Raw genomic sequence first — 56,312 nt, 5'->3', positions numbered from 1 at the left:
CCACTCGCCGTCCTCGAGTTGATATTCAAGTTGGACGACGAACCGAGTTACATGGCCACTCGTGTGGCTGTATCCCATTCGGCGACGAACGCGCTGCCCGACCGACGACGTGTATTCTCGGTCGTAATCCCGGGGCGTCTCCTCGTCGCGCGCCATGGTTCGCCTCGACGCGACGAGCGTAAATCCGTTCTGTCTCACCGGGCCTACTCTCGCTAGTGCACGTGGGTAGAGGATTGTTGGTGAGGGTTCGTCAGATCTGGTCAGTTTCGAGAAAGCACGATTCAGTCGAGGCCAGGTCCGTTCGAGGGTGCCATAGAACGCTTTCCACGGTGTTGATTTCACACATCTCTACAGCGAACACGCCGATAAGTAGGTCTGCGAGTTTACAGATGTCAATTTACAATGTTATCCCTAGAACCGCTCCGCTCGTCACCAGTCTTATCTCGAATCCAGTTATAAACACCCGTATGGATGCTATCGGGAATACAATCGTTCGCGCCGACGGGTGGTTCTGGCACCTTTCTAACGTCATTGGTGGTGTCGCCATTCTTCTTGGCGCTGTCCTGTATGCCTCGCCGGGAACTCACTCTTGGAATCTGATTATAGTCAGTGTGGACCCATTCTATCTCCTCGTTCCTCTCTCGCTATTCTTGGTTTGCGTGGGTGGGCTCGACCTGTGGCGGTGGTACGAGAGTGACGAAATACTGTGATTCGGCAGGGCCACGACCTACACTTAGCAATGGAGTTCAAGGGTTATCGACACTTGCAGAAGTCAATAGTGCCAAGCAATCAAATATGCCGGTAGCGAACAGCGAGGCGACATGTTTCCCGATGACCTTCCTGTCGATCAAGACAAGTTGCTGACGTGGCAGACCGAGTGCTGGCAGTGTGGTGAACAGACGCCAATAGTCTGGCCCCGCGACGACCACCTAGACACGCCTATTGGCGGCGTGCTTGCAAAGTACGACACTCCTGTCGAACGTGTCTACAGCAACACGCTTGGAAAAGAGGTGTGGGGAAACGTCTGCCAGCACTGCGAAGCATACCAAGGAAACCACTACATGGAACAAGAGGCAGTTGAGATCGACCCGCCGTTCGTGGAGTGCCCGAATTGTGGCGAGGAGCATGAGTGGCGCCCAGACGAGGGATTTGGCGCTGCGTTTGGCCAGGGCTGGGTCTCCTGTCCGGAGTACGGCGACGTGCCTGTCGGCGATCCACGCAACAAGTAACCGGGAGATGTCCGACACAGCTTTTTATGCCCGGGGTGGCAAAGGCTACGCAACTAAGGTAGGCTAACCGCACGACGTGCCCTAGTCGTCGGGGATGCCTCTGGTCGGTGAAAAATTGGTTTCACCGCCGAGGATGGCTAGTCCTCGACGGCAAGAGAACCCGAACTCAACATCTGGTTCTCGCGGGCCCATGACCTAATAGCTTTCGCCCTCAGCCGTGGCTCTGCGACTCTCTTGGCCGAGAGTCACCAGCGGCTATCCTCGAAGGTAGATGGTCTTGGGTACGACGACCTCCCTGGGAGTCGTCAGCACACAACTTCTCGGACACCCCCCCCCCCCCCGGCATGTCCGGAGACCATCCGCGCTGGCTCGTCGGCTGCTCGACCTGCGAGGAGCTCTGGCTCACCGCGCCCACTCGCGACACCACGACCTGCCCCCGCTGCAGGAGTACCTACCGGACCCAGACGCTCCGCAAGTTCGCCGAGGACACGGATCGCGACATGCTCATCGAGAAACGCACCCAGATTCTCGCGAGCCGGAGCGGCCCACGCGCTCGCGAGCAGTACCGTGCCACCGTCGACGACGCCCTCGCCACCCACGACTCTCTTGATGATGCCGCCCGTTCATCACTCATCGACGAGGAGGTGGTTCTCCGTCATCTCGGCGCCGACGATGCCGCCGACCTGCTGTACAATACCCGGGAATCGACGACAGCCCCGGATTCTGCCGCCGAGGACCCCGATTCTGGGCACGCAAACCCCACCTTTGACCCGCTTGGAGTCGCCCTTCCCGTAGCTGGCGATCCGGGGATTTCGCGCATTCCGCCTGAACGGGACGGCCAGACGGATCTCTCGACGACGGTCGTCTATCGTGGGTTGCAGCCCCAGTTGCGGCGCTGGATTCCCAGCCTCCTCGAGGACCTCCTTCCGACACTCACGGCCGCCGTCGCCCAGTGGACCATCGACCAGGACACCGTTGCCCTCGACGAGCGGGACACCGAAGCCATCGCGACGGCACTCCTCGATACGCTTGAGATCGACCCTGGGACCGTTGAGATCGATGGTGACCGCCAGGCGCCCGTCGAGGTCCGCGCGTGGGTCCGTGACCTTGTGGCGTTCACTGTCCGTGCCGTCGACGACGATGGCGTCGCCGTTGATGACGCTCCGAACTCGCTGACGCGGATTGGGACGGGTCGTGGGTTGGTCAACGCTGGCCGGGCAGCGCTCCGGGCTGGCCCGGCCGCACTCCTTGAGTCCCTCGAGGTGGCGCCACAGGCCGCTGTAACGCTCAACGAGGGCGAATGGGTTGGCACACGGCAGGAGACGCGGGCGCGCTCGCTCGACGCGCTGGACGCCCTCTCGGACGCCCTGGACATCCAGTTGGTGTTCTCGACACCGCGCATGGAGACACTCCTCCTCGACGACCACCGTGAGTGGACGCGCCGGCATCTCAGTCTTACCGACACCACCGAGACCTCCCCCCCGGCTGCACCCGACACAGCTGGCGATGCGGACGCCGCACTCGCGCGTCAGGCCTGGGATATCCTTCGGGACCGTGAGTGGTCGGGGACGGGCTACACGCGCATCCTCGGCAATCTCTCGGCCGCTGGCGCGACTCGTGGTGACCTCGCTGCCGACGACGACGTCGACCTCTCCGAGGGCAGCATCTACGCCTACGTCGACGAGCTGGTGGATGCTGGGTTCGTCACCATCGATGATACCACTCGCCCCAGTACGGTCTTCCTAACCGCGCTTGGGGCGTCTATCGCCGACTACGTCGACACTGAGGGGGCCGTCCAGACTCCCGCGCAGGCGAGTCTTACTCAGTCCCCCAACCGCGATACAAGAGAGTGTACTCCCCAACCCAGCCAAGACCCGGGCCGGGACGCCCCCCGGCCGGGCGACGACCGCGTCTCTGGTGCCGAGTCATTCCTCGCGGCGACCGGTGACGCCGAGGAAGACGGCTACACGCGGTTCCTCGGTCGATACAGCAGTGGAAACGCGCCTCGAGAGATCGAGCCGGCAACGCTCCACCACCAACTGCAGGCTGGGCGGTGTACGGAGGGTGTTTCGGTCGTAGAGGACGCAAACCTCCAGGACTTCGAGGATAGCCGCGTTTCCTACTTGTCTGGTGGGCCGTCGTTCGACGACGATGTGTCGGTGGTCCTGGAGTGGGGGAATCCGCTGGGAACGTTGGCACGTCTTGTTGGAACCTTACTCGGCGGGCGGGCGTGGAGTAAGATTCTGCGCCGGAGTCGACTCGGAAGCAACCTCGAGAATCTATGGGCCGGCGCCGACGCGTTTGATGCTGCGCTGGCGGACGTCGCGACGTTCGGCGCGCAACTGGGGTGGATGAGTTCGCGTGAGGAAGACGACTATCTGTCGTACCGGGAGCGGCTTGAAGATGTTCGGTGTTCGCTGCTCGAGGAGGTGGGGCGGTTCGACGAGCTTGATCACGAGCAGCGGTCGGCATTATTGTCGAAGCTGATCGGGTTGGCGACGACGGCGACGACGCTGTATCACGCGGCCGGCTACGATCTAACGGTGCATCTGCGGGTGCCGGACGCCGCCCAGTTGCGTCGCGACGATGGCCGGTACGGCCGGTTCCTAGAGTTTTTCCGGTCGGTGGTGGCGAAGCAAGGCGTTTACCGGGGGTCGGATGGTGTGCATTCGATTTATCGGATGCAGCGCGAGCAGCGCGCGGAGAAGCTCAAACGGCGGCTGGGCTATGAGATTGACCCAGGGGAGCCGGAGGCGGAGTTGACGTGTTCGTGGGTGGTTGCTGTCGACGAGGCCGGTGACGAGGTCGTCGACGAAATCGAGGCCGCGCTGCGTGCTGAAGACCATCGGGTTCGGGACCGCATCCAGGAGGGCAGTGAGGACGCGGCGGTGATGGACGTGCCAGTGGCCCTGGCGAACGGGGCGGCGACGACGCGGCGGATTGTGGCGGCGTTCGCGATGAAGAAAGGGTTCGGCGCCGAGGCGCGTCAGGACCTCGACCGGCTCGTGCGTGTGGTTCACGCCGCGCTGGGGACACAGGACCGTGCGCCGTCGCCGTTCGACGTGGCAGCCGTCATGCAGGCGTTGGAATCGAAGGATGACCCATCGGACGAACTGGATGTCGGCGCGCTCGCGAGGGGTATCGCGACGTTGCCGGCGAACCGGCTGCTGCCGTCGCTGTTCGGCGATGGTGAGCGGCCGAAGCTGGCGCTCCAGAAGATGCTCCGGGCACTCCTTGGGAGTCACGGAGCGGTGAGTCGCGGGGAGCTTGTGGCGGTGTCCTCGCGGAATTCGGTTGACCGGTATTTGCAGCGGTTGCGGGCGCTGGACATCGTCGAGCGGGTAGGCCCAGGGGAGTATCGAGCGTATTTGGAGCCGTGGTGGGTGCCGGAGAACGGCCAGAGTGAGCCGTATCGTGAGGAATACGATGGGGAGATTGCGGCAACCGGCCTGGGGACAGGGCGGTGGGATGAGGTGTTGCTTGGTGCCGCCCGTGAACTTGGCGAGGACACGGCGAGTGAGGCGTCTATTGCGGCGTTTTCAGCACCAGTAGTGTTTGCGGAGGTGGTGGAGGCTCATCCGATTTTACAGCAGTACGAACACCTCCTCCGAGTGTACGTTGATGGCGTCACTGAAGATGAACCGTCGTCGACGGTCGCGAGGATCGGGTCACCACCGCCGGGTGCGGGCCCAGCGCAGCAGACGCTGACAGCGGCGGTGTCAGGTGATTAACTCGGTTGGGGGACGCGAGTAAGACTTCACGTCCTCCGGGACCGCTGCTGGTCACTGTTCGTTCCACACCTAGACGGTGATCCGGTTGTTCTCACGTCGTCTGTCTCAGAGTGCTGTTTTGGATTTCACAAATGGATTGTCGATGACACGGACGCCGAGTAATCGGGTGGGAGCGTGGGACTCTGACCGTCACTATTGGTTGATGATGCGCCGGATTCGGATGAGCTTCGGGCGGCGATGTACACCATATTTGGCAGGCTGTGAGCACTGAACAACCGACGCTCCTATTGCGTAACTTGCAGGTGCAGATGTGTCTCGCTTCCACCGAGGGCGGCTTCTCGATTTCGTACGAGTAGCGTCGCCGCGGACAGCATGACGGATACCGGGAGGCGTCGGTCGAGATTGGGGACCTTCAGACGGAAGTCCTTCTTTATAAGCAAGTTGTACAAGCTGGATTTTTGCCCTCCGGTCTGGAGTAGAGGATTCCAGTAATGAATTCAGTCTGTGAATGTCCTGAGATGGGTGGATTACGAACCTTTATCCGAGATACCGCTTCGACTATAATTACCTGCCATGTCTGAGCGAGCAACTCGGGATCTCCGACGTCTTCGAGAGCGGGTCTCCGAGAGTACGGAGCTCTGTTCTGCTGACCGAGAGACACTACAGACTCTAGATGAAGACCTCAAAACCATCCGAGCCCAGTCCGGGGACATCCGTTTGAATCGCCATTACTCAGTTCTCCACGTTGCCTTTTTAATCGCACGTGGGACGCAACGATTGACTGAGTCGCTGTCCGAATCCACTGGTACTGACGCGGTCGACGAGATAACAGCCTGGGTCTCCTCGAAATCACTGGCCGGCACGTCGAAGGACTCCTACTACAATGCGTTTCGAAAGTTTGCGTCGGTGATGCTCGACATCGACGACGCAGATGACCTCCCAGAGCGGTTTGCGGACCTCAAAACGAGTCACGCGACGAACAGTCCGACGCCCTCAGCCTCAGATATTCTACGCTGGTCAGACGTGACCCCGCTGATTGAGGCGCGTGAAGAATACAACTATCGAGACCCGGCGATTTTAGCGGTCCAGTGGTCGTCGGGTGGCCGCCCTGAGAGCGAGCTCTGGAATCTCACGTGGGGGGACGTCGAAGATCGTGGTGACCACGTCCTTCTTTCAATTCCCGAGGATACGAAGACCGGCGCGCGCGACGTCTATCTCTACGTTGGTGCGCCGTATCTCCGTCGTTGGAAAGAGCACCACCCGGCTCACGATGAGGGTGGGCTCACGGACAGCACGCTGGTTTGGACGAAGATCACCCAGAACGAATCGATTAGCTACACGCAGTACGGGTATCCCTTCTACGAGGCGCGTGATGCCGTAGACATTACGAAGCCGTGCAACCCACGGAATTTCCGGCGGTCGCGAGCAAGTGTTCTGGCGTCGAGGACGGAGATCAATCAGGTTGACTTAGAGAATCATTTCGGGTGGCAGCGCGGCTCGGACGCCGCCGGTCACTATATTTCGGCGTTCGCCGGAGAGACGGGAAAGCATATCGCAGCGGCGGACGGTCATCCGGTCGACGAGTCCGATAGTAGAGCCGAGATTGCTCCGGTCAAGTGCCTCGAGTGCGGTGAATACACGCCCCGGCATCGTGAGACGTGTCTGTGGTGTCCAGCGCCGGTTGAGGCGAGCATCGATGAACAGGACACGCTTCGCCACGTCTCTGAAATCGATGCCGACCGCAACCTGCTCGAACTCGTAATGGACGAGGAGGTGGAAGCCGACGATCTCCGCGCCGTCAAGAAACTCGAGCCTGTCCTTCGGTCGGAACCGGAGACACTTCTCGACCGGACAGACGAACTCATTCAGATGACTGAGGGCTACAAGAACGCGTCCGCCTGACTGTACGACTCGCGGAGTCTGACGTAGGGCTACGCTCTTCAGTAGGAGATTGTTGATACAGTGGCGGTAGCGAGAGCCGACCAGGGAACCGCTGAACTGAGCGCCTGTTACGCACACTTCCATCGTTTATGTGTTACCGTGGAACTGCAAGACTCCGCACCATCAACAATGTGCTACACATGAGCGTGGGGTTATATTGGCGAAATATTCACGTGAGAGCGTCTGAGGACCTCCTTAGGTGGCGGTAAAACAAGACAGAGAATATTCTGGTGTGGGGTGCTGTGAGTGGATTTTTGACCACCGTGGGGGTGGAGTATAATTTAATAGACAGTTAAGGTTGTAGAGTGGTTCGAGTGGTAGCGGCGTTTAGAGACGCGAATCCGGTGTGCGGGGTTTGTGATACTGATATACAAGTCACATGCGCTCGTCCACCACTATAGCACGATTCCAGTAGAATCCCCCGGCGCAGGGACGCCGGCGGACTCGTGCTGCCAGAGCAATGACAGCAAGCCAGATTACCCGGGTCAGGAGTGATAACTCTGTCTCTCAGAGCCCCACTCCGGAAACCGACCCACGAACACACCAAGTCGTACACCTTCCATCCCAGCGCAATACAGCGACCAGCAGCGCCGATGCCGACAGCACAACCAGCCAACTCAGCGAACTAGTTACGGGGTCACATGCGTTGCGGCGCGACAGCGGTGGCGAGCCCCGACTTGACGAGGGTACGTCCTCGAGACTGCGCCCGCGAGGTCGACCGACACCAGCATCAACGGGGGCGAGTTGAGTGACGGCGCCGACCGACGAGACGTCGTCCCTCGCTATTCCGATGGCTCCTGCTGGGGCGTTTGATGCGATCTCGAACAGTCGCCGGCGGCGCGTCGTGTTGTCCCTCTCACGCTCGAGTGGAGACGTTCCCGTCGACGACCTGGCGGTCGAAATCGCGGCTATCGAAAACGAACTCGATCCCAGCAAGGTCGGCAGTAACGAGCGGGCATCCGTCTACATTGCGCTGACCCAACAACACCTCGAGACTCTCGATGGAGTCGGCGCGGTCGACTATGATGACCGCTCGAAGACGGTGACCGCGACGGACGCAACGGAACCGCTCGCCGAGTACATTCGCCGGCTGCAGACGGCCTGCTACAAGCCAGACTCGGAGGACGCGACATGACAGACCCGCAAGCCCACGCCCTCGCAGTGCTTCGAAACGTCGACGCCCGCCTCCATAGGCTGTTTGAGGCGGTCGAGACCGCCGATGAGACAGCAGCCACGCCAGCCCCAGACCCTGTCGGTGTACTGCGACGTGCAGGCTCGCAGATCGATGCTGCGCTCTTTGCACAGTACTGTCGAGCAGACGACGAGTCACGCCGCGGCGATGGGTCGTGTATCCTCCAGTGGACGCCACGTAGGACGCCACCACGACGGCTCGTTCTCGAACCCGACAGCGACGGTGATAGTTGGACGCGGCGTGAACGCGAGTGGACAGGCGCCGGCTGGCGCACCTGTCGTCGCGACACCATCCGGGATGTCGCGATCAGTGCCCCCGCGGGGCCACGCTACCCAGATCCCGTCGACCCGCCGACACTCGACACGCAGCTTGCGTGGATTCGCGGTACCTGGACGAATCCGGACCCAGACGTCCTCGTCTTCGACGCGACCGAGTCAGCCGATCCAGGCGTCCTCGTGGCTGTCGAGGACCAACTCCGATACCGAGGAGCCGATAGCCATCAGTGGTACACCATCACCAACGAGGAAGAACTCTCTCATCATCTCCAGCAACAGGGCCAGCCGGTCGTCCAGTCACTCTCAGAGACCCCACTGACGCGCCAGCACTTCACCCCAAGTCCGCTCACCGATGACGACGGATGAGCCACTCCCAGATGGGTACGCCGACCGCCTGTGCTCGCTCACGGCGACAGTCGAATCGCTCCGTGGAACGCTCAAGACTGACCACACGTTGTCGACCGATCAGCGACTGTTCGCCCAGCGACTGCTGTACTTAGCGAACGAGCCGATCACCGAGGCCGTCCGCCTGCTCCCCGAGCCAGACGAAGATGATGACTCGGCGGATGACCAGCCCACGGATTCGATAGTTGAGTATGCGGAGGCAGTCACGCGTATCGAACAGCAACTGTCGTGGCTCATCCGTTCACTCCGAGCTGGCGAGCCGGCAGCCTACCACTACGACGAGGCACCCACTGAGAAGCTCACAACAGCCCTGGAGTACGCGACAGCGCTGCGGGACATCCTGCCAGGGGTCCCGGAGGAAAGCCCGGTGCTCGCCGACCTGGAGGGCGTCAGCGTCGACGAGGTTGACCCGCACGTTGGGGGTCGTGGCGATAGTGGTGGGCGATGGCTCGAGTACCAGCTCCAACGCGCACTCGAACGCTGGGGATACGGAGCGAGGAGACGCCAGCACCTCTTCAGTCTCGAGGTCGATGTCGTCGCCAGACGACGAGACAAGCGCCAGGAGCCAAGCGACTGGATCGTCGGGCAGTGCAAAGACTGGACGGACGATCCGATTACGCCGGCGGCGCTGTTCCGGCTGTGTACGGTGGCGTTTGCCTGTCGGGCGATGCCAGTGCTCTGTCACACGACTGAACTGACGCCTCGAACGGAGAAACTAGCGCGTGAACTCGAAGTCCGGGTACTCACACTCAAAGACCTGGAGTGTGCGGAATTGCCTGCGCCGCAGGTTGCTCGGCCCATAGTAGAACTCGGTGAATGGCAGCCCCAGTATCGCGCCCGCGATGATCGGGGGTCGTTCCCGTTGCTGTTTCGGAGCGAGCCAGGGAAACGGTTCAGCTACGTCCCCGGATTCGCTCCAGTCGGAAAAGACGCCGACTACGAACCCATCGAGGACGACACCGACGATGACACCCATCCCGCTGCTGACCACTAACCCCGAAATAGGAGATTTGAATTATCTTCCCGGCTAGAATCGGGGTTTACTCGAGACCCCATCTTTGTCTATGGAATCGGCGTTATCGGCTGCGCTCTCAGCGTTCAGGAATGCTCTGGATGGCTGTTGAGACCCCCGGACCGATACGCTTCCAGAGATCACCTGAGAAGACAGCGCTGGGAAAATGATAATGACAGGTAGTCCCTAGTAGTATTGTAGATGCCAGTTCCCGTCGATGAGCTCACAGACGATGAGCCCTTCCCGGTTACGCCGGACACCAACGAGTACGAAGCTCTTGCTTTTCTCGTCAGGCATCACGAATACGGGTTTTCCCCACGCGAGATTGCAGACCGGACTGCCATCAATGAGTCCAGCGTAGCGAAGACGATGAGGCACCTCAAGGAGAAGGGCCTCGTCGAGGGGTCAGACGGAATCTACTACGTTGACCCAGTTCGGGTTGAGACACTCACGGCACGGCTCACGTCTGTTGACGCCGTTGTGAGACTCTTCGAGGGGACGCCTGACGATGATGCCTACGCCGAGGCGGGCTGGGAGGAACAAGTCCCGCCTATCGATTCATCGGGGGGTTCTGAGACCAGCTCATTCGATTAACCAACAGACAGCCCGACCGCCACCTATTCTGTTGGTTAATGTTCTCTGCCCGCTCAGAGCGGGAAATACATCCCGACCACCGGCTGAACTCTAAGAACCTGATCAATCGGCCGTTGACACGCTCTCTGTGGGTTGTTGTTGTGTCTTAGGTAGGTTAGGTTCGTTTTTCACGGATGCCGTTGCGGTCACGCGTGACCGTTTCACAGTTGGGGCAGGCGCGTGGGCTCGTCACGTCGTCGGGGGTGAACACGCGGGCGTAGACGTCGGTGACGTGGCTGCCGCAGTTCTGGCATTCCGGCATACATCACCCACTTGCTGCCGCTGGTATAGCCTTTCTGTGAGGGTGTCATAGAACAGTTCTCATACCAGAGAGCAGGGTGAACGCTGAGGTGGTATGAGCCCAGCGACCCTGCAAGATAATCCTACGGTAGAGACGTTCTTCAATGCCGTGGAGACGGAGACGCTAGCGCTGTTCGAGCATCTCTCCTTCGAGTTTCTCGAAGAATTCGACGTGTTCGCCCCGGCGGAGACGGGGCGAACACGAGACCACGAACCACCCGAGATGATGCGTGGGTTTCTGCACTGCTACTACAAGGATATCTACGGCATTCGTCCGGTTGCGCGAGAACTGAACAACACAGTCGTCTGGCTCAGCTGTGGCTTCGATCGACCGCCGTCGAGAGACGCGGTCGATCGTTTCCTCACCGATCTCGAACACGTCATCGACGAGATTTTCGACCACCTCGTCGAGCAGGCCGCCTTGCGGGGCCTGCTCGACTTGACCTACTCGATTGATTCGACAGACGTGAGAACGATGCCAGCCGATCAAGACGCGTCGAAATGCTACGATCCAACGGCTGAAGAGTACTACTACGGCTACGGCTGCACGATCGTTTCGACTGGTTCAAAGATCCCGATTGCAGCGGAATTCACCGAGAGCAAACAAGCGCCAGAAGAGACGGCGATGCGCGTCACGCGTGACGCGCTCGCCGTCGACACTCCGATCTGGATGCTTGGAGACAGCGCCTATGACACACTCGATTGGCACGACTACCTGCTGACCGCAGGAGTCGTGCCAATCGCCCCGTACAACGCACGCAACACCGACGATCCACTGGACATAGAGTACAGGGTCGAAGACCGTATCAAAGAACACAGCAAGGACGTGAAGTTGAAGCAATCGACGTTAGATGAGACGTACAACCGCCGGACAGGCGTCGAACGAACTAACGACGCAGTCAAGGACTGCGGCCTCGGGCACGTCCACGCCCAAGGCCGCGTCCATGCACGAGCACAAGTGTTCCTGTCGTTGTGTCTGCGTCTCGTTATTGCGATCACCAACTACGAACGAGGAGATAATCCGGGAAGCACGATCATCACGGTGTGACAAGAGTTCTATGACACCCTCACGACAAGCTAAAAACAGCGTGCACCAAGTGTACGGCGCTTTCAATTCGTTAGAGCTGATTCAGCAAACCATGAGAACTCTTCTATGACACCCTCGGACTGTCTCGGTTATCGTCGGTTGTCGGCCTGTCGCAGTCGACGCAGTTTGTTCTCGTATGAGCCAATCCGCCCGGAACAGGGAGCGTTCCATGATCGAGGATAGCTATCCGGACACCTAACCAGTCGTCCCGAACATGGTCGAGTACAGCCACCGACCGATCGGTGGCGGTCACCCGTCGCGCCGTTCGCGAGCCCAGAGGAACCCCGCGAATGCCAGGGGGGAGAGGAAGGCAGCCCCGAGACTACCAAGCACTGCGAGTTGGCTCGTCGTCACATCGTAGACACCTTCGAAGACGTCCCCGACAGCGATTGCGCCCTTCATACCTCTCTCGGCGTGCGGTTTACAGGCGTACGTGCTGATGCCGACACCGTCGAAGACGAGTCCCCACTCACCGGCGGTCTGTGATGGACTGGCGTACTCCCCGTCGGTCGCCGCGAACTCGTGAGGGCCGTCGTCACCAACCCACTCCCAGATGACGCGGGTGCCTGGGTCGACGTGGACAGCGGGTGGTGAGAGCGCGTACCCGCCGCCGTTTCCGGCGGCACCGACCCGGATACGGACCTCGTTCTGTCCACGCATGTCGACCGTTCTGTCGAAGTTGTCGACGTCGTCGAACCAGTCGCCGTACTCGGGTTCCCGTGCGACGTACGAGTATTCCGGTTCGGGCCTCGCCACAGTCACGTCACCGACGATCACTGCGCCTTTCATGCCCATCGCCTTGTGGGGGACGCACGCGTAGGTGGATACTCCCTCGGCATCGAAGGTGTGTTCGAACGTGGCGCCTGCGGTCCCCGTCATTTCACTCTCGTACGCACCGTCCTCAGCGACGACGTTGTGACTCCCGCCGTCGCCGGTCCACTCCCAGACGACCGTCGTCCCGGGGTCGATTCGTACTGCTGGCGGACTGAATGCGAAGCCACCACCGTTCCCTTCGGCGCCGACCTTCACGGTCACACCCGCGTTCCCGCGCTCATCCACGATGCCTTCGTAGTTCGAGACGTCGCTGAACCAGCTCGTGAGGTCGGGTTCCTGCTGTGCAGCAACTGGCTGTGCGGAGCCAACAGCCACCCCACCGGCCGTGAGAACTGCTGCAGTCTTCAAGAACTGGCGCCGGTTGACGTCCGGGCAGGTGTCTCTCCCGCTCATATGTACAGCTACACGAGAGGTAGCTATAACCGTAGATTCCAACTCTCAAAGTCTGGGAATTGGAGTCTCGGTATATGTTGTTTCTCTCGGTATATTCAGGTGGAGGAACACGACCCATGACGTACACGACGACCCGACGACGGGTCCTTCAGGCGGCTGGTCTCGGTGGGGCGATGGCGTTAGCTGGCTGCACCGTCGGCTCTCCACCACAGGACGCCGTCGAGACGGCGCCGCTCCAACTGAAGACTGAGGAGGAACTCGGCCCAGCCAAGCCAGTCGACGCCGACCGGATTGCAGCCGACCCCCGGGACATCCCGGCGCCTATCACTCGGACGACGCCGAAGACGGTCTCGGTCGAGCTGGAGACCCTCGAGCAGGTGGCCGAGGTCGAACCCGGCGTCACGTTCCCGTACATGACGTTCAACGGGCAGGTTCCCGGCCCGTTCATCCGCACTCGCGTGGGTGACACCGTCGACCTGACCATCCGCAATCACGAGGATAACTCGATGACGCACAACGTGGACTTCCACGCCTGCCGTGGCCCGGGAGGGGGTGCGGAGGCGACGGTGGTCGCTCCCGGTGAGGAGAAACAGCTTCGGTTTAAAGTAACGTACCCTGGGGCGTTCGTCTATCATTGTGCGGTGGCGAACGTCGACTACCACATCTCGAGCGGGATGTTCGGCATGATCCTCGTCGAACCGGAGGCGGGGCTTCCGGAGGTGGACCACGAGTTCTACCTCGGTCAGCACGAACTCTACACGAACGGGAAGACGGGACAGGAGGGCCACCACGAGTTCGACTTCGCGCGGATGGCGATGGAGGATCCGACGTACGTCCTGATGAACGGTGAAAAGCAGGCGATCACGCCGGACAACTACGCCGAGATGAACGTGAAGACGGGCGAGACTGCGCGCGTCTACTATGCGGTCGGCGGGCCGAACCTGCTCAGCAGCTTCCACCCTATCGGGAGCGTCTGGGACGAGGTCTGGGAGCAGGGGTCACTCGCCAGTGAACCGAGGCGTTACGTCCAGACGACGCCGGTCGCTCCAGGAAGCGCCTGCGTCGCGACGATGTCGTTCCCCGTGCCAGGAGACGTCAAGCTCGTCGATCACGCACTCTCGCGGGTCGCACGCAAGGGCGCACTCGCAGTCGTCTCTGCCGACGGGCCGGAGAATCCAGACGTGTTCGATCCGGCCGACTAGTCGCCTACGCAGTCATTTTCCTCCATCGTTCCGTCTAGGCGCTGGCTGTCCAGCCGCGCACCATCCAAGCGGCCCCGAAGATGTTCGGGCTCGTCGCTTTCCCGGTTCGACCCCTCTATACAGACGTACATGAGCACTCACGACGACCACGATCACGGCCACGGTGAAGCCCAATCAGTCACGGATCACATGCACGACAACTCGTGGTCAGCCAATCTCGAGAAACCGCAGCACGCCGACGATATCGACCTCGTCACCTCACAGGCGATCAACGCGATCGACCACACGGAACCGGGCCACCACGTCAATCTCGTCACACACGGCAACCACGGCCACCCCTCCGAATATCTCTACGATGCCCTCGACGAGATGGCCGATGCAAACGATATAGAATGGGAATACATCGAGCAGTGCGGCTGTGGGGGGCACGTAACTCGAGTGTATATCAGTTGAATCTAGCGACTGGCTCTCCCTCTCCCCGAGCGAGGAAACAGCGTAGAAGATGTTCGGGCGAATTGCTTCCCACCCGTAGTTCAGGTAGTACCCATGGAGACCGATACTTCGAGCGCCTCGAGTGGAGTCCCAGCGGATGGAGAAGCCCTCAGGGAGGACGTAACAGCTTTCCTCGAGCAGAATTTCCCCCAGATAGCGATGCACGGTGGGGATGCAGCGATACAGGCTCTCGACCCCGAATCGGGCGAAGTGTGGATACAGCTGTCGGGTGCCTGTGGCGGGTGTGGTATCTCACCGATGACCACGAACGCGATTCAGAGCCGTCTCCCGATGGACATCGCAGGCATCTCCGAAGTTCATATTGGCACCGTGTGATCGTCGCTCCGCATCCGCTGGTTCCTTCTCGACACCGGTCTCAGTAGCCACTTCTTGGACCAGATCGGCGACGGTGAACATGTCCGGGATCAACGATAGAGGGGGCGCGTCCGTATCGTCGTGTATGGCCGGATTCCCCACTCCCTTCGGTGGTAGTAGCGATGACGGCGGACTCTTCGACGAGTACGACGAGTTCGTTCCCGAACACATCCCCGAACCCGGAGCGTTTCTCGAGGGGCATCGCCTCATCACGGGTGACGACCACGTGGCCTTCCACGAGATCACCCGGGATGCGTTCGAGGAGCGGAAAGTGTACGACATGACGTTCAACTACAATCTGGCACGGTTGAACCTCGACACCCGCCACAGGAACGCCGGTTATCGGTACGCGGAGGAACAGAATGACCCGTCCGTCCTCCGGGCTGAATTCACGCCGACGACCCCGTTCTGTCCACAGACCCACACACTCACGATCGGGTCCTTCCGCGCGTGGAACGGCCTCTTGGACCGCCACGATTACGATATCGTCCGCGTTCGAGCCGCCCGGATGCACCACCAGAGCGACGCGATCAACGAGCAACTCGAGGAGATCGAGGAGGCGTACCGAACGAGTGGATCCGTTACACACGTTCCCGAGGGCGACGTCGGTTCAAATCCGATGGAACGCGCCATGCAGAACGAGGGGGCGAGTCGTGGGAGCCCCGACGCCCCCTTCTGAAGTCACTCGCCGTCTGTTTCTGTCGGGGCGAACACGATGACCGCCGTGCTCGGTTCGAGTGCGTGTGGTGAGATCTTGCACTCGCCACTGCATCGAACGAGCTCTCCCGGGTTCACGTCGTAGGTTTCGTCGTCCAGGGATAGCTCTAGGTGGCCGGAAACCAGATGAAGAACGATATGCGTACCGGGATGCGTGTGCGGGGGGACGCGTTCTCCGGCGTCCAACTGAAGTCGGACGGTTCGAGGCCGTCGCTCTTCGAAGATTTCAGCATGCGGTGCTTTCGTGAGACTGTCGAGGGTCGTGAGTTCTGGCTGGGGTGGGTCGCTGTCTGGCATATGTTCGTAGCGGTCGTCTGACGTGAGTACGTGGTGGTTGGACGCCGAGTACTGTCGCAGTTCTTAGGTCACGTGGGCAACTGGCTGGTCTGCGTTTGGGTTTCTGGATGGACTCCGCTACGGTACGGTTCAACTGCCCACCGCGTGAACGTTCACCCGAACACGTTCGGCATCGCTACGTCCTCTAGTCAGCGTCCAGAACTACTGACCGTCGGCAGAATCCGCTGATTCCTTCGAGGGGGAATCCCCGTCTGCCTGGACGGTGCTGAAAAGGATGCCAGGAAGTGAGTGCGGACTGTGTTCTTGGATGACCCAGACGATGTTGGTGAGAAACAGGACCGCACCCACCAGCACGAGTACGCCACCGAGAGCGGCGCTCATCGACGGAACCGGGAGCAGGTCGGTCGCGACGAGTAGTCCCGTCCCACTTCCCACCAGCGCGAAGTCGACGGCCGCAATCCGGTCGCTGTAGAGGTCGTCGATCATCGGGACCGCCTCGTACCCCAGCAGGTCGCTGTAGCGGTGCACCCAGATGATGAACGGAACGATGTGGTAGAGGGTTCCGAGGACGACGAACCCAACGACCCCCAAGACGAGCAAGTGAACCGTTCCCGGTGCCCCGAACAGCGTGGTTCGAGCGAGTGGGTCATTGCTCCAGACCGGCAGTGTGAGCACTGCCCAGAGCACCATCGCAGGAACTACGACCGCGTACCGCGAGAGCATCGGTGTCCAGTCGACCTGTGTTTCGTACAGTCGACGCGCGAGAATCACACTGAATCCGAGCAGCGAAATACAGACGAGTACGCCGCCGAGACGCGCGAGTGACCCAACACCGATCAATCGACCAGCCGCCAGGAGTACAACACCCACGGGGTATCCCACTTCCTCGATTCGGCGAAGCTGGATGTCGATTCCGTGGAGTTCGGTCTGCGTGAACATCGTCGCGAGCTGGTAGAGTGCTCCCAGGACGGTCGTCAGTACCGCCCCGAACACGGCGAGTGTCGCGTGGCTCTGTACCACCGCTGCACGCGACATCGAGAGCGGTGCGAATACGGGCCGGAGGAAATCGAGTGCGAGGAGGAATCCGAGCGTGGTCAGGAGAATGAAGAAGCCGAGTGCGAGGCCGAAGTGACGCTCGGTCACGTCGTACGAGGGGAGCACCCAGAGCGTCCGGCCGATGTTGTACACGAACGTCCAGAACCCGAGGAGCATCGTGGCCCCGAATATCGGCAGCCACGTCACGCTGCCACCGAGGAGACTGACAGCGAACCCGAGCAGACCGATCGTGACCAGCCACAACTGCAGGGCCGAAAGGCGTCGGGAGTGGAGTTGCGTGCCCGACCAGACGGGAACGAACTGCGTCATCGCGCCCATGATCGTGATACAGACCCAGCCGGCGAGCAGGAGATGGACGTGGGCGAGGGTCGCGAAGCCCGTGGTCAGTCCGGTCGCATCACCGATACCGACGACGGTTCCCAGGAGCAGAAACCCCAGACCGACGAGAAAGTGCCGGAGGGGAACTGTCATCGGTGGCTGGCTCGTGGTTTCGAGGTCTCCCGGGACGACGCTCATACACCGTATCACGTCCCGGGGACGCCTCCGGCTACTCCCGAACACGTTCGAGCGTGGATGCAGCCGAAATCGCGGAGAGTGCGCTTCGAGCGAGTCCGGTGCTCACGACGAGCCACGCGGCAAGGGCGACGTAGACGAAGTATCGGGGGATGGTCTCGAGTATCGGAATCCCTGCTTCGCCGGCAAAGCGGAGCGTACTGACCGTGTACATTCCGAGCGGGAAGACGATGCTCCAGTACCGCGGATGGTAGCCGGTGGGCGTGTGCGGGAGCGCGATTCCGCCGACGGTGTGACGCCAGACGCCGAGTGCCACGAGGAGTGGAATCCACCAGGAACCGGTCGCCCAGAAGAAGAACGTGAACCCGACGAGAAACGGGTGAAGTTCGGCGAGAAACGGCCAGGACGGGCCGAGCCGGAGCAACAATGAGCCAGCGAGTGCCGTGATGGCGACGGCGCCCATGTTGATCCAGTACGGTGGCGTCGCCGACTCCGGAGCGAACCCGAAGAAGGTCAGCCGGTAGAACACCAGCGTAAACAGCACGAGGTAGAATCCGCCGCCGACCAGGTACAGGACCAGCGCGAGGAGTGCGAACTCGTCGAGGAACGCTGGATAGCTCGGGGCGAGTAGCGCCGCGAGCACCGCGACTGACTGCGTCGCGACGACCGCGAGAAACCAGCCACCGTCGAGCGTGTCCTCGATGGGGTCGTCGACGTCACGGACGGTCAAGCCGAAGAACACGGTGTACGTGAGTGCGAACAGGAGTGCGCCAGCCACGCCGAACAACGCGGTTGCAGCCGCGGTCGACTGCCCGAAAACGACGAACTGGCTCCCGAGGATGCTGGTCGCGGCGACCGCCGTGAACGAGCCGACAGCGCGGTCCGGGGAGGCCAGATCCGCGAGTGTCGACCGGGGGTCGCGGACAGATCGAGCCAGCGTCAGTACGGTGACGACGACGTACGCGAGTGCGTTGACCCCGAACAGTGCTCGCCCGACAGCGTCGAGTCCGAGCAGTGAGGCGGCGATGGAGAGGATTCCCGTCGCCATCACGAACGCGAAGTGGAGTGGATCCCACCGGTCGAGGAGGTCACGCGAACCGCGACTGATCGGTGACCGGGGCTCGGTCCGCCCGGGTCTCCGGGTTCGGTCGTTCCCCGTCATGCCAGCGTCGACACACCCGGAACTACCGAATCTGGAGCGAGCATTGGCGCTCAGATGTCTGCGCTGTTGGGGTAGTAGTGGAGGACGTCGTCACGCCAGCCACCGTTGCCCTTCCCGATGTCGTCGAAGTCCTCCACGAACTCGATGCGGGTGACCCACTTGGCCATCTTGTAGCCGAGTTGGCTCTCGATGCGGAGTCGGTAGGGTGCGCCGTGGGCGACGGGGAGGTCGCCGCCGTTCATCTCGTAGGCGAGCATCGTTCGAGGTTCTTCGGCCTTCGTGAGTCGAATCGCCTCGTAGTAGAAGTCTGGAACCTCCGGGTCTGGTTCCTCGAACTCGCCGTCCTCGGAGTACTCCCACTTCTCGTCGAGCGTCCAGAAGACGAGCCATTCGGCGTCCTCGGTGGGCTCACAGCGATCGATGATGGCCGAGAGCGGCACACCACCCCACTGTGCGTAGTACGTCCACCCCTGGATGCAATCGTGGCGCGCGATGTACTCCTGTTTGTTCATCTCGCGGAGCTCCTCGTTGCTCAACTCGAGTTCGTTCTCGACGAGGCCGTCGACGCTGATCGTCCACTCCTCGAAGTCGTCCTCGTAGTGCCGACGGTACTCGTCGTTCCGAGGTGGTTTCCCGTTGACGCGCGCGAACTCCGACTCGAACGCCCTGTCGTCGTCATCGACGGACGACACCCGCTGGAACAGTTTCCGAAGGAGGGGGTCGACACCAATTTCCAGTGCCGTCTGTGTTAGGTAGGGTCGTTTGAGCGAGATCCACGTCGCGAACGCCGCGAACCCGAAGACGATGGCTACGCCAAGCACGGTGAGTGCTATCGTCAGGTCCGTCGAGGCTGCCGAACTCCCGAGGACGATCTTCCCCATCTCGGACCAGAAGCCGTGGGCCGCCACGAGCGCGACGTGGCCGAACAGGAAGACGTTGAACGCGACGAAGCCGATGAGGTGGATGCTCCGGTTGAGCTGTCGGTTCGCGCCGAACCAGTCCGGGAAGTGCGCGCGGAAGGCGGGCGCCTGGAAGATTCCCGTGAGAATCATGACCGGGGACAGGATGAAGATGACACTGAAGTACGTGAGTTGCTGGAGTGCGTTGTAGCCCGCTGCGTGGGGGATCTGGAGCTGTGCGTAGCTCGCGAGTGCGTTCGCCGCCTGGGGGAAAATGTCGAGAGAGGTCGGGACGAGACGCGTCCACTCACCCGACACGAACAGCGCGCCGACGTAGAGCGCGCCACAGATTGTCCACCCGAGTGCTCCCCAGAAGTGCCAGTGGCGGCCCATCCCCACCGCGTCCCTGCCCGGGAGTGAGATGAGCGCGGACGGCGGATCGATCTCGTCTTCGGCCGCCCAGATGTCCTCCCCGTCGATGACCTCCTTGTCGAAGTCCGTCGAGCGCTCCTCGTCACCGACCCGGAGCCACTCGTCGCCGGGCGTGGCGTCGTCATTCCAGTAGAACTTCGGGTGCGTCATGATGATCTCGTACCCGCTCCGGAACAGCAGAATGATGAAGAAGAAGTTGAACCAGTGCGTGATCCGGAGCCACCACGGGTAGGAAAGTGATTCGGCTGCCATATGCACGTCTTTTGGTACCAAGTTGAAAAACCCTCCTTCCGAACATGTTCTTCCAAGTCCCAGGGACCGGCGTTGCCGGCCGGTTCCCACAATCAAGCATCCGTCTATTACTCGATGTACTCCCCGCCGAACATCATCGGGAGAAGGGTGTTGGAGCACCGCTCTCACTCTCACCTATGGTGGAAAAGCCGGACCGATATCGAGTCGGCAAATATCCGCGAGACGTTGTCGAAGACGAATGGGAGGTCTTCATCAGAGAAGACGAAGCGAATCCGCTTCATCACGTTGGGAGTGTGTCGGCACCGTCTGCCGACGTGGCGTACGAGCAAGCCACGAAGCTGTTCGCGTGGTACGCGAGCGACGTCTGGGTCTGCCCGGCGAGTGCTCTACACCGGTATTCGACGCACACGCTCGACGATGCGGCCGAGCTGGTCGACCTGAACGCCGAAACGGAAGCGCGAACCTACGAAGCGTGATCTCGATCAGTAAACTTCTCTGCGAACTGGATGCGGAGGGCGACGGACTCCGGTACGACGCGGCCAGCGAGTCGTCAAAACCACAGATCACACAGGACAAGCAACGCCGGCCTGTCGTCGTGTGGAATCTCACGAAACAGTGTAACCTCTACTGTTCGCACTGCTACGCTGCCGCCGACACCGAGACTGCACCCGGCGAACTCAGCACAGCCGAGGGAAAGCGCCTGCTCGACGACCTCGCCGACTACGGGGTTCCTGTCGTACTCTTTTCCGGCGGCGAGCCACTGGTCCGAGACGACCTCTTCGAACTCGTCAGGTACGCCGACGAGCGCGGGATTCGCCCAGTGCTCTCGACGAACGGGACACTGATCACGCCCGAAAAAGCAGAACAGTTGCGCGATGCTGGTCTCAAGTACGCCGGCATTTCGGTCGATGGGCTCCCGGAGCGAAACGACGCGTTCCGCGGGAAGGACGGCGCATTCGACGCAGCGGTTCGTGGCATTCGAGCGTGTCTCGACGCTGGTCTCAAGACCGGTCTTCGGTACACCATCACCGAAGCGAACGCAGACGACCTTCGCGGCGTCGTCGATCTCCTCCACGAGGAGGGCGTCAATCGCTTCTGCTTCTACCACCTCGACTACGGAGGGCGAGGCGCAGACCTCGTCGACGTGGACCTCTCGCCACGAGCGAAGCGAGCTGCGGTGAAACAACTCTGCGATCTCACCCGCGAGTACCACGAGCAGGGTGAATCAATCGAAACACTGCTGGTCGGGAACTACGCGGATGCAGCGTATCTCGTCGAGTACGCACGCCGGTTCATCGGCGAGGACACAGCGGAACGCGTCAACGACTACCTGCAGCGCAACGGCGGCGACCCGACCGGTGAGCGAGTCGCCGACATCGATTATCAGGGGAACGTCCACCTCACGCAGTTCTGGCAGGGGTACAGTCTCGGTAACGTTCGTGACCGGCAGTTCAGTGCAATCTGGGAGGACGACTCGAATCCGTTGCTGCGTCGCCTCAGCGAGCGAACAGAACACCTGAACGGCCGCTGTGCCGACTGCCGGTATCAGGACATCTGCCGGGGAGCATCTCGCCTTCGTGCCCTCACCGTCAACGACGACCTGTTCGCCCCGGACCCTCAGTGTTACCTTCGAGACGAAGAAATCACGACATCATCGCCATCAGAGATGAGCGCTGATTGACCGCGATTACGGGGAACTAGATGGACCGCCGACGAAACGCGAGGACAGCACCGGTGATAGGGAGAACGACCCATGCAGCGAGCGCCGCTACGAGGACGGGTGTCGTGAGGCCAGTTTCAGTGAGTACGCCCGCGATACCGCCGGCCGTGGTGGAGACACCACGCAGCACGAACACACGGAACAGGTCACCGGGGTTCGTAAGCACGGCGGCTGTAACCACTGACTGCGGGAGGTCGAAGGAGGCGACGAGGCCCAGCGCGACCAGGTCGTGGACGAGCACGAACCACACCCAGGCCGCGAGAACGGCACCGAGTGCACGTGTTTTCTCGGCCGCGAGCGTGGACGCGAGCACGCTCACGCCGAGAAATGCGAGGGCGGCGGCGACCGCCGCCAGCGCAACGCCCGCGTAGGCGCCGAGGACGCCTACGCCCGCGAATCGGACAAGGATCGCGCCGCCGACGGCGAAACCGGTGAGCATCCCACCGGAAAGCGCAGTCGCGCGACCGAGGTACTTCCCGACGACGACCGCCGTGTTCGAAAGCGGCAGGGCGAGCAGCATCTCGAGCGACCCGCTTTCGTCGGCCCCGACGATGGTATCGAAGCCAACCGCCAGCGCGGCCAACGGGACGACGTAGACGCCGAGCTGAGCGACACTTGCGAGCACGGCCGGGACGCGCGTCGGGCCGACCTTCGACCCGCCGAGGAACACGAGCGCGACCGAGAACAGCGCGAACAGGACCGCAATGCCGACAACCCACCGGCGGCGAACCGCGAGTCGGTACTCCCGAACTGCGACGCGGGCTATGTCACGAGGGATGGTGCGTCGCGTCGCTGCAGTTTCTGTGTCCGCACCGGTGTCGGTCTGTATCTCAGGGACGACGCCGGGCTGCGGGTGTCCGGTACCGCCGTCGGGTACCGTGGTGTCTTCGGTCAGTGGCCCTCACCTCTCGTTGCGGAGACACTGATGGCGCGGTCCGTGGACACGGTGTCTCGGAACACGGCGTCGAGTCCAGGTTCGGTGACTTCCACGTCCACGACGTCGGTGGACGCACGGAGGCGTTCGAGTACCTCGAAGACCGCGTCCCGCTGACAATTGATGTGGACCTGCGGCGGACTAGAAGTGGCAGTCGCGGTTGTCACGCCGCCGCAGTCCTCGACATCTGCAACGACTTCGCCTGGTTCGTCGTCGACCGTCGCGTCCACGGAAACAGTCTCGGCCGTCTCGCGTCGGAGGTCGGCGACGGTGCCAGCGGCCTGGACGGCGCCTTCGTCGAGGACGACGACGCGGTCGCAGAGTCGTTCGACCTCGGAGAGGACGTGGGAGGTGACGAGGATGGTGACGTCGGTCTTCCGGGAGAGCGCCTCCACCACCTCGTGGAAGTCCGCGACTCCGGTGGGGTCAAGTGCGGCGGTGGGTTCGTCGAGCAGGAGGACGTCGGGGTCGCCGACGAGCGTCGTGGCGAGGCCGAGTCGTCGATTCATCCCGTTCGAGTAGCCGCCGACGCGGCGGTCGGCGGCCTCAGCCAGCCCGACCGTGTTGAGCACGCGCTCGACCCGGCGGCCGCGTGTGTCAGGTGCGACATCTCTGACGCGAGCGTGAAACTCCAGTACTTCACGACCGGTGACAGACGGTGGGAAGCCCGCGTGTTCGGGGAGGTAACCGACGTGCTCGCGGAGTGCAGCACCAGCCTGGGACGAGAGTCCGGCGACCGAGACCGACCCGGCGTCGGGTGTCTCGTGACCGACGAGCAGTTTGAACAGCGTCGTCTTCCCGGCCCCGTTGCGGCCGATGAGGCCGGCAGTCTCCCCGCTGTCGATGGCCAGGGAGACCCCGTCCAGAGCGCTGACAGTGCCGTACTGCTTCTCGACGTTCCGTAGTTCGATGTCACTCATAGTATCGCCTCCAGTTGTCGTGTGGCGGTGTCGCGAGCGGGTGATGGTCGACGACTCCCGGCGTCTCCACGAGCGGCACCGACCGGGATGCCAGCCGCACGGTGTCGAACGCGGGACTCGACGCGAACACCTCCGTCGTCGGATGGCGCCTCGTAATGCGGTCGAGAACGCTAGCCGCTTGGTACCGGACATCGCTGATGCCGTCGTGGTCGATGTCCACCGTATTGGCGTCCGCCCAGTAGTTCCCGCCGTCGCTGGCGTTCCATGCAACTTGCTTGCCGATGACGGCTTTCATGGCGTTGCCGTTGCGGATGAAGGAGTTGCCGTAGCCGCGTTCTCGGACACTGCCCGCGGTGAGATGGATGCCGACGTCGTTGCCCAACACGAGGTTACCCGCGATGGTGTTGTCCAGCGAGTTGTACACGAACAGGCCGTTGTCGTTGCCGACGAGGTTGTTGCCGGCGATGCGGGTGTGGTCGATGCTCTTGACGAGGATTCCGTGGCCGCTGCTCCCGGTGTTGTTCACGGCGGTGTTGTTGACGATTGTGAGGCGGTCGGAGAGCATTAGCGCGTATCCGACGTCGTTATTGAATGCGGTGTTGTTGGCCAGTCGGTTGTCGTCGGAGTACATGTAGTGGACGCCGTACCGGAGATCCCACATCGTGTTGTTCCGCGCCACCACGCTCGAACTCCAGGAGAAGTAGATGCCGTCGCGGACGTCCGTGATCGTGTTGTTTGCGACGACGGCGTCGTGGGCCTCCCAGAGCTGGATACCGTTGCCACGATCCGAGAGCCGGTCGATGGACTCCCGACCGACGATGGTGGAGTCGCGGACCGTCGCCGAGGTGGCGCCGTCGACCCAGATCCCGAACGTGGTGTTCGTGACGCGGACCGACGCGACAGTGGGGTTGGCGCCGTCGAGCCAGACGGCGGCGTCGTTGTCGGCAGTGCTGTAGCCAGCGTTCCGCACCCAGACGTTTCGAATCGTCACGTTCGAGGCGTTCACTGTGAGCACCGTCTCCTCGCCGTCACCGGTGATAACCGCCTTCGACGGCGCGCTGCCGGTGATAGTGACGCCGGCCGTGTCGACCGTCACGGGGCCCTCGACAGTGCCGAAGACTCGTAGGGTGTCGCCTGCGGTGGCCGCGTCGAGCGCAGCATCGAGTGTGTCGTAGCGCTGGTCGTCGACGGTTACCGAGCCGGCCTGCGGTGGCGGCGCGAAGTTGTACTCGCTGGGCACCGGCGCGTCGAAGGACAGCGTCTGCCCGACCTCGGCACTATCGCCTGGCGTGGCGACCACCGCGCCGGCACTCACGACCAAGAGCGCGGCGGTGAGGACTGCGAGTGCGCGTTCGACGCGTCGCTCACGCACGACCGGTCCCCTCCACGTCAGTCTCGTCCTGGTTCGCGGACTCCGAATGACTGGTGGCGTTTGCTGGGTCGTCAGTCTGGGCGGGGTCTTCGTGCCGTCCGAGTCGCCGGGCTACGTGGTTGGCGAGGTCGCCGACCGTTGTTGGGTGGTCCCGGTAGTAGAGTGCCACCACGAGCAGAGCGACCGCGAGCATCGACAGGTACGCGCCGAGCCCGAACCGCGAGTAGCTCGTGATGTTCGCGACCTCGTAGCTGCCCCACAGCGGCGGCATAAACCCGTCGACGCCCATCACTGGCGCGTCCGGGTCTAGGGTGTGGCCGGCCTGGTAGAGGCGGTACTGGATGTCCGCGAGCATCACCCCAAACACCGTCATCGTACCCACGAGCTGGGCGAGCAGACCGCGCTTGAGCTTCCGGGTGTTCGGTGCGAGTGCGACGAACGCGCTGCACGCGGACACCGCGACGAACGCCAGCGGCCCGAACGACCACTCGGGGACGTCGACGGCGTAGTCGTGTGGCGCGTAGTTCGGCTGCCAGTACACCGGGTCCGGGTAGTAGAACCCGATGTACTTGTTCAGGTTCGCGATCTCCGCGTAGTCGCCCGCGATGCGGGGGTACGCGTACAGGTGTAGTTCGAGCGTCGTGCTCGGGTACTGGACGGCGTCCATCTGGATGATCCACATCGGGAACAACAGCGCGACGACGAACAGCACCGCCGCTACCACGGGGAGTCCCCGCCGCAACTCGAGGAACGCCGACCTGGCTGGGAGTTCGTAGTTCATGGTGGTATCTCGTGCCGGGGTCCAGAGACGGACCGCCGGTATCAGTCACGTGGGCCGCCCGCGCACCCCACGTGACTGCCGGGGCCGTCGACACCGACGGCAATGTTGGCAACCGTGCCAGGACGTGCCTCTGGCAGTGTTCGACCGGGTCAGTTAGCCGTCGCGCGGTTCCACCAGCATCCGCGAGCGCATCTCCAGGTGGAGTGCGCTACAGAAGTACGTGCAGTAGAACCAGTACACGCCGGGCTTGTCGGCGGTGAACGTGACCTCTCGGGTGTCCTGGGGGGCGATAGCGAGGTGAATGTCGTACTCGGGAATCGCCACCCCGTGGATCATGTCCCGGACGCCCTCGATGTTCGTCACGGTGAGTGTCACCTCGTCACCCTCCTTGACAGTGAACTCAGTGAGACCGTACTCGGAGCGCATCGAGGACGTCTTCACGTGCATGGACTGCTCGCCCGTTCGCTCGACACCGGACTTCTTCTGGGTGACGAACTCCTTGTCACCCTCGTAGTCGGCCTTGTTCCACGTCGTCGCCGGGTCGAGTTTGTTCTTGTGCGCGAACACACAGTCGTGGGGTTCCGGGTACGCCGGGTGGTCGGCAACCAGTTCCATCTCCGTTTCACCCTGGCCGATGTGGATGAGCTGGTCGTTGTCCGGGTGGATGGGACCAACGGGAAGGAACCGGTCCTTCGAGAGCTTGTTCAACGAGATCAACCACTCACCGGCCGGATCGGTTGTCATCGCCTCCACGGCCTGGATGTGGCCGGGGTTGTAGTGGACGTCGATTTTCTCGATGACCGGCTCGGTCGAGTTGTTTTCGGCCTCGACAGCAGCCTGGATGTCCCACTTGGCGGCCTGGGAGTCGATGAACAGCGACGTGTACGCGTGGCCGTTCCCATCGAACGTCGTGTGCAGCGGACCGAGGCCAACTTTCGGACGTCCGGCAACGACGTCCGCGGGATCGCTGGACTCGTCGAGCGCGGCGATATCCAGGATGGTGACCGTCGGCGACAGCTTCCCAGCGACCATCGCGTACTCGCCGTTCGGTTCGACCTCGACGCAGTGCGGGCTCTTTGGGGTCGGAATGTACCGCACAATAGGGGAGTCACCCCTGTTGAGTGGACTTTGCTGCGTGCCGTCCACGATCGGGACGCCGTTGACCTCCTGGTAGTCACCGTTTTCGACAGCCTGTTCGATGGCGGGCACGTCGAAGGCCTTCACGTAATCGCGGTCGTCGTGAGTCATCCCAGAGACCTCGACGGCCTCTTCGGAGTTGTACGCCGACGAGATCGCCCACCGACCGTCCTTATCGGTGTCGAGGATGTCGAGGTTGCCGTCCACCTTCACCTGCCACTCGGTCTCCATCGTCTCGGGGTTCAGCGCCGAGAACAGCGACTCGTAGTTCTCGGGCGAGTGGACGTCGCGACCATCGTTCGGGAGCGGCGTCCGGAATTCGCCGTTCCCGAAGATGTAGCCAGTGTCGGGACTCTGGGCCGCACAGCCGTGGACGACCTGCACGTTCGGGACGTCGGTGATGGCGTCCGTCTCGAAGTACGTGAGGTTGACGCGAGCGATGCGACCGTTGGCCTTGTCGTTCACCCAGAGGTACTCCCCATCGTAGTCACCGTCCGTCTCGGAGAGAACCGGATGGTGATTGTCACCCCAGGTGTAATCTCCGGCACCTTCCAGCATCTCTCGGGTTTCGTCGTCGTAGCCGTAGCCGCGGGAGGCGTCCGTGTTGAAGACAGGGATGCGCATCAGCACCCGCATCGACGGAATGCCCATGACGCGAATTTCGCCGGACTGCCCGCCCGACCAGAACCCGTAGTACTCGTCGTGCTCGCCCGGTGACACCTTGTGGTCGGGCGCCGACCCGGTCGAAGAATTCGATGCGCCACCTGAGTGGTCGCTGCCCAGCAGGTTCCCAGAACAGCCTGCGAGACCAGTCATGGCACCAGTCGCGACGCCGGCTTTCACGAAGTCCCGCCGGTTCAGTTCGAGACCGGCAAGGTCCAGCGTCGGTCCGTCATCGCTCGGCGTGGGCTCGTCGACCTCCGCGAGGATGTCCTGTAGTTGTTGTTCGTGCTGTTCGACCACCATTTCGGGGTCGAGTGCCTCTCCGTCGGCTGTGTCGGACGGTGTTTCGGTCATCTCACACCACCTTGACGTAGCCGACCATTCCGCTCATCTCGTGGGGGATACAGTAGTACTTGTACGTGCCCGTGGTCTCGAACGTGTGCTCGTAGGACTCCCCCTTCGCTATGCTGCCCTTGTCCGGGTAGTTGTCGTTGGCCGCCTGTTCTGAGTCGAACCCCCCGGACGCGAAGTAGGCGGCACCGTCAGGGATCTCGTTCTCGAATGCAGTCACAGAGTGCGCGACTGCACCGACGTTCTCCCAGGTGACCGTCGTGCCCGTGGAGACCTGAATCCGCTTTGGATCGAATTTGAGCGAGTCTGTCATCTCGACCGTACTGGTCTCAGTCCACGACCCGGACCCACCGCTGTTATCGTCAGAGCTCTCCGTCGTCGTCGTGGTGTTACTATCGTCCCCGTCACCGGTTCCCGAACTAGACGAACATCCTGCGAGTGCAACCCCGCTAACTGCACCGGTGAGTGCCAGGACCTTGCGCCGTGAGTAGTGCTCCGTCATGGTGTTGCCTCAATCGGTTCTCAAAGCCGAGCGTAGGTATACCGCAAGCCAGAATCCGAATTTCTGGGAACCGCCCCGAATGTGTTCGGACAAAACTTGTCGTTTCTTCGCTTTCCACTGCGAGTCTGGTGGATATTACTACGATACCTATGGAGGATGCTGCGGTGAGCAGATTCAGTTCCTCCACACACGTTGGGATTCTGGCTCGAAGTCCAACAGCTCCACAGAATCGATCCCCTCCAGTTGATCTCGCTGATCGGCTACTTTGGGAAGCAGGACGCTACCGATCTGGGTCGAAGAGCTCGATTGCTTTCTGATAGGTCTCGCTGTCACACGTTCGGCTGTCTTCTAGCGCCTCCTCGGGTGCCGCTAATATGCCATCAACAATGGCAGTAGCCATCTGGCGAATAATCTCGAGCTGCTCAGTGGTGAGATCTCCGTTCGATTCGAGTCGATTGACTGTTCTTTGGAGTTCTCGTCGTTTGATTTCCTCACCACGAGCACGAATTGTGTTCCGAACAGCTTCTGGATCCAGCTCGTCCCGTTCGGGGGGGTCAGTAGACAATTGCTCGTGTATATTGGGTTTCATTGGTAGCTCAGTCAGCGGATGACGCATCTCTCGTGCTGAAGGACTGCTCGGGCAGTGGGCCGTTGTACTCGTCGGGGACGTAGGCGCAGAGCGGGTCCGATGCGAGTGGATCCTGCGTGTACGCATACGCTCGGGAGCGACTGCCCCCGCAGACGTGCCGATACTCACACGCGCCGCACTTCCCGCGAAGCGCGTCGGAATCGCGGAGAGATTGGAAGAGGTTTGAGTCCCGGTAGACGTCCACGATACCCTCCTCACGGACGTTGCCGGCTGTGTCCGGCAAGAAGCCAGACGGATAGACGTCGCCGAGGTAGCTGACGAATGCGAAGCCGTTTCCAGCCGTGACCCCCATGCGGCGGCCGATACCGTCCGGCGACGAATGCGACACCCCCTCAGGTTCGTCTCGCCGTTGGAGGGCAACGCGTCGATAGTGGGGCGCTTCCGTCGTCTTGACGCCGAATGGAGCATCGTCGGCGACGTCACACAGCCACTCCATCACACACTCCGCCCGGTCGGGCGAGATCGGGTCAAGCACTCGCCCTCGGCCGACAGGAACAAGGAAGAACACCGACCAGAGCACGGCACCCAGATCCGCGACCAGTTCTCGAATCGCAGGTAACTCATCAACGGTTTCAGCGCACACCGTCGTATTGATCTGCAAAGGAAGGCCGGCCGCCCGAGTCGCCCGCGCAGCCTGTAGCGTTTGCTCGAAGCTTCCTCCCTCTTGGCGGAACTCGTCGTGCGCGGCTTCCGACCCACAGTCGATACTGAGGGCCATCCGCCGTAAGCCTGCATCGGCGAGATCCTGAATTCGCTCTGGAGTGAGTGACGCCGTCCCGCTCGGAGTGAGCGTCATCCGGAGCCCGATGTCGGTCCCGTGATCGATGAGTTCCACTGTGTCCTCCCGTGCAAGCGGATCGCCGCCAGACAGGACGACGAGTTGTTCGTCCCCGAATCGCCGTGCTTCTTCGAGAAACTGCTTCCCTTCTGCTGTCGTGAGTTCGTCAGGATGTCGAAGCGGTTCCGCGTCAGCCCGACAGTGCTTGCAGGCTAACTCACACGCTTGCGTAACCTCCCAAATGAGGACGAACGGCCGCTCGGTCGTATCGATCTCGCGTGGATTCATTGCTAAATTACGTAGCCTCCGAAATGGTGTTTCCGCCCCACCGTCCGGCGTATCTCCAGCAACAATCGCCATGAAACGTGGCCGTCACACCCTCGAATTTGAGGGCTATACGGGAAAATCAAAGGCCGAACGTGTTCACCCACGACTCTCGACACGTGAGGGTGACAGCGAGTGCCGGTTTCGGGGACGAATAGTCGGAACAGAACCCGTGGCATCGTGGGGTCGGTCTTCTCCGAGACGCTCTGGGGTGAACATCTTCGGGGGAATCGTCTGGATTGGTGGAGTCGAACGAATATGCATGGACGACGTTACCGAGATTGTCGCGGAGACGTCCGCCCCAGCAGACCGCTCCTGGGAGACATTGGATGCGCGGGAACTCCCACCGCCGCAACCGCTGCAGAACACGCTCGAGCGACTCACTGACCTTGATGACGATACGCTCCTCGTCCAGTTAAATGATCGCGCACCGCAGCACCTGTATCCGCAGTTGAGTGATCGGGGGTACGCGTACGAAACGATCGAGGGCGACGAGGTGGTCGTGACGGTGATCTGGAGCGAGTAGCCGGGCGGTGTGACTACTTCTTCGGGAAGGTGGCGGCGAACTCGTCGTCACCGAGACGGTCGACGTCGTATCCGTCGGCGTCGAAGTCGTCGACTTCGGCCTGCATCTCGTAGAAGAGGGGCTTCGGCTCGTGGTCGTTGATGATCGTCAGTGCGTCGCCACTTTCGAGGTCGGAGAACGCGTCGTGGATTTTCGGATGCCGCTCGGCCGGTGGAATGTCACGGACATCGAGGGTTGTCTCTGTCATGCACGTTCGGATTGTAGTCGATCTGCCGAGGTTATTGTTCCGAACATGTTCAGACGTGGGTGATCGACACGCGCCATTCGTCGTCTGTGACGTGTGCGGTTTCGTAGGTGAACCCCCGCTGTTCGAGGACGTTGTACAGCGGTTCCGGTTCGAAGCTGTTGACGAGTACGAGAGTCGCGTCATCCGGAAGTGCCTGTAGCTCGGCCATGATATCGCTGAATGGTTCACCGTCGATCTCTCGCGCATCCAGCGTCCGCGTATCGTCGTCAGTAGTATCCGTACTCATGCACCGACAGTCGAACTGGGCAGGTAAACTCGTTCTCCCGATGGTGTTCGCATGCCTGGTTTCTCTGGCCCCGAGGCCGCGTACGAACATGTTCGGCACTACTAACTGGTGGGGGAGGCGAATATGTTCGAACGAACACCGATGCCACAGGCCAATATCACCATCACGATTCCGGAAGGTGTCTGGATAGGCGACATCTCACGCGGCCATCCAAACGCCAGCATCCGCATCCTTGCAGCCCTTACTGACGACAACGCAGGCGTCGGACTCACCGAAATCACAGCCACCGACTTGCAGGACATCATCGCGGACATCCAGGCCAACGACTCGGTGACTGAACTCGAGATACTACAACAGTACGAGAACACGGTCCTGGTCCAGTTCGAGACGACGATGCCCCTGCTCCTCCTGCCCGTACAGGACTCGGGCATCCCGCTCGAGATGCCGTTCACCATCGAAGACGGGCAAGCTGAGTGGGAGATTACCGCCTCGCAACACCGTCTTTCAGAACTCGGCGAACAGTTAACGGAGTTCGGGATCCCCTTCACCGTCACCGCAGTCCACCAACACATAGAACCCGAGCAATTGCTGACCGACCGACAGCTCCGTCTCGTGAACGCCGCCGTCGAACACGGCTACTACGACACCCCTCGGAAGTGCTCGCTCACAGAACTCGCAGAGGAAGTCGATCTTGCCAAATCGACGTGCAGCGAAACGCTGCATCGCGCAGAAGAGAAAATCACTAAACAGTTCCTCGAAAATATCGATGACACCACAACCGAAACACCACCCCCATGACATGCCTCCCCAAACCCGCTTCATCCAAACTCCACGACTCACGACCACCCAACAGACCAAGTCGACGATCACCCCTCACCAGACCAGTTCGACACCCAGAAGCCATGACTGGCCAAGTAACTACCAACAGCCCACACCAGTCTTACAGAGAACCCATGGGACGTGATCCATTTGCTCCAGATGCTCCGGAGCTCCAAAACGTTCTAGATGCACTGGATCGCCCGCACTTCGCGCCCTTACACTCGGGTTCGGCGCCGTCACCCTTGGCGCTATCCTTGCCGGCTTGGTCGACCAACTCTTACCGCTCGACCCGAATCTCGCGTTCGTTGTCGAAGGTCTATTCACCACTATCGGCTTCGCGATTATCCTTTATTCTCTACATGTTGATTGAGTCATAACTTCGACTGGCCGGTACTGTCTATAATCGACTGTATCATCCATGTAACAGCGGAAGACCCACCAGACTCTGTCCGGTCAAAGGATTCGTCTAATTCCCAGTAGAGACCTGTATTAGCTTCTGAGCGCGTTATTATTCATCTCGAAGAATCTACTAGTAGTTTCCCGGTTTGGAACGCCTACATCATGAGTCTACTAGTAGAGTAGCGCTGCAGACGTGTATCACCAGCTGGATGCGCTCACCATTGCTGCGATCTACATACACATACTGGGAGATTGCTTAGTCAGGGGTCAATCTGTGGGTCGCTGTTGAGCTCGCGGAGATATGCTATTGCGGCGACACCGACGTGGATTCCGTAGACGTAGTCATCGTCGCCGAATGCCTCTCGACCAGCCATTCGATGGGTTACTCCCTTGGTGAGAGATAGACGGATAGCCTCCTTGACGGCGGCTTCACCGGCGTATTCAACGGCGCCTCGAACGTACTTATCGAAGTGACTATCTTGGTGGTCAGATGGCCGCGGATCAGCAGCTCGGTCAAGCGCGAGGGATACGACTTCTTCAATAGAAGGATGTACTGGATTGCCAGTGTTCTCTTGGACGCGATACACCTCGCCAGGCATGGTGATGAATGCGTCAGGCCATGGTATAAGCCCAACTGGAGTATGTGGGACTCAAGCAAGGAGTTCGAGGATCAGCTTCGTAGGATCTGTTGCGTCGTTCTAACTGGGTTCTCTATATCTAATTGTCTTTACGGGGCCTTGTTTAGACGCCGAATTTTGAGGCACTGAGAGCCTGTATCCCGATCAGGGATCAACCGCCACTGTCGATTCAGTTCGTCCGATTGCTTCGACGTGCCGAATTGTACGGCTGGTGCACCCAATCCCGGCTAACCAGACAGATCTCAGCTCACGAATTACCGATACTCGCCGGCTATTCCTCTTTGGAGACTCAGAAAACAGCGTTCTCAACCGCTATCACGAGCGTCTAAACACGGCCCTTTACGGCCGACCGTTTGAACCTACTCCAAGAGAAGAAAGCGTACTCGAGTGTCGGTCTGTTCCGTTCTGTGGGACCCATCGTAGGTCCTTAGCGTACCGTTGTAGGTTGCGAAATGCGTTGTATCCGGGTTGGAAGTGTAGGAGTTTTCCCTGCATTCTCGTCTACGGCGGATTTTCTGCGTCGTTGAGCCCTTCGAAGGTTCCGTTCGTGTAGGCGTAGCGCCACCGTTGGAGAATCGCTCGCGTGACCAGTGGGGCCTCACGCACAGTGATACAAGATGGCTCAACAGGACGACTTGGAGCATCAGGTGGTGGATGAAAGTGTCGTGTCGGTGCATCCGGTTTCGGATGACAGTCGAATCGAAAATCCCGCCCCTGGGTGTCCGTGTAGTGCGCAGCGTAGTTCCCAGCCAAGCTCCACCGAATATCTATACGCGCTGTTGATGCCGCTCCAACGCCGTCAGACAGGTCAACCGAAAGCGTCTGTGGGTTCAGGGGATCATCCAGTGAAGCCTCCTCAACCAGCGGCTCTTGATTGACGACCAGATCTCGGATTTCTCGTAACGCTCCGGCATCGATCGGTCCGAACACCTCTGCCTGTTCGGCTGGCTGACTATCGTGAGAAGGTTCCACATCCTCGTCGCCGGTCATACGACGATCGATGAGTCACTGTTACCATCGTCGTCAGTATTGGTGCCAGTGAGGTGACCGGTGCGGGTTGCCTCAGCAATCGCGAGTGTCGCTTGTGCCAAGGCGAGGTTGCGGCGAGTGGTTTGCCATTCTCTGAGCAGCGCACCTTGGTCGCTGTCGGTGTCTTCGATGTCCAGTTCCCGAGCGAGTTCCTCGGGTGAATCAACGTCGTATTCGGTACGCCAGTCCTGAATCTGTGCTTTCAGCTCGGCGATGCCAGATGCGATCTCTTCGGGTGTTCGTTCCGCAAGTAGCGACTGTGCATGCTCGGTGACGATACCCGTTTCTGACCGTCGGTACAGCGTCGTCTGGCCGTCCTGTGCTGTCGTCACTTCACCGGAATCCATGAGCGTCCGCAGGTGCTTTCGTGCGGTCGTCGGCGAGACACGAGCACGATCAGCAATCTGTGCTGCAGACGTCGGATCGTAAGTCCGGCGAATGATTCCATAGACTCGTTCGAAGGGCGTCGTGTCCTCAACCCATTTCTCTTCGACCACGTCGTTTATGTCACGTTGTTCGGCACCGCCGTCAGGACGTACTCGGTTGGGTGGGGTCGTCTCCTCAGACACCATATGCTAACCCACGGGAGGCAAGTATAATAATTCTCGGGCCAGTATATTGGTTTGTAGTCCATCGGAACACGGAGTGTCCTCACCATTCATTTTAACCAACAAATACGACTATTCCAGAACTGTTGGTTAAGCCGAGATTCCGGAAGTCATCTTGGAAAAGACCATAGACACGCAAAATAGGACAAATACCCCGGTAGCGATGTCTTCGAAGTCGTCCTCTGAATTATGGAAACACCACGCCACGGCTTATCTAGGACTGAACCGTTTCGTTCAATCGAGATGTGACAATCCCAAATGCCGTTCACAATCGATATCTTAGACGACGGCCGCGTCCTGGAGTGGGAGGCAACCGCCGACGGCGCCGTCGCGACCGAGCGCGATGACTACACCCCACGCTTCTACGTCGCCGCTCGCGACCCTGATGCCGACCTCGACCTCACGACACTCCAGTCGGTGTACGACCAGCACCCGGACGTCGTCGCGACCGAGATGGTTACGCGACGGCCGGGCTTTCGACGAGACGAGGAGGCCGTTCTCGCGGTCGACGTTGCCCACATCGACCGCGTCACTCCACTCGCCCGGCAGGCGCGTCAGCTGTCGGACTATCCAGTCGGGGATCTCGCCTGTTTCAACGTCGACTTCTCGCGAGAGTTCCGGTACTGTCTGGAGACCGGCGTCAATCCGACGCCGGCAAGCGAGTTGTCGACGCTCCGGCTCAGCGTTCCGGTGACCGAAACGAGCAACGACGTCTACGGCGAGTTGACCGTCGCCGGCGACGCCGTCACCGGCTCGACGATGGATATCCTGACCGCCGTCCAAGGGGCACTCGAAGCGCACGATCCGGATGTCCTGGTCTGCTCAACCAGTGAGATCGTCCCGACCCTGTACGAGATGGCGACGGACGCCGGCGTCGACGACTTCTCGCTGAGTCGGTGGCCGGACGTCGACTACCAGCAGATCGCAAGCCGGTCGACGTACTCGAGCTACGGCCGCGTCGGCCACTCGCCGGCGCGGTACAACGTGCCCGGTCGGGCGATTATCGACGAGTCGAACACGTTCTTCTACGGGGAGACGAACCTCGACGGCGTCCTCGACCTCGTGTCGCGCTCAAAGAAGCCCGTCCAGGAACTTGCGTGGGCGTCGATCGGGAACGTGCTGACGGCGATCCAGATTTGCGAGGCCCACGACCGCGGCGTCCTCGTGCCATGGAACTCCTGGCGCCACGAGTTCTACAAGCCTATGGGGACGCTCCACGACGCCGACCGCGGCGGGTTCATCTTCGCGCCCGAGGTCGGCCTCCACGAGAACGTCCACGAACTCGACTTCTCCTCGTTGTATCCGAACATCATCTGTACACGGAACGTATCACCGGACGTCATCCGGTGTGACTGCCACCGCGACCGCGACGACGTCCCCGGCCTCGGGTACTCGATCTGCGACGACCGGGGCTACCTCGTCGACGTGCTACAACCGATCATCGACGCTCGCGACGAGATCAAGGCGGCCATCCGTCGCGAGAAGGAACGGAACGACCCCGACGAGGACCGGCTGGCGGAACTCGAGGGGCGGTCGGGAGCGCTGAAATGGATCCTCGTCGCCTGTTTCGGGTATCAGGGGTTCAGCAACGCGAAGTTCGGCCGCATCGAGTGCCACGAAGCAATTAACGCGTTCGCTCGCGAGATTCTGCTGACGGCGAAACAGCAGCTGGAAGCCGGCGGCTGGCGGGTCGTCCACGGCATCGTCGACTCCATCTGGGTGACGCCGGACCCCGACGTCGACGACGAGGACCGCGAGGACCTCGGGACGCTCGCGACGGAGATCACGGAACGCGTCGAGATTCGGCTCGAACACGAGGCCCACTACGACTGGATGGCGTTCGTCCCGCAGCGCGAGAGCGACGCCGGCGCGCTAACGAAGTACTTCGGGAAGGTCGCCGGCGACGACGACTTCAAGATCAGGGGCATCGAAGCCCGGCAGCGCTCAACCCCGCCGTTCATCGAGGACGTCCAGCGGGACTGTCTCGACCAGCTCGATGCCACGCGGTCACCGGACGCGGTGCTCGGACGGCTCGAACGAGCAATCGACGAACTGCAGGCGGGCACCGTAGCAGTAGAGCGGCTCGTCGAGCGGAACCGTGTCTCCAAGCCCCTAGAAGGCTACTCACAGAATACACAGAACGTGGCCGCCTTGAAGCGAGCCCGCGAGCAGGACCTAGCAGTCCACCCGGGCCAGGATATCGAGTACGTGGTCGTCGACGACGACAAATCCTCGCGAGACCGGGTCGCCCTCGCCCACGAGGAGATCGAGACCTACGACGCCTCGTACTACGAGACGCAGCTGGTCAGAGCTGTCGAGAGTGTGTTGTCACCGTTTGGCTGGGACCGAACGGAGATCCAGCGGGAACTCGCTGAGACTCGAAACACGAGTTTGTGCGCGTTCATCGAATTCGAGGAGGATTAACCAACACTATTGAGAAGTCGAGAGGATGTTGGTTAACGCGGGTAAGCGTGACTGAGATTTCGTATCCAGAAGTGGCATAACCAGGGCAGTGAGGTGTAGAAAACAACAGTATCCAGGGGTGCTCGAAGGAAAATTCAACTGGACTTGGATAGGGTCAAGTTAGCAGCAGGCTCACCAACTCAAATCTAGGCCGAGAGTTCAGTCAAGTAACGCTTCAGAGATAGATCGAAGACGGACGTACATCGTACGTACAGATGCAGCGCGAAAGAATAATAATTATACAGTTCAAGAACTCGATAAGGAATATGTACGACCTTACAGGATTTCAGCGAGATCTCCTCTACGTTGTTGCTGGATTAGATGAACCACATGGCCTCGCAGTCAAAGACGAACTCGAGGAATACTACGAGTCCGAGATCCACCACGGCCGACTCTACCCGAATCTCGACACACTCGTCGACAAAGGCCTAGTCGATAAGGGGGAGCTTGACCAGCGAACAAACTTCTACACAGTGACGCGGCGTGGCGAGCGAGAAATTGCAGCCCGCCGTGAGTGGGAGAATCAGTACGTCGACCTTGAGAAGTAGACGATAGCAAGCCGAATTCTGAGAAGGTTTTTCCCACTACTGCTTAACCAACGGAGGGACTGCCTCACGGCACTGTCTCTGCTGCGAGATTGTTTAACCAACAGAACATCGATAATGCCGGCGTTGTTGGTTAAGTTCTGAACGGTTCAGTACGAATCGCCGGAATACAGATGGAGACCCCTCTATCGATGTGTTCCTCATGAGGGACCAAGCAGAAAGGGAGACAGTGAGAGAATACTGGGTGTGGTCCGGATCGAGGAAATAGACCGAGAATAGACAGACACCCCTCTATCGATGTGTTCAGTTCAAGGTGGTACGAGCGAAAAACCGAGCGAGAAGAGGATATTGGCGGATGTCAGAGCCCTTTGGACTGGTTCAGCAGGTTCACGAGACGATACATGGCGGATTCAACGACACGAGACAGCCAAGAATTGTGTGCAGCAGAAGACGACAGATAACAGCGGTTGCAGAACACTTCGATAGAGGTGTGTGTGTGTTTGTTCTAGAAAGCTAGAAGAGAAGAAGAGAAGAACAACCACTTTCTGGAGTCCCAATATTCCTGATTCAGTTCTTCTTTCGACGGAATCCCAGGATATCGGCGTACATGGGACGTCTCGCCCTTGGTCCCAAATCGGCCGAATCGCTTCGAGTCGTCCCCACGCCCGATCACTCGAACACATCGATAGAGGGGTGTGTCTCTTCAGCAACTCCTCGAGGGGCTCGCCGACGGACGTTCTTGGAACACTTCGTTAGGCGCGTTTGGAAATAACCGTCGTAACGAGCTATACTGGCGCTATATCCGGGAATAAAACCCTCACTCTCCTGATTTACACTTCGATAGGGGTGGGGAACATTTTTACTCTTGCTCTGTATGGGGTCGTACATGGGTATCGACGACTCCGATGGCTCCCCTCCTGATCCGGAGTCCCTAGACGACTCTACACAGACGGATCTTTCCACGGAGTCTTCTGCTTCCGAAGGCGCTTCCGACACAGCCACCGACGAGGATAGCGAAAGCCCTTCTCAATCGATCGAGGATATGCTGCTGGAATTCGACGAGCAAGACGGTCTCATCCGCGACCGCTCGCTCCTTGATCCCAACTACGTCGTTGAAGAGGACCGCATCGTCGGTCGCGACGAACAGCTCCAGGAGGTCACCAAGATGCTTCGCGTTGCACTCGGTGACAACCGTCCGCCGAACCTCTTCCTCTACGGCCCCTCTGGTACGGGCAAATCCCTCATCACCAAAGCCGTCTGCAAGAACATTAGTCGTATCTGCGACTCTCGAGACATCCAATTCGGGACCGTCGAAGTCAACTGCCAGGACCTCGACACCCTCGGCGTCGCCGTCTACGAACTCGCCCAACAGGCCGCCGATGAAGCTGGCGTCGACGTCGAAGTACCGAAGCACGGCGTCGCGACCAAGGAGAAATGGGACGAACTCTACCGCATCATCAACGAGAACTTCGACTCCGTCGTCTTCGTGCTCGACGAACTCGACATGCTGGTTGGCCGTCGCGACAAACAGGACCCCGCGTTCTCGCGGCTGCTCTACCAGCTCTCGCGGGCTGGCGCTAGCGACGACCTTACCGCCTACATCTCCGTCGTCGCAATTTCGAACGATACGAAGATGATGGAGGCCGTTGGCAGCCGTGCGCTGAGCTCGTTCACGCCTGAGGACGTCCACTTCGATGACTACGATGCCAACCAGCTGCAGTCGATTCTTCGCCGGCGTCAGGACGCGTTCCACGATGGCGTCGTCAAGGAAGAAGTCATCCCGCTGGCGGCCGCATTCGCCGCCCAGACGCACGGGGACGCGCGGAAAGCCATCGACTTGATGCGCGTCGCTGGCGAGCTCGCCGAGCGTGAAGGGGATCAGGAAATCCGCGAGAAACACGTCCGGATGGCCCAGGACAAAGTCGAGAAAAACCGCGTCCTAGAGGTCGTTCGTGGCATTAGCACGCAGAAGAAACTCTGCTTGTACGCGACTGCTTCCGTTGCAGCCCAGACTGACGGCGGGACCGCGCGGAGCACGACCGGCTACAAAGTCTATCAGTACCTGACGGAATCAATTGATGCCGACCAATATCATCAGGAGACGTACGTGAACAAGATGAAGGAGTTGACGACGTACTCGCTGGTGGACTTCGAGCGGCGGAGTCACGGCCCCAGCTCGGGGATGTTCCTCGAGTTCCAGTTCGGCGAGCGGCCGGAAACGATTTTGGAGACGCTTCGCGAGGACTCTCGCATCGAGATGGTTTCCACGGACGAGGTCGAATCGGTCGTCAAAGCTCAGGTCCGCAACGAGGCCTAACGAGCTTCTGAATCAGAGTTGTTGAATCTATCTTGGAACCGTTTTCTTCCTGCTCATCTGTACAGAGTAGCTAGGATTGACTGAAGTTCTGCAGACACCCCTTTATCGATGTGTACTGGTTTGCCCTAACGTGCCACGCATGCAGCGGTTAACAAGCGGATGCATCCGAACAAGCAAAGTCCCTTGAATATCCGCGTACCTCACACCGTTATCGAAGTGTAATATCGGGATAAGAGCCGTCTACCTATCGAGAACGCGGCTATGTGTGGATAGCGGTTATGAACCTATTTGACTGTATTTGTCGTTTTTGGCCGAAATATTGTGGGTTGATTGTCAATACGTCCGTTCTCGAAGACACACCTCTATCGAAGTGTTCTTGCACCACCACACACCTCTATCGATGTGTTCGGTGCGGGCGACGAACAACTTCCTCCCCGGCGACAACTGACGGCGAGTCCCTCATCAAAGCCACCGAAAGGCATCGCCTTTCGAGGTCTCAACGGAGCAACGCTCCGTCGGTGCCCCCTCCCTCAACGAGCGAGATTACTAGACCGAACGAAGTAGGGTAGGGTCGGTTACAGGGTGCCAACACACTCGACGAGTTCGTCTTCAGTAGTCCACCGGCATAACCGACCGCCATCGTCCAACATCTCGAAAATAGCCGTCTGCATACCGCTATACGGATTCTCACTCGTCACTCCGGTCTCAACGTCCTCTAGGTCGAGCGTTTCGTATTCGCGCTTGAATACGTGCGTTTTCGCGAAAAATTCCTCAAGAGCCGTGAAGTAGCCCTGTTCGACCAGAAACCCTCCCTGGGCGTGTTCGGCGACACCGACGATCGTATCCGTATAATCGGCGAGCAGTCGGAACTTGAGATAGGTGTTCGTCCATTCGCTTCGGATGTCGACCATCAAAAATGCATACGCGCCGGGCCGTCGATTGAGGCGATCTTTCACGAGCTGGAGACGGCGAATCTCGGGTTGACCATAGCTGCCGAGGACAAAGTACGAATTCTCAGCCGAGAAGATCGGCGTCAGCTCCGCAACACTCTGTTTCAGCGCTTCGTACTCCTTCGGCGTGAGTGAGGTCTCGTGAAGATACTCGTCGGCCTTCGCAGCGAGTTCGTCAACAGTGACTGGTTCCTCACTCATCTACTCGAACGTACGCAGATAGGGTGCTTTAATGCGGCGACCTCATCATAGACCGATTCGCTTATATCCGATTCGTATTTGGGCGAAACGCTTTTGCACGTACTACTCAAACAACGAAGTAATGAGTACCTCCGATCAGCCGCCAAGCGAGCTCGAGTCCGTTCGGGAGCGACTCAACGTTGTCACCCAGGAGACGCGATTCGCGCTCCTCCAGGACATTCTCGGGCATCCGTCGGAACTACCGACGCTGAAGGAACTCGACTATGTCAACCCGAGCAAGAGCCGGACGACGATTCGCCAGCACCTCCAGCAGCTCATCGACGCCGATGTCGTCGAGGAAGTGCTCCTGTCCGAGGACCGTCGGCAGAACGACCTTCCGTACAAGTTCTACGGGATCAGCGAGAAGGGTCGACAGTTCCTTGAGGAGCACGACCTCTACCGGGCACAAGACACGCTTCGAGAAATCTACGACCGCGTGGAGAAAACCGAGGACATCAAACGGTATGAGAACGCCCCTCGACCCGAGCGCTGACAGCGCTAACTTTCACATCGTAGCCGGGGTCATCCCGAACGGCTGACCACACGATTGAGACGCAGCTCTGTCTAGTCGTCCGGATTGACCGGACCTTTGTACTTCGACTTCACTGAATCACCCTCCCGCCACTGCCAGTAGTAGTAGCGATTGTCGTTGATTTCCTTGATCGTGATCGTCGCTTTGGCAGGGACGTCGTCCGGGAGATCGTCCGGTCGCTCTTCGACCTCTTCTTGATCTGCCGACTCCTCGAGACGGGCCTCTCGCTCCTTGTGCTCGACGAGCGCCTCAGCGTACGTTGCAACGTCTCGAAGCTGCTCCGGGTCCGACTCGTTGAGCGTGTTGACAATCTCCGTCGGGAGGTTCGCTGGTGGGGTCGGGGGTTCGTAGGACATCGGCTACTCTCGTGTTAACCAACACGGCCCACGAGTCCATAGTTTTGTTGGTTAAGACGATGGAGGCGACTCTCGTGCCTGCTGACTGTAACACTACTCGAAACTTCTTTATATATGGGTTTCGTACTATGTTACACCGTGCTCCGGCGCATCGAACTCGAGGTCCTCGCCACGGTCGACCGCGGCGACACGATCTCCGAACTCGCGACGAAGCTCGACCACAGCGAGAGCTACCTCTCTCGTGCCGTCGGCGACCTCGTCGAAAAGGGACTCGTCTACACGGAACGCGACGGCCGCCGAAAACTAGTCGTCCCGTCGGATGCTCGCGCCGTCGAACTCTACCAGGACCTCGTCCGCCAGCACTCCCACATCGACTTCCCCGAACTGCTGACCGGCAAGGCACTCGAGGTGTTGTACTACCTCGACCAGCCGCGAACCGTCTCCGAGATCGCCGACCGGAGCGACAACTACCGCAACACGGTCAACCGCGTCCTCAAGCGGTTTCGCGACCGTGGGCTTGTCGGGACGGCCGACGGCCGCTATGACTTCAACGCCGACTTCGACCGCCTCCACGAGTTCGCCCGTGAACTCGCACACCATCTACATCGCCAGCGCCTCGAATCTGTCGCCCCGAAGGGGACGATTCTCTGGGAGGACTACGACGAATTCCTCGCGCAGGCAGAGACGGAGATCGACGCAGAGGGGTTCCACGAAACCGGCCTTGCTCGGTTCGCAGCCTTCGACCTCCAGTTCCTGCTCACCGGCCATCGCTACTACTTCTACTCCGAGGATCTCGACGCAGTCTCGCCGGCGGAGCTCTGCTGTCACACGCTGCTGATCGACGACGGCAGCCGCCACCGCTCGTACTGTCTCCTCCTGCTCAGCCACGTCGACGTCGACGAGGCGGACCTCCGAGAGCAGGCGGCGAAGTATGGTCTCGAAGACGAAATCGACGCCCTGCTCCGCTACCTCGAGACGCACGGCGAGGTCGACAACGAGCGACTCCCGGAGTGGGATGAGTTCCAGGAGCTGGCGGCTGAGTACGAGGTGCCACTACCACAGTAAGCTCACTACGGTCTAGGTGCCGTGGTGTTCACCGTGGACTCCCGCTCTGGCCGAATCCGGCAGGGGCTTGACCCCGTTCGCGTTCAGCATCCCGGTGTTCAAGCGCACGCCTACGGGTGCGCCTCCCTCGCCCCCAGTTTGGTTGCGAAGGAGTCGATAGCCGATGTTCTTCGCTGCGTTGTAGTCCGCGTGGTTCTCGTACCCACAGGACTGACAGCAGAACGTGTCCTGCGACGGGCGGTTTTCCGTATGGGTGAAGCCACAAGATGAACACCGTCGGGATGTGTTCTTCGGGTTCACTTGTTCAACCTGGATCCCGCGTACCTCAGCCCTGTACGAGATGTAGTCGTACAGACGACGGAACGCCCACTCGTGGAACTTACGGGCGTCGGGCATCCGATCGCGGATATCCGTCAAGTTCTCGAAGGCGATCACCGTGCAGCCATTTTCAGCTGCCTCGTCTACGAGTTCGTTCGCGACACCGTGAAGATACTGCTCGAAGCGTCCCGTTTCCTTGCGCCCGACTGCTTGGACGTTCTCGTGGGCCCACCGCGACCCACACTCTTGGAGCGATTTGCGGCGCTGAACGTACTCCTGTCGCCAGTGGTTGAGTTCGTCGGCAGACCAGAACACGCCAGTCGAAGTAACGGCGATGTTCTCGACCCCGAGGTCCACACCAAGAACCGTTCCGTTCTCGGCTGGAACGGGGTCGTCCACATCCGCCTTTGTTCGGACGTGGAGGTAGAAATCGCCACGGCGATAATGGAGTGTCGCACCAGTAGTCTCCCACTTGTTGCTCTGCAGATATTCGGAGAAGGGCGTTTCACGGGTTACCTCGGGAATGACGTACTCGACAGTGACGCGTCCCTCGACGGTAGATAATGAGGCGTGATCGTCGTGGAATGTGGCGTTCCGCTGGTTATATTCCACGAACGGCGAGGTGAACGTGGGCAACGAAGCGTACTCACCCTTCGACCACTTCGCGACCACACTTTCGAGTGCGTCAACGGCACGGTCGCGAGCCGACTGAACGTGATTGCTGTGAAGCCGTGTCTGCTCGCGTAGTTCGTCGTAAGTCAGTTCGTGCAGGACTGACTTGCGAGTTTCGGCCCATTCGCCGTCCCACGCAGCATCTACGACATAGTTGGCGGCCCACCGAAACTCGTCGATGGTCTCGTGAAGCAGGTCCGCCTGCTCTTCGGTCACATCGAGTTTGACCGGAACAGTGCGGTGGACCTCCATATACATCACAAAACAACCTGTGATTAAAAGTATTAATAAGGAATAGTAGAGAGTCAACCCTGCTATGGACTGTGAGACGGCTCACGAGTGTCGGTTTTATCCCACACCCGTAGTCTCGGGTACTCCTATTGATCTACTATGAGACCAACATTCGGCCGCGAGTACATCGAGAACGAATTCCAGCGGATCGCGGATGGCCTCTCAGCCCCGCTCGCGGTCTACCTGATCGGTGGTGGCGCGATGTCGCTGCGCGACCTCAAGGGGGCGACGAAAGATATCGACCTGGTCGTCCCAGATGGCGACGCGTACGGTCAACTGTGGGCCGTCCTGATGGACCTCGGGTATGCGGAGGTACAGTCGCTGGATTCGGATTACCGGGCGTTGGGGGCGACGAGTTGCGTCGAGAACGACGATGGGTGTCGCCTCGACATCTTCAATCAGCAGGTCGCGAACAAGCTGATCCTCACCGACGGCATGCAGGAGCGCAGCGAGCCGTTCCTCAACACGGATCGATTGACGGTCCGCCTGGTCAGCAACGAGGATATCTTCCTGTTCAAACTGATCGCAGGCCGCGACGACGACATCGAGGATATGAATATGCTCGTGCAGGCTGGACTCAACTACGACGTCGTCCGGGCCGAACTCAAGGCGTAGATCGACCGGCTCGGCGACGACCAGTTCGCCACCTTCGCGAACGAGGCCCTGGTCGACCTCGACGAACGGTATGGGGTGATCACGCCAATCGAGGACCACGTCCAGGAGCTGACGACCCGGTATTATCGCGGGCTCGAAGTCCTCCAGGCACTCGACGAACCGATGACTGTCGACGAACTAGCCACCGATCTGGATCTGGACGTCGCTGAGGTTCGCGAACGGATCGCGTATCTAACAGAATTCGATCGGGTCAGGAAGGGTGGCGAGACAGTCCGTCCGGCGGAGTAGCACGAGAAGAGCCTGTCATAGAAAGCGTCACGTACGAAGCAGCAGGGTGCAGAAAGTGTGTCCAGCACAATCGCAACCCTGCAAGACGTAGCTTCGGTAGACGACTTCTTGAATGCGGCGGCTACGGAGACAGTACCGCTGTTCGAACACCTTGAGTTCGAGTTTCTCCTGGAATACGACGTGTTCGCCCCCTCGAAGCGGGGGCGAACACGAGTGCACCAGCCACCGGATCTCTTTCGCGGCTTCCTCCACTGCTACTACGAGGATGTCTACGGCACACGCCCAGTTACACGAGAACTCCAGCACAGCCTCGTCTGGTACTACTGCGGACTCGACAAACCGCCATCCAGAGACACGATTGATCGCTTTCTCACCGATCTCGAACACGTTATCGACGATATCTTCGACAGGCTCGTCGAGCAGGCCGCCGCTCGCGGCCTGCTCGACTCCACGTATTCCATCGATTCGACCCACGTTGAATCAATCCAACACAACGACGCTGCCTCGTGGAATTACGATCCAACAGCTGAGGAGTACTACTACGGCTTCGGCTGTACGATCGTCTCAACTGGTGCAAAGATCCCGATAGCAGCGGAGTTCACACAAACCAAGCAAGCGGATCAGAAGACGGCGATGCGCGTCACGCGTGACGCGCTCGCCGTCGATACACCGGTCTGGATGCTCGGAGACAGCGCCTACGACGTCCTCGATTGGCACGACCACCTGCTGGCCGCAGGGGTCGTGCCAATCGCTCCATACAATCCGCGAAACACCGACGACCCGAAAGACATCGAGTACAGGGTCGAAGGCCGAATCACCGAACACAGCGAGGACGTGCAGCTGAAACAATCCATCTTGGACGAGACGTACACCAACCGGACAGGAGTCGAACGAACCAACGACGCGGTCAAGGACTGCGGCCTCGGGCACGTCCGCGCCCGAGGCCGCGTCCACGCACGAACAGAAGTGTTCCTCGCACTGTGCCTTCGAATCGTCGTTGCAATCACCAACTACGAGCGAGGAAACGATCCGGGCTGTGAGAAACTATGAGATGGATTCTATGACAGGCTCTTTCTGTGGCAGCCCACCGGTCTCGTTTGACTGTTCTCACTCGAGTGGCGGGAGCCAGAGGCCGTTTCCCGGATATCGAACGCTTTTGGTGTACTCAAATCAACTGTTACCTATGGCTACGTGTACTGAATGCGGTGCTGACCTTCCGCCTGATACCGAAGTTGTCTGTGATCATTTCGAGAGCGAACACGGATACTTCACCGAGAGTAGTAGCGACAACAGCCACGAGTAGTCTCGGGTCCAGAGCGGGTATACAGCGCTGCAACGAGCCCAGTTGGCCGGGATACTGTTGCTTCGTCATGGACCGTCTGGCTTCGGGTGTGGGCTCCGGCTTTCAATAGCGGGAAGTACGCCGTCCCGTGGACTTGCCCGACCTATATGTAGCTGCGTGTTCGTAAATCGGAGTGTAGGGCGTTCAGCCCTACTGTCACACGCACGTCCACCCCTGAGCGAGCCGTCACCACCGACGCCTCTCGACTTCCGTCCGCACATCTCAGTAATGACCTCGCAGAATCCTCGGCTTGGTGACTGTTCCCGGTGTGGTGCCACGATCAACGCCCGGCATATTCTCGTCGAGTACGAAACGAATGGGCGCCACCGCTACTGGGCGGACTGCCCCGACTGTGGCGATGTTGTTGACCCAGATGCCTAACACCCATGCTTCGACGACTCACTCGTGTTCTCTGGTCTTCAGAGCCTGATTCTGAGCCGTCTCTGGTCGAATGCAAGCGCTGCGGGACGACGCTGGAATCCAAGGCCGTCGAGCGGTGTCCAGAGTGCGGGAGTCCCGATATTGCGACGTATTTCCTCTAACTTCCCGGTCACGCAAACCCTGCTCGACGCGTGTGAAGCGTCTCTTACACGTGGTCAAGCTGGTATAGCGGGTTATTCGAGGAGGCCGAGGTCGGTGAGTCGCTCGTGGATGGTTTCGAGTGCGTGGTGGGCGTCATCTGGGGTGGTGCCGCCAGTGATGACGAGTTTCCCGCTGCCGAACAAGAGTACAACCACATCTGGGCTATCTACGCGATAGACGAGGCCGGGGAACTGCTCAGGCTCGTACTCGACGTCTTCGAGACCAAGCCCGATGGCGATAGCGTTCAAATTCAGGGACTGTTCGAGACTCCCGCTGCAGACGATGTTCTGGACGTCGATCGGGGGAGTGTCTGTGATGTCGATGCCGAGGTCGCGGAGGTCTTCGAAGACGATACTGAGGGCGTCGTGGACATCGTCGATGGTTGTGGCGCCGGTACAGACGGCCTTGCCCGAATCGAAGATGAGCGTCGTTGATTTGGGATCGGTGAGGCGGTAGATGACGCCGGGAAAGTCCTCGGGATTGTACTGGGCGCCGGGAAGATCAGTTGCGAGTTGCTCGAGGGTTAGCTCCTGGCCGAGGTCGCTTGATGCGACGACATTCTCGGTCTGGATCCTTTCAGTCGGCGTGCTCATTCTGTCTACTCCTGGGACGCACTACGTGAAAAATGGTGAGACGAATGGCGCGGTGAACGGCTGCAGGAACTGAGTAGCGCTGCGAGGACGGCTGTCGCAGCTGGTCCTACCACGAGCGCGAACGCTGCAACGGTTCCCGTCGCCCGATTTCACGCTGAACGAAGCGTGTCATAGACGGTTGCCATGTCGTATCGAGAACCGCTAAGTACAAGGCCCCGGTCGAACAGAGCGACTGAGCAGGTGGTGTTTCACGGAGACTGATTGCTGTCGCTGCTTACTCTGGGTAGCTGATGCAGAAAATCCCGCCTGCCTCCGTGAGGAGATACAGCTGGTCTTCCTCGACGAGCGGCGGAGCCCACACTGCCGAATCTGTTCCAACCGTCCACTGCGGACTCCCATCGTCAACAGCACGAGCGTAGAGACCGTTCGACCCACCGACATAGACGGTGTCTCCGACTTCAACCGCCGCCGAGATCGTCTGCAGTTCCGGGGAGAACGTCCACTTCGTCCCGCCATCACTCGAAGTGAGCGCATGGAGATCCCGCGACCAGCCAGCTGCGTACACAGCATTCTTACCGACACCCAGCGGCGCAGAAACCGACTGCTCCAAGTTGACGTCCCACTTCTCGTTTTGGGACTCCGTCTGCAACGCCGTGAGGTGTCCATTCTCGCGCCCGAGGAGGAGGAGGTCATCCACCACGACTGGCGGGGTCGAGAGCTCCATCGTAGACCGCTTCTCCCAGATCGTGGATCCATCACTCACGTCGATGGCGTACAGTGAGGTGCCCGCCTTCGTGTAGACGGCATCGCCAGCGCTGCCGACGCGGTTGACAAAGCTGTCGTGGTTCCACGTCCAGAGCTGCTCGCCATCGAATCCCCGGGCTTTCACGCCGGCTGCCGTCGGGACGTAGACGGCGTCGTCGATGGCGAGCGGGTCGCCGTAGACGGCCATGTCCTCAGTCCAAGCGGCCTCCCCATTGGACGCCCGAATTGCTTTGAGGCCGTCGTCAGTTCCAACGACGACGACAGAGTCGTTCGCTGCGAGTGGGTGGTCGCTGTTCATGCTGGCGTTCGTCGCGTGCGTCCACTCGCGGTCGCCAGTGTCGGGGTTGTACGCCTCGATCACGCCGGCGTCGTTGAGGCCACTGGCGACGATGAGGTTTCCATCGACTAGCGCTGGCGGGGGGTAGTGGTGGCCGTTCCCGATTCGTGCGCCGGCGACGGCGTCCCATTCGACAGTCGGTGAGGGCGCGGGCGTCGTCTGGGTAGTTGAGTCCGTCTGCGCGACCGTGTTCTCCGTGGTGGTTGGCGCGTCAACGGTGGCGTCCGGGTCGGAGTCGCTTCCGGTGGTGCAGCCGGCAGCGAGGGTTGTTGCGCTTACCAGTCCCAGGAGGTACTTCCGGCGATTCATTGGTTCAAATGCGCCACGCCGCCGACATAAAGTGTGGTCGTGGTTCTTGGAGAAGGCGCGGTGGGCTACGAGCGCAGGGTGGGTAACAACACAGGCTTAACCTACACTTGTGGTGTCTCGCTTTAATTGTTGGTTAAGTCTCTGGGTGTTGAATCTACCCCAGTAACTCCGAGGGTGTCATACAACAGTTCTCATCCGCTCATCGATACTGTTGCAGTGGTAAGTTCAGATGAATCGAGTCACCGTCTCGTTAGGGTTTATTACAATTGGATGGGATGGTCTCGGTATGAACAGGCGGCGGTTTATAACGACCGCAGGAACCACGTTCACAGTCGCGCTCGCGGGATGTACAAGCGACGGAACTGCTGACAACGACAATACGGTGAAGCAGGCGACAGACACCTCCAGTACGCAAGCGCAGACGGGTACAACAGAAGCCACGACAACGCAGCCATCAGCCGAACTCAACCTCAATACTTCGTCAATTATCTCTGGAGAGGACGGCTCGAAATGGGTGTATGCGCGGTTGAGGAATCCGAGTTCAGTCACTCACTCAGGGGGTAGGGTGAATTATACTGTGTCCGATGAGTCTGGGTCTGTCGTTGACTCGATAGAAGGCTACATCCATATGATTCCGGCCGAGACGACGTGGGACTACTACCAGATGGTTCTCGGCGACCGTCGAGAGGACGCGGCGACAGTCAGCCCATCCATCATCGACGACGAGAACGAGAGGCTCGGTGCGGAGGAGCTTGATAACGTCACAGTCACCCAATCCACCTTCAGTAAGGACTTCCAGACAATGACGGAGATTACAGGAAAGGTTCGGAACGACGGGTCGGAGAAGTCGATTGCGCTCGTCGGTTTAATTTACACTGAGGATGGCCGTCTCCGCGGGAGTGTGAAGACGAGTTTGTCGGAGCTGGAGAAGGGGGAAGAGCGAGGGTTCCGCGCTGCGATTGTCGGACAGTGGACGCCCAAGAACAAGCCCGATGACTTGCCGACGGAGTACGAGATACACGCGTTCGAAAGCTCAATCTATTCGCCATTCTGATTCTGCGCCGAGGGTAGGGTTCGAGTGGATGGCAACACGTCCAGACGTGGTTTGAGGCGGTCGATGCGCATACTGACTTCTCGGTTGTTTCGCAGGGACAGACCAGTAAAATTCGGCTACTCTGTGGTGAGCGCACTCGTAACCTCGTAGGTCAATTGCAGCTGTGACGTGCTAAGGATGTCGGCCAGTTCGGGTGTCTTGTCGGGGTGCTCCAGCGTCTTCTCCTTCGCTCGCTGGTTTTGCCTCGCGTGCTCGCACGCGGCTAGGATGAACGGCCGTCCTCGTATTCTCGTCGAGCGCATCCATCGCGAACCCGATCACTCCGAGTCGGTAGGCGTAGTCGCCGTCGGTGCGGGTTCGCATACCTGGCTCGTACCAGTAGTCCCTGATTTTACCGAGGTCTGTTGCACACTAGGTCTGATGTTGTCTGCCGCGTTTGTCAGATGATTCTCTTCGTACCGGTGCGCGCACGCTCAACGTCGGCCTCCCGAATCGCGTGAAGCACGTCTGTCGCGGTGAGTTGGAAGTTCTCCCGACCACCGAAGTGGTATGGGAGTTCGTATTTGAGTGCTGTCCAGTAGTTATAGAACATCTGAGCCGCGCCGAAGTAGAACGTCCGCACCGCGCGCTTGCTCGATCCACAACGCCCCTGGAAGTCGTGTTTCAGCTGGCGAATCGCCGTCTCAACCTGCCATCGATCCCGGAACTGGTACGCGTACTTCCGCAGTTTCTCGTCGGGGACGTCCTCAACGTCGTAATCCGTAATCCATGCGACGTGCTCTTTCTCGCGTGCCTCACTCCCGATCTCCCCCTCATGAATGGGGTGCGCAAACACGTTCACCTGGTCTCTGCCGGTGAATCCAGCGAATCGAACCCCGTTCTCGCCGTCGGGTTCGTCGTCATCGAGTCCTTCCAGTAGCTCGCCAGGGGCACCCGTATCCTTCGCCTGAATCAGGAAGTCAATCCCTTCCTCGCGGCACGTTGTCACCACGTCCCCCCGGTACATCCCCCGGTCACAGTAGACGTGTCCCAGCTCGAAGTCGGCGTACGTGCTGACGCGACGAATCAGCCGCCGCAGCGCGTCCGCCGTCTCGTTTTCTTTCTTAATCGGGGTCGCCCCCAGTACGTACCGCCGATTAGGGGCCGCAACCGAGAGTACAGCGTATTTCCAGTAACTCGTCGTGTTCGAAGACTGGCGTCCCCCACTCGTCCACTCATGGTCGTCGCCGTACCAGGGGACGTCGGTGATGTCGTAAGCGAGGTGCACCGGTTCCTCCGGTAGTAGTTCTTCGCGCTCCAGGAGCCGACAGGTGCCCCGTATGAACTTCGCTTCCAGCTCCTCAACCTCGTACTCACGGGCGTAGCTCCGCAGTGTAGCCGGCGGCGGGACCGCGACAGCATCATCCGTCTGCCATCGTAGCAACTTCGCCCCGTTCGCCGCGTAGCAGTCCTCCAGGGCGATGTGGGCGAGCAGCCGATAGAAGTCCTCGGTCCGATACTGGTAGTTCGGCGCGAGCTGGTCGCGGTCGAACCCCAGCGCGGGCATCGTCAACGCGAGTAACTCTCCAACCACCCATCTGTTCTAGTTTAGTGACGGAGTGAAGCAGGATCTCAGCGGAGACTATACCGAATTGAGGCGGATTAGCTCAGGAGACTGGGTTCGCTGGAGCAGGCAGTCGCTGATTTGTTGTGTGATACCTTCGAGGCGGCGCACTCACAGCCGTGAGTGCGTCGCCGTTCCAGCGCTGCCGCTATCGACACAGGTGCTTCCCCGGTCGTCAGGCGAGTTCGTTACCAGAACTCGCCTGACTCAACCTGCTCACGTAACCGCGGTCGATGCGGATTTGGATCACGTGAAGCCCACAGCAACAACTCATCTAAATCCGGAAGTTCGTACCCTAAATCGAGCATCACGTACAACTGAATCAGGTGTGAATGGCGTTCGACAGCGTGAGAACATCGTCGACGAGGAAGTTGCGGCGACGACGCTGTGGCGTCGTCGGCGCTTTCCCGTTGTTTCACGTCCAGTTTCCGGAGTTCATCGACGATAACACGGCTCATCAGCAGTGAGATTGCGGCCATGATGACCAGAGCTTCGATGATGTACGGATCGGTCGTGTTGATTTCGTCAAGTCCGAAGCGTGATTTCAGTTCTTTGAACAATAATTCTATTTCCCAGCGCGCCCGATAGAGCTGTGCGATATCGGGCGCACTATAGTCGTCTTTCGAGAGATTTGTCAAATAGAGATGGTACTCTTCAGTATCCTCGTTCCAAACACCGACCAGTCGGAACGTTCGGGTCGTGCTGGTGCACGACCCTCGCTTTCGCTCGAACGAGAGGGTGATGCGAACATCGATTTCCTGTCGCTGCAGGTCGTCAAGGACGTCCTGCAGCGACTCTCCTTCGAGCGGGATACTGTTCCCCCGCCACGTCCGGAGCTCTTCGACGATGTCGAAGTTTGCGTCGTCTTTCACACGGGAGACGAACCAGCCGTTATTCTGGTCGATGCGGTCGAACAACCAGAAGTCGTAGAAACCGAGATCGAGCAAGACAAGTGCGCCAGCTACCCACTCGCCGGTGGGTAGCTGGCTCCGTTCTTGGGTTTTAGCGTCAGTTGTTCGGTACCGTGTTGGAAGGCCAGTTGAGAGTGATTCTGTTAGGTGAAGTTTCAGACCGGCCTGATCGTCACCGGTCGCAGCGTACACATCCGCGGCGTCTTGATAGAGAGAAACAATGCTCCCATCGGCAATGAGGACGTCTCGAAAGCGTTCGAGACGTCCGCTAAGGTCGGCATTTCTGGTATCGAGATTCTCGATGGCATCATCGAGAATCTCTCGAAGGAGTGCAACGAACGGTGGAGAGAACCACCCGTGGAAGGTTGCATAGGAGAGTTCATCGCAGTCGGACATTTCGACGAATCGTTCGAGAAAAGCCTGTACAGATCGGTCTGACCCAGCAGCGAAGCCAAGTGAAAGCGTGTAGAACAGCGCAACAGCGTCGAATTTCCGTTCACGCTCGACGAGATTCGTTGCGCGAGCGCGCTCGCGCAACTCATCGGAGGGAAACGCTCTTTGAATCCGATCAACAATCACTGAATCCGGTGGGGAGTAAGTCACACTATCCACCGGATTTCTCTGACTGGTAGTTACAACGATATCTAATCAGACGACGGTACACTCTGCTAAACTAGAACGGATGAGCATCTCGTATCCTGTCGAAGGAACTGACAATCCATAACCCTATTCAGAGTGAGGTGAAAGTGAAACTATCTGAGTTTCATCGACGCCGAACGGTCGGTCAGTCGCCTTAATAGAGGCCAACGTGCTGTCTCGCCGAATGCTACAATCCACCGGAAGAACATCTCTCGCACCCGTTCGCGAACCTAATATGTCGGCTCCTCAATATTCGAAGCTGAGTAATTACTAGTGCTGGATGAGCACTGTTGTGGGAGTGGCTATTCCAGAGCGCTTAGTCGATTTCGTAAATCCGCTCTTGAGGCGGCTTCAAGTGGCCTACGGCCGGTTTGCCGGACAATCTGTAGTGCTTCCGCTAGGGAGAACCCGCGACGTTCAACCAGCCACAGAACTAAGATCTGCCCGGTACGACCCATGCCAGCCGAACAATGAACGACGACAGGGCTCTCGGTACGGTCGGCATCCATTAAGAACGGCCAGATTTCCTCGGAAAGGGTCGTGTCTGGAACCATAGAGTTGAGCAGAATATTTGACGAATGGGAAACACATCATCGAAATTTGGTGGCTCTACACTGTGAGGGATCGTCAGACACCGACTGTTACCTTTAAGTTGCATCCGTGAAAACAAGGGGCCAAGGCAGGACAGAGTAATCACTGGTCGGCGGTGGAAGCCTAAAGAAGGCCCCGGACACGAACCTCTCGTGTCCTCTGGTTGGCTACCTGGGCCTTCTTCGTCCGTGGGCTTAAGCGTTACCCCCACGAGGAGCCGCTGCGCTGCCAAATGAAATGTCCTCAACAGGCGGTGACAGCGATGCAAACCACACAGACACACCAAGACCGAGGTGACCGCGAGTAGCTGACGCTACTCCAGACCGATGACTCACAGGTACAGATTCAAACGACAATCCGGGTCCGATGCTACCAGGCCTCGCCCCGGATGTCGTTTTGCAGTATCGCTGAAGCGGACCAGCGGAGCCGGCCCTCAACACGGATGGAGCGGTATTATCAGCACGCTCCTATCCACAATGTGGACGCGAGGGGTCAAATTGGTTTCGGGACCCTCGCATTTGCCGGCTTCCACGCAGTCCGCATCTCTCCACGGACTGCATGCACACGCCTAATCAACAACAGGGAATCCGGAAGATCGTTCCAGAAGGGAACCTCTCTACTGCTGGAATTACCATCACCGAGGTCTCCCCACGGGTAACAGAATGGATGCCTGACCTTCTTGAGGAACTACTGCCACGGAGTATTCAATCGGTTCGAAAATTCATCCGGCAAGAAGACCCAGAAGTCCTCACGCACGCACGATACAACACCGTCTATCGCCGTCTTCAAGAGAAAACCCTGGGGTTCGACCATCAAGAATGGTGCTCCACAACGGATATTTGGAGTGATGCAGAGGCTGAAGCGGTTGAATACGTAGAATCACTTGTCGAGTTCGCAGTCAAATATTCTGACGTTGACGAAGATGATCTCGACGAACTTTCGGAGTATCACCAGCAGCGGTGCAAATCGCTTAAACAGACTCTCACTACGATCAGTACCGGACGTGGCCCTCTCAACGCTGGCCTTGAAACCTTTACCAAGGGACCCGTACGACTCCACGATGAGCTCGATGACGCACCGCAACCGATCACGCTTGTCCTTGATGGCGAGTCGTGGTCAAAACTCGACGATAGAGGAACAGGTATCCGAGCACTTGCAGCTATCGCCGTGCTCGGCTCCACCTTCGACGTCCGCCTGGTTATTTCACCAGCGTTAGACGCCGCGATTGAGCGACGGTATCCAGACTGGTATCACGCCCATCTCCGTCTTACTGAAACCCGTGAGACCTCCTCTGTAGAATCAGCGGGTGGCGACAGACAACCATCGGCGGAGCAGCTCGAGGAAGCATGGGAAGCAATACAGACCTTACCAGAAGAATCGGGGAGACTCCGTCTGCTTGGGAACCTCCCTATAGAGGGATCTCGAGACTATCGTGATCTCAAGCAGGATGATGAAATCAACGTGGAAGCAGGGACTGTCGGCCGTTACATCCTCGATCTGGAAGAATTAGGGCTTGTGGATATCGACCGTCGTGGGCAATACAACAGTGCGTCCCTCACCGGCTTAGGACAGGTTGCTGTTGAGCAGTATGTCACCACGGACTACCGGGTGATCCACCCGGCCCAATCGACGTTGGAAACGCATCTTACGCCGACCCCTCAGCCCCAAGCAAGTACAGTGTATCCCGCGCAGATGAACACGAGGGAGGGGAATCAACCTGGGACAGCGGAGGATTGGATAGCTGCGACAGGCAGTCCTAGTGAGGGTGCTGACTACGTTCAATGGCTCGATGGGCCGTCTGGTGTTCTCGACGCTTGGGGGA

The 56,312-nt window shown here is 59.7% G+C and carries 54 protein-coding genes and 2 pseudogenes (1 of these 56 running past the window's edge); 27 read left to right on the top strand and 29 right to left on the bottom strand.

Translation table 11 applies throughout. The features are described 5' to 3' along the window. On the bottom strand, window positions 1-156 hold the 5' end (the start) of the coding sequence (locus tag ACOZ32_RS00865; protein WP_285255688.1) for a DUF7718 family protein. The gene continues 231 nt to the left of window position 1, outside the view; the window shows 156 of its 387 coding nt (coding positions 1-156); it begins with the start codon at window positions 154-156; the stop codon falls past the left edge of the window. A gap of 311 nt (window positions 157-467) precedes the next feature. Between ACOZ32_RS00865 and ACOZ32_RS00860 the strand changes: the two genes are divergently transcribed. From ACOZ32_RS00860 to ACOZ32_RS00825, 8 genes are all read left to right on the top strand, one after another. Further along, a complete protein-coding gene (locus tag ACOZ32_RS00860; RefSeq protein ID WP_285255689.1) occupies window positions 468-710 on the top strand; it encodes a hypothetical protein in 243 nt (80 codons plus the stop codon). Window positions 711-821: 111 nt separating this feature from the next. Next, window positions 822-1,229 (top strand): hypothetical protein, encoded by a 408-nt coding sequence (locus tag ACOZ32_RS00855; RefSeq protein WP_285255690.1) that lies wholly within the window; start codon window positions 822-824, stop codon window positions 1,227-1,229. Window positions 1,230-1,573: 344 nt separating this feature from the next. After that, window positions 1,574-4,960 carry a DUF5817 domain-containing protein gene (locus ACOZ32_RS00850; RefSeq protein ID WP_424334831.1) on the top strand — a complete coding sequence of 1,129 codons (3,387 nt, stop codon included), beginning with the start codon at window positions 1,574-1,576 and terminating at the stop codon, window positions 4,958-4,960. A gap of 777 nt (window positions 4,961-5,737) precedes the next feature. After that, window positions 5,738-6,862: a site-specific integrase gene (locus ACOZ32_RS00845; RefSeq protein WP_424334830.1), complete on the top strand. Its 1,125-nt coding sequence runs from the start codon at window positions 5,738-5,740 to the stop codon at window positions 6,860-6,862. A gap of 829 nt (window positions 6,863-7,691) precedes the next feature. After that, window positions 7,692-8,036, top strand: a complete 345-nt coding sequence (locus ACOZ32_RS00840) for a DUF7344 domain-containing protein (protein WP_424334829.1) — start codon at window positions 7,692-7,694, stop codon at window positions 8,034-8,036. Continuing rightward, window positions 8,033-8,734, top strand: a complete 702-nt coding sequence (locus ACOZ32_RS00835; RefSeq protein WP_424334828.1) for a hypothetical protein — start codon at window positions 8,033-8,035, stop codon at window positions 8,732-8,734. Before ACOZ32_RS00840 ends, ACOZ32_RS00835 begins: the two co-directional genes overlap by 4 nt. Beyond that, the gene (locus ACOZ32_RS00830; protein WP_424334827.1) at window positions 8,721-9,767 is read left to right on the top strand and encodes a hypothetical protein; all 1,047 of its coding nucleotides are present in this window, start codon (window positions 8,721-8,723) and stop codon (window positions 9,765-9,767) included. The genes ACOZ32_RS00835 and ACOZ32_RS00830 overlap by 14 nt, the downstream gene beginning before the upstream one ends. Before the next feature lie 219 nt (window positions 9,768-9,986). After that, window positions 9,987-10,379, top strand: coding sequence for a MarR family transcriptional regulator (locus ACOZ32_RS00825; protein ID WP_424334826.1), 393 nt, complete (start codon window positions 9,987-9,989; stop codon window positions 10,377-10,379). A gap of 154 nt (window positions 10,380-10,533) precedes the next feature. On the opposite strand, the gene ACOZ32_RS00820 is transcribed toward ACOZ32_RS00825, so the two are convergent. After that, window positions 10,534-10,680, bottom strand: coding sequence for a DUF7563 family protein (locus ACOZ32_RS00820; protein WP_424334825.1), 147 nt, complete (start codon window positions 10,678-10,680; stop codon window positions 10,534-10,536). Between the two features lie 93 nt (window positions 10,681-10,773). On the opposite strand from ACOZ32_RS00820, the gene ACOZ32_RS00815 reads away from it, so the two are divergent. Beyond that, on the top strand, window positions 10,774-11,766 hold the full coding sequence (locus tag ACOZ32_RS00815; RefSeq protein WP_424334824.1) for an IS5-like element ISNpe16 family transposase: 993 nt from the start codon (window positions 10,774-10,776) through the stop codon (window positions 11,764-11,766). Window positions 11,767-12,054: 288 nt separating this feature from the next. Here the strand turns inward: ACOZ32_RS00815 and ACOZ32_RS00810 are convergent, their stop codons facing one another. Continuing rightward, window positions 12,055-13,032 carry a halocyanin domain-containing protein gene (locus ACOZ32_RS00810; protein WP_424334823.1) on the bottom strand — a complete coding sequence of 326 codons (978 nt, stop codon included), beginning with the start codon at window positions 13,030-13,032 and terminating at the stop codon, window positions 12,055-12,057. Between the two features lie 116 nt (window positions 13,033-13,148). Here ACOZ32_RS00810 and nirK point away from each other — a divergent pair, with 116 nt between their 5' ends. From nirK to ACOZ32_RS00790, 4 genes are all read left to right on the top strand, one after another. Next, window positions 13,149-14,234, top strand: coding sequence for a copper-containing nitrite reductase (gene nirK, locus ACOZ32_RS00805; protein ID WP_424334822.1), 1,086 nt, complete (start codon window positions 13,149-13,151; stop codon window positions 14,232-14,234). A gap of 129 nt (window positions 14,235-14,363) precedes the next feature. Beyond that, window positions 14,364-14,687 carry a CGCGG family rSAM-modified RiPP protein gene (locus ACOZ32_RS00800; RefSeq protein WP_424334821.1) on the top strand — a complete coding sequence of 108 codons (324 nt, stop codon included), beginning with the start codon at window positions 14,364-14,366 and terminating at the stop codon, window positions 14,685-14,687. Window positions 14,688-14,780: 93 nt separating this feature from the next. Continuing rightward, window positions 14,781-15,062 (top strand): NifU family protein, encoded by a 282-nt coding sequence (locus ACOZ32_RS00795; RefSeq protein ID WP_424334820.1) that lies wholly within the window; start codon window positions 14,781-14,783, stop codon window positions 15,060-15,062. A 124-nt stretch (window positions 15,063-15,186) separates the two neighbouring features. Continuing rightward, complete coding sequence (locus ACOZ32_RS00790; protein WP_424334819.1) at window positions 15,187-15,780, top strand: hypothetical protein; 594 nt, start codon at window positions 15,187-15,189, stop codon at window positions 15,778-15,780. A 2-nt stretch (window positions 15,781-15,782) separates the two neighbouring features. Here ACOZ32_RS00790 and ACOZ32_RS00785 read toward each other — a convergent pair whose 3' ends face one another. The 4 genes from ACOZ32_RS00785 to ACOZ32_RS00770 all read right to left on the bottom strand — a co-directional run bounded on the left by ACOZ32_RS00785 (window position 15,783) and on the right by ACOZ32_RS00770 (window position 20,429). Further along, window positions 15,783-16,115: a cupin domain-containing protein gene (locus ACOZ32_RS00785; protein ID WP_424334818.1), complete on the bottom strand. Its 333-nt coding sequence runs from the start codon at window positions 16,113-16,115 to the stop codon at window positions 15,783-15,785. Between the two features lie 201 nt (window positions 16,116-16,316). Continuing rightward, window positions 16,317-17,687 (bottom strand): hypothetical protein, encoded by a 1,371-nt coding sequence (locus ACOZ32_RS00780; RefSeq protein ID WP_424334817.1) that lies wholly within the window; start codon window positions 17,685-17,687, stop codon window positions 16,317-16,319. A gap of 31 nt (window positions 17,688-17,718) precedes the next feature. Then, window positions 17,719-18,846, bottom strand: a complete 1,128-nt coding sequence (locus tag ACOZ32_RS00775) for a tellurite resistance/C4-dicarboxylate transporter family protein (RefSeq protein ID WP_424334816.1) — start codon at window positions 18,844-18,846, stop codon at window positions 17,719-17,721. Window positions 18,847-18,896: 50 nt separating this feature from the next. Next, complete coding sequence (locus ACOZ32_RS00770) at window positions 18,897-20,429, bottom strand: molybdopterin-dependent oxidoreductase (protein WP_424334815.1); 1,533 nt, start codon at window positions 20,427-20,429, stop codon at window positions 18,897-18,899. A gap of 176 nt (window positions 20,430-20,605) precedes the next feature. Here ACOZ32_RS00770 and ACOZ32_RS00765 point away from each other — a divergent pair, with 176 nt between their 5' ends. Beyond that, window positions 20,606-20,905, top strand: a complete 300-nt coding sequence (locus ACOZ32_RS00765) for an Htur_1727 family rSAM-partnered candidate RiPP (RefSeq protein ID WP_424334814.1) — start codon at window positions 20,606-20,608, stop codon at window positions 20,903-20,905. Further along, on the top strand, window positions 20,902-22,110 hold the full coding sequence (locus ACOZ32_RS00760; protein ID WP_424334813.1) for a TIGR04347 family pseudo-SAM/SPASM protein: 1,209 nt from the start codon (window positions 20,902-20,904) through the stop codon (window positions 22,108-22,110). Before ACOZ32_RS00765 ends, ACOZ32_RS00760 begins: the two co-directional genes overlap by 4 nt. Before the next feature lie 16 nt (window positions 22,111-22,126). Here the strand turns inward: ACOZ32_RS00760 and ACOZ32_RS00755 are convergent, their stop codons facing one another. The 8 genes from ACOZ32_RS00755 to ACOZ32_RS00720 form a co-directional block, all read right to left on the bottom strand. Beyond that, complete coding sequence (locus ACOZ32_RS00755; protein WP_424334836.1) at window positions 22,127-22,915, bottom strand: ABC transporter permease; 789 nt, start codon at window positions 22,913-22,915, stop codon at window positions 22,127-22,129. A 125-nt stretch (window positions 22,916-23,040) separates the two neighbouring features. Beyond that, on the bottom strand, window positions 23,041-24,003 hold the full coding sequence (locus ACOZ32_RS00750; RefSeq protein WP_424334812.1) for an ABC transporter ATP-binding protein: 963 nt from the start codon (window positions 24,001-24,003) through the stop codon (window positions 23,041-23,043). After that, entirely contained in the window at window positions 23,996-25,375 is a 1,380-nt protein-coding gene (gene nosD / locus ACOZ32_RS00745) for a nitrous oxide reductase family maturation protein NosD (protein WP_424334811.1), read from the bottom strand. The genes ACOZ32_RS00750 and nosD overlap by 8 nt, the downstream gene beginning before the upstream one ends. Further along, complete coding sequence (locus ACOZ32_RS00740) at window positions 25,368-26,156, bottom strand: hypothetical protein (RefSeq protein WP_424334810.1); 789 nt, start codon at window positions 26,154-26,156, stop codon at window positions 25,368-25,370. The genes nosD and ACOZ32_RS00740 overlap by 8 nt, the downstream gene beginning before the upstream one ends. A 153-nt stretch (window positions 26,157-26,309) precedes the next feature. Next, a complete protein-coding gene (gene nosZ, locus ACOZ32_RS00735; protein WP_424334809.1) occupies window positions 26,310-28,310 on the bottom strand; it encodes a TAT-dependent nitrous-oxide reductase in 2,001 nt (666 codons plus the stop codon). Between the two features lies 1 nt (window position 28,311). Then, window positions 28,312-28,809, bottom strand: a complete 498-nt coding sequence (locus tag ACOZ32_RS00730; RefSeq protein ID WP_424334808.1) for a plastocyanin/azurin family copper-binding protein — start codon at window positions 28,807-28,809, stop codon at window positions 28,312-28,314. A gap of 280 nt (window positions 28,810-29,089) precedes the next feature. Continuing rightward, a complete protein-coding gene (locus tag ACOZ32_RS00725; protein WP_424334835.1) occupies window positions 29,090-29,398 on the bottom strand; it encodes a glutamyl-tRNA reductase in 309 nt (102 codons plus the stop codon). Between the two features lie 7 nt (window positions 29,399-29,405). Then, window positions 29,406-30,524, bottom strand: a complete 1,119-nt coding sequence (locus tag ACOZ32_RS00720) for a TIGR04053 family radical SAM/SPASM domain-containing protein (protein ID WP_424334807.1) — start codon at window positions 30,522-30,524, stop codon at window positions 29,406-29,408. 298 nt (window positions 30,525-30,822) lie between these two features. Here ACOZ32_RS00720 and ACOZ32_RS00715 point away from each other — a divergent pair, with 298 nt between their 5' ends. Continuing rightward, entirely contained in the window at window positions 30,823-31,086 is a 264-nt protein-coding gene (locus ACOZ32_RS00715; protein ID WP_424334806.1) for a DUF2249 domain-containing protein, read from the top strand. Between the two features lie 13 nt (window positions 31,087-31,099). On the opposite strand, the gene ACOZ32_RS00710 is transcribed toward ACOZ32_RS00715, so the two are convergent. Both ACOZ32_RS00710 and ACOZ32_RS00705 read right to left on the bottom strand, forming a co-directional pair. After that, window positions 31,100-31,333, bottom strand: coding sequence for a DUF2249 domain-containing protein (locus tag ACOZ32_RS00710; protein WP_424334805.1), 234 nt, complete (start codon window positions 31,331-31,333; stop codon window positions 31,100-31,102). A gap of 49 nt (window positions 31,334-31,382) precedes the next feature. Then, a complete protein-coding gene (locus tag ACOZ32_RS00705; protein WP_424334804.1) occupies window positions 31,383-31,619 on the bottom strand; it encodes a DUF2249 domain-containing protein in 237 nt (78 codons plus the stop codon). 141 nt (window positions 31,620-31,760) lie between these two features. Between ACOZ32_RS00705 and ACOZ32_RS00700 the strand changes: the two genes are divergently transcribed. Next, window positions 31,761-32,417, top strand: a complete 657-nt coding sequence (locus ACOZ32_RS00700) for a helix-turn-helix domain-containing protein (protein ID WP_424334834.1) — start codon at window positions 31,761-31,763, stop codon at window positions 32,415-32,417. 169 nt (window positions 32,418-32,586) lie between these two features. Further along, window positions 32,587-32,808, top strand: a complete 222-nt coding sequence (locus tag ACOZ32_RS00695; RefSeq protein ID WP_424334833.1) for a DUF7521 family protein — start codon at window positions 32,587-32,589, stop codon at window positions 32,806-32,808. 289 nt (window positions 32,809-33,097) lie between these two features. On the opposite strand, the gene ACOZ32_RS00690 is transcribed toward ACOZ32_RS00695, so the two are convergent. From ACOZ32_RS00690 to ACOZ32_RS00680, 3 genes are all read right to left on the bottom strand, one after another. Next, on the bottom strand, window positions 33,098-33,436 hold the full coding sequence (locus tag ACOZ32_RS00690; RefSeq protein ID WP_136396951.1) for a hypothetical protein: 339 nt from the start codon (window positions 33,434-33,436) through the stop codon (window positions 33,098-33,100). A 540-nt stretch (window positions 33,437-33,976) separates the two neighbouring features. Beyond that, window positions 33,977-34,465: a hypothetical protein gene (locus tag ACOZ32_RS00685; protein ID WP_424334803.1), complete on the bottom strand. Its 489-nt coding sequence runs from the start codon at window positions 34,463-34,465 to the stop codon at window positions 33,977-33,979. Beyond that, complete coding sequence (locus tag ACOZ32_RS00680) at window positions 34,462-35,076, bottom strand: winged helix-turn-helix domain-containing protein (protein WP_424334802.1); 615 nt, start codon at window positions 35,074-35,076, stop codon at window positions 34,462-34,464. The genes ACOZ32_RS00685 and ACOZ32_RS00680 overlap by 4 nt, the downstream gene beginning before the upstream one ends. Before the next feature lie 294 nt (window positions 35,077-35,370). On the opposite strand from ACOZ32_RS00680, the gene ACOZ32_RS00675 reads away from it, so the two are divergent. From ACOZ32_RS00675 to ACOZ32_RS00665, 3 genes are all read left to right on the top strand, one after another. Further along, on the top strand, window positions 35,371-37,536 hold the full coding sequence (locus ACOZ32_RS00675) for a type B DNA-directed DNA polymerase (protein WP_424334801.1): 2,166 nt from the start codon (window positions 35,371-35,373) through the stop codon (window positions 37,534-37,536). A gap of 305 nt (window positions 37,537-37,841) precedes the next feature. Beyond that, window positions 37,842-38,123, top strand: coding sequence for a PadR family transcriptional regulator (locus tag ACOZ32_RS00670; RefSeq protein ID WP_285265685.1), 282 nt, complete (start codon window positions 37,842-37,844; stop codon window positions 38,121-38,123). Between the two features lie 883 nt (window positions 38,124-39,006). Then, window positions 39,007-40,437, top strand: coding sequence for an orc1/cdc6 family replication initiation protein (locus ACOZ32_RS00665; protein WP_285265684.1), 1,431 nt, complete (start codon window positions 39,007-39,009; stop codon window positions 40,435-40,437). Between the two features lie 575 nt (window positions 40,438-41,012). Here ACOZ32_RS00665 and ACOZ32_RS00660 read toward each other — a convergent pair. After that, entirely contained in the window at window positions 41,013-41,588 is a 576-nt protein-coding gene (locus ACOZ32_RS00660; RefSeq protein ID WP_424334800.1) for a hypothetical protein, read from the bottom strand. A gap of 121 nt (window positions 41,589-41,709) precedes the next feature. On the opposite strand from ACOZ32_RS00660, the gene ACOZ32_RS00655 reads away from it, so the two are divergent. Then, window positions 41,710-42,120, top strand: coding sequence for a helix-turn-helix domain-containing protein (locus tag ACOZ32_RS00655; protein ID WP_285265682.1), 411 nt, complete (start codon window positions 41,710-41,712; stop codon window positions 42,118-42,120). Between the two features lie 71 nt (window positions 42,121-42,191). Here ACOZ32_RS00655 and ACOZ32_RS00650 read toward each other — a convergent pair whose 3' ends face one another. Beyond that, window positions 42,192-42,515 (bottom strand): hypothetical protein, encoded by a 324-nt coding sequence (locus ACOZ32_RS00650; RefSeq protein WP_424334799.1) that lies wholly within the window; start codon window positions 42,513-42,515, stop codon window positions 42,192-42,194. A gap of 138 nt (window positions 42,516-42,653) precedes the next feature. Here ACOZ32_RS00650 and ACOZ32_RS00645 point away from each other — a divergent pair, with 138 nt between their 5' ends. Next, window positions 42,654-43,580 (top strand): MarR family transcriptional regulator, encoded by a 927-nt coding sequence (locus tag ACOZ32_RS00645; RefSeq protein WP_424334798.1) that lies wholly within the window; start codon window positions 42,654-42,656, stop codon window positions 43,578-43,580. Window positions 43,581-43,592: 12 nt separating this feature from the next. Here the strand turns inward: ACOZ32_RS00645 and ACOZ32_RS00640 are convergent, their stop codons facing one another. Next, on the bottom strand, window positions 43,593-44,822 hold the full coding sequence (locus ACOZ32_RS00640; RefSeq protein WP_424334797.1) for an RNA-guided endonuclease InsQ/TnpB family protein: 1,230 nt from the start codon (window positions 44,820-44,822) through the stop codon (window positions 43,593-43,595). 138 nt (window positions 44,823-44,960) lie between these two features. Between ACOZ32_RS00640 and ACOZ32_RS00635 the strand changes: the two are divergent. Together ACOZ32_RS00635 and ACOZ32_RS00630 are read left to right on the top strand one after the other, a co-directional pair. Then, a pseudogene (locus ACOZ32_RS00635) lies at window positions 44,961-45,764 on the top strand (DUF6036 family nucleotidyltransferase). Between the two features lie 57 nt (window positions 45,765-45,821). Next, window positions 45,822-46,814, top strand: coding sequence for a transposase (locus ACOZ32_RS00630; protein ID WP_424334796.1), 993 nt, complete (start codon window positions 45,822-45,824; stop codon window positions 46,812-46,814). Window positions 46,815-47,720: 906 nt separating this feature from the next. Here the strand turns inward: ACOZ32_RS00630 and ACOZ32_RS00625 are convergent. Beyond that, window positions 47,721-48,281, bottom strand: a complete 561-nt coding sequence (locus ACOZ32_RS00625; protein WP_136361741.1) for a TATA-box-binding protein — start codon at window positions 48,279-48,281, stop codon at window positions 47,721-47,723. A gap of 274 nt (window positions 48,282-48,555) precedes the next feature. Further along, a complete protein-coding gene (locus ACOZ32_RS00620; RefSeq protein ID WP_136361740.1) occupies window positions 48,556-49,692 on the bottom strand; it encodes a PQQ-binding-like beta-propeller repeat protein in 1,137 nt (378 codons plus the stop codon). Window positions 49,693-49,978: 286 nt separating this feature from the next. Here ACOZ32_RS00620 and ACOZ32_RS00615 point away from each other — a divergent pair, with 286 nt between their 5' ends. Continuing rightward, on the top strand, window positions 49,979-50,746 hold the full coding sequence (locus ACOZ32_RS00615; protein WP_136361739.1) for a hypothetical protein: 768 nt from the start codon (window positions 49,979-49,981) through the stop codon (window positions 50,744-50,746). 171 nt (window positions 50,747-50,917) lie between these two features. On the opposite strand, the gene ACOZ32_RS00610 is transcribed toward ACOZ32_RS00615, so the two are convergent. From ACOZ32_RS00610 to ACOZ32_RS00595, 4 genes are all read right to left on the bottom strand, one after another. Next, entirely contained in the window at window positions 50,918-51,109 is a 192-nt protein-coding gene (locus ACOZ32_RS00610) for a DUF7692 domain-containing protein (RefSeq protein WP_424334795.1), read from the bottom strand. A 76-nt stretch (window positions 51,110-51,185) separates the two neighbouring features. Then, window positions 51,186-52,319, bottom strand: coding sequence for a transposase (locus tag ACOZ32_RS00605; protein ID WP_424334794.1), 1,134 nt, complete (start codon window positions 52,317-52,319; stop codon window positions 51,186-51,188). A gap of 218 nt (window positions 52,320-52,537) precedes the next feature. Next, window positions 52,538-53,872 (bottom strand): IS4-like element ISH32 family transposase, encoded by a 1,335-nt coding sequence (locus tag ACOZ32_RS00600; protein WP_285255181.1) that lies wholly within the window; start codon window positions 53,870-53,872, stop codon window positions 52,538-52,540. Window positions 53,873-54,201: 329 nt separating this feature from the next. After that, the gene (locus tag ACOZ32_RS00595) at window positions 54,202-54,408 is read right to left on the bottom strand and encodes a protein-tyrosine phosphatase family protein (RefSeq protein WP_424334832.1); all 207 of its coding nucleotides are present in this window, start codon (window positions 54,406-54,408) and stop codon (window positions 54,202-54,204) included. A 640-nt stretch (window positions 54,409-55,048) separates the two neighbouring features. Here ACOZ32_RS00595 and ACOZ32_RS00590 point away from each other — a divergent pair. Further along, a pseudogene (locus tag ACOZ32_RS00590) lies at window positions 55,049-56,312 on the top strand (plasmid replication protein RepH); the annotation flags it as partial.

The sequence above is a fragment of the Halobacterium sp. MBLA0001 genome (assembly GCF_049705385.1).
Lineage (GTDB): Archaea > Halobacteriota > Halobacteria > Halobacteriales > Halobacteriaceae > Halobacterium > Halobacterium salinarum.
This window is presented reverse-complemented; position numbering and strand designations above follow the sequence as displayed.

What these genes read in the sequence shown, in the direction of transcription:
- ACOZ32_RS00710 (WP_424334805.1), bottom strand. Translation starts at nt 31,333, where the DNA reads ATGACAGAGACAACCCTCGATGTCCGTGACATTCCACCGGCCGAGCGG.
- ACOZ32_RS00725 (WP_424334835.1), bottom strand. Translation starts at nt 29,398, where the DNA reads ATGAAACCCAATATACACGAGCAATTGTCTACTGACCCCCCCGAACGG.
- ACOZ32_RS00650 (WP_424334799.1), bottom strand. Translation starts at nt 42,515, where the DNA reads ATGTCCTACGAACCCCCGACCCCACCAGCGAACCTCCCGACGGAGATT.
- nirK (WP_424334822.1), top strand. Translation starts at nt 13,149, where the DNA reads ATGACGTACACGACGACCCGACGACGGGTCCTTCAGGCGGCTGGTCTC.
- ACOZ32_RS00860 (WP_285255689.1), top strand. Translation starts at nt 468, where the DNA reads ATGGATGCTATCGGGAATACAATCGTTCGCGCCGACGGGTGGTTCTGG.
- ACOZ32_RS00850 (WP_424334831.1), top strand. Translation starts at nt 1,574, where the DNA reads ATGTCCGGAGACCATCCGCGCTGGCTCGTCGGCTGCTCGACCTGCGAG.
- ACOZ32_RS00815 (WP_424334824.1), top strand. Translation starts at nt 10,774, where the DNA reads ATGAGCCCAGCGACCCTGCAAGATAATCCTACGGTAGAGACGTTCTTC.
- ACOZ32_RS00660 (WP_424334800.1), bottom strand. Translation starts at nt 41,588, where the DNA reads ATGAGTGAGGAACCAGTCACTGTTGACGAACTCGCTGCGAAGGCCGAC.
- ACOZ32_RS00825 (WP_424334826.1), top strand. Translation starts at nt 9,987, where the DNA reads ATGCCAGTTCCCGTCGATGAGCTCACAGACGATGAGCCCTTCCCGGTT.
- ACOZ32_RS00855 (WP_285255690.1), top strand. Translation starts at nt 822, where the DNA reads ATGTTTCCCGATGACCTTCCTGTCGATCAAGACAAGTTGCTGACGTGG.
- ACOZ32_RS00620 (WP_136361740.1), bottom strand. Translation starts at nt 49,692, where the DNA reads ATGAATCGCCGGAAGTACCTCCTGGGACTGGTAAGCGCAACAACCCTC.
- ACOZ32_RS00765 (WP_424334814.1), top strand. Translation starts at nt 20,606, where the DNA reads ATGGTGGAAAAGCCGGACCGATATCGAGTCGGCAAATATCCGCGAGAC.
- ACOZ32_RS00680 (WP_424334802.1), bottom strand. Translation starts at nt 35,076, where the DNA reads ATGGTGTCTGAGGAGACGACCCCACCCAACCGAGTACGTCCTGACGGC.
- ACOZ32_RS00740 (WP_424334810.1), bottom strand. Translation starts at nt 26,156, where the DNA reads ATGAACTACGAACTCCCAGCCAGGTCGGCGTTCCTCGAGTTGCGGCGG.
- ACOZ32_RS00770 (WP_424334815.1), bottom strand. Translation starts at nt 20,429, where the DNA reads ATGGCAGCCGAATCACTTTCCTACCCGTGGTGGCTCCGGATCACGCAC.
- ACOZ32_RS00700 (WP_424334834.1), top strand. Translation starts at nt 31,761, where the DNA reads ATGCCACAGGCCAATATCACCATCACGATTCCGGAAGGTGTCTGGATA.
- ACOZ32_RS00615 (WP_136361739.1), top strand. Translation starts at nt 49,979, where the DNA reads ATGAACAGGCGGCGGTTTATAACGACCGCAGGAACCACGTTCACAGTC.
- ACOZ32_RS00655 (WP_285265682.1), top strand. Translation starts at nt 41,710, where the DNA reads ATGAGTACCTCCGATCAGCCGCCAAGCGAGCTCGAGTCCGTTCGGGAG.
- ACOZ32_RS00690 (WP_136396951.1), bottom strand. Translation starts at nt 33,436, where the DNA reads ATGCCTGGCGAGGTGTATCGCGTCCAAGAGAACACTGGCAATCCAGTA.
- ACOZ32_RS00640 (WP_424334797.1), bottom strand. Translation starts at nt 44,822, where the DNA reads ATGGAGGTCCACCGCACTGTTCCGGTCAAACTCGATGTGACCGAAGAG.
- ACOZ32_RS00675 (WP_424334801.1), top strand. Translation starts at nt 35,371, where the DNA reads ATGCCGTTCACAATCGATATCTTAGACGACGGCCGCGTCCTGGAGTGG.
- ACOZ32_RS00795 (WP_424334820.1), top strand. Translation starts at nt 14,781, where the DNA reads ATGGAGACCGATACTTCGAGCGCCTCGAGTGGAGTCCCAGCGGATGGA.
- ACOZ32_RS00665 (WP_285265684.1), top strand. Translation starts at nt 39,007, where the DNA reads ATGGGTATCGACGACTCCGATGGCTCCCCTCCTGATCCGGAGTCCCTA.
- ACOZ32_RS00610 (WP_424334795.1), bottom strand. Translation starts at nt 51,109, where the DNA reads ATGCGAACCCGCACCGACGGCGACTACGCCTACCGACTCGGAGTGATC.
- ACOZ32_RS00810 (WP_424334823.1), bottom strand. Translation starts at nt 13,032, where the DNA reads ATGAGCGGGAGAGACACCTGCCCGGACGTCAACCGGCGCCAGTTCTTG.
- ACOZ32_RS00750 (WP_424334812.1), bottom strand. Translation starts at nt 24,003, where the DNA reads ATGAGTGACATCGAACTACGGAACGTCGAGAAGCAGTACGGCACTGTC.
- ACOZ32_RS00685 (WP_424334803.1), bottom strand. Translation starts at nt 34,465, where the DNA reads ATGACCGGCGACGAGGATGTGGAACCTTCTCACGATAGTCAGCCAGCC.
- ACOZ32_RS00820 (WP_424334825.1), bottom strand. Translation starts at nt 10,680, where the DNA reads ATGCCGGAATGCCAGAACTGCGGCAGCCACGTCACCGACGTCTACGCC.
- ACOZ32_RS00780 (WP_424334817.1), bottom strand. Translation starts at nt 17,687, where the DNA reads ATGAGCGTCGTCCCGGGAGACCTCGAAACCACGAGCCAGCCACCGATG.
- ACOZ32_RS00790 (WP_424334819.1), top strand. Translation starts at nt 15,187, where the DNA reads ATGGCCGGATTCCCCACTCCCTTCGGTGGTAGTAGCGATGACGGCGGA.
- ACOZ32_RS00830 (WP_424334827.1), top strand. Translation starts at nt 8,721, where the DNA reads ATGACGACGGATGAGCCACTCCCAGATGGGTACGCCGACCGCCTGTGC.
- nosZ (WP_424334809.1), bottom strand. Translation starts at nt 28,310, where the DNA reads ATGACCGAAACACCGTCCGACACAGCCGACGGAGAGGCACTCGACCCC.
- ACOZ32_RS00785 (WP_424334818.1), bottom strand. Translation starts at nt 16,115, where the DNA reads ATGCCAGACAGCGACCCACCCCAGCCAGAACTCACGACCCTCGACAGT.
- ACOZ32_RS00670 (WP_285265685.1), top strand. Translation starts at nt 37,842, where the DNA reads ATGTACGACCTTACAGGATTTCAGCGAGATCTCCTCTACGTTGTTGCT.
- ACOZ32_RS00800 (WP_424334821.1), top strand. Translation starts at nt 14,364, where the DNA reads ATGAGCACTCACGACGACCACGATCACGGCCACGGTGAAGCCCAATCA.
- ACOZ32_RS00705 (WP_424334804.1), bottom strand. Translation starts at nt 31,619, where the DNA reads ATGAGTACGGATACTACTGACGACGATACGCGGACGCTGGATGCGCGA.
- ACOZ32_RS00835 (WP_424334828.1), top strand. Translation starts at nt 8,033, where the DNA reads ATGACAGACCCGCAAGCCCACGCCCTCGCAGTGCTTCGAAACGTCGAC.
- ACOZ32_RS00775 (WP_424334816.1), bottom strand. Translation starts at nt 18,846, where the DNA reads ATGACGGGGAACGACCGAACCCGGAGACCCGGGCGGACCGAGCCCCGG.
- ACOZ32_RS00715 (WP_424334806.1), top strand. Translation starts at nt 30,823, where the DNA reads ATGGACGACGTTACCGAGATTGTCGCGGAGACGTCCGCCCCAGCAGAC.
- ACOZ32_RS00595 (WP_424334832.1), bottom strand. Translation starts at nt 54,408, where the DNA reads ATGGATGCCGACCGTACCGAGAGCCCTGTCGTCGTTCATTGTTCGGCT.
- ACOZ32_RS00730 (WP_424334808.1), bottom strand. Translation starts at nt 28,809, where the DNA reads ATGACGGAGCACTACTCACGGCGCAAGGTCCTGGCACTCACCGGTGCA.
- ACOZ32_RS00840 (WP_424334829.1), top strand. Translation starts at nt 7,692, where the DNA reads ATGGCTCCTGCTGGGGCGTTTGATGCGATCTCGAACAGTCGCCGGCGG.
- ACOZ32_RS00720 (WP_424334807.1), bottom strand. Translation starts at nt 30,524, where the DNA reads ATGAATCCACGCGAGATCGATACGACCGAGCGGCCGTTCGTCCTCATT.
- ACOZ32_RS00625 (WP_136361741.1), bottom strand. Translation starts at nt 48,281, where the DNA reads ATGAGCACGCCGACTGAAAGGATCCAGACCGAGAATGTCGTCGCATCA.